The 42,370-nt window shown below is 60.3% G+C and carries 35 protein-coding genes; 20 read left to right on the top strand and 15 right to left on the bottom strand.

Annotated elements, in window-relative coordinates:
• From BW686_RS24700 to BW686_RS24655, 9 genes are all read right to left on the bottom strand, one after another.
• The coding region (locus tag BW686_RS24700; RefSeq protein WP_373271068.1) for a DUF6861 domain-containing protein at positions 1–424 on the bottom strand (424 nt) is incomplete at its 3' end.
• Positions 425–770: 346 nt separating this feature from the next.
• Entirely contained in the window at positions 771–2,294 is a 1,524-nt protein-coding gene (locus BW686_RS24690; protein ID WP_084920500.1) for an amidase, read from the bottom strand.
• 272 nt (positions 2,295–2,566) lie between these two features.
• The gene (locus BW686_RS24685; RefSeq protein ID WP_084920496.1) at positions 2,567–3,730 is read right to left on the bottom strand and encodes a M20 family metallopeptidase; all 1,164 of its coding nucleotides are present in this window, start codon (positions 3,728–3,730) and stop codon (positions 2,567–2,569) included.
• Positions 3,727–5,154, bottom strand: coding sequence for a M20 family metallopeptidase (locus BW686_RS24680; protein ID WP_084920493.1), 1,428 nt, complete (start codon positions 5,152–5,154; stop codon positions 3,727–3,729). Before BW686_RS24680 ends, BW686_RS24685 begins: the two co-directional genes overlap by 4 nt.
• On the bottom strand, positions 5,151–6,164 hold the full coding sequence (locus tag BW686_RS24675; protein ID WP_084920491.1) for an ABC transporter ATP-binding protein: 1,014 nt from the start codon (positions 6,162–6,164) through the stop codon (positions 5,151–5,153). Before BW686_RS24675 ends, BW686_RS24680 begins: the two co-directional genes overlap by 4 nt.
• Positions 6,161–7,162, bottom strand: coding sequence for an ABC transporter ATP-binding protein (locus BW686_RS24670; protein WP_084920488.1), 1,002 nt, complete (start codon positions 7,160–7,162; stop codon positions 6,161–6,163). The genes BW686_RS24675 and BW686_RS24670 overlap by 4 nt, the downstream gene beginning before the upstream one ends.
• Before the next feature lie 16 nt (positions 7,163–7,178).
• Positions 7,179–8,087, bottom strand: a complete 909-nt coding sequence (locus BW686_RS24665; protein ID WP_084920485.1) for an ABC transporter permease — start codon at positions 8,085–8,087, stop codon at positions 7,179–7,181.
• Positions 8,088–8,095: 8 nt separating this feature from the next.
• Positions 8,096–9,013 (bottom strand): ABC transporter permease, encoded by a 918-nt coding sequence (locus tag BW686_RS24660; protein ID WP_084920482.1) that lies wholly within the window; start codon positions 9,011–9,013, stop codon positions 8,096–8,098.
• A gap of 102 nt (positions 9,014–9,115) precedes the next feature.
• Positions 9,116–10,636: an ABC transporter substrate-binding protein gene (locus BW686_RS24655; RefSeq protein ID WP_084920479.1), complete on the bottom strand. Its 1,521-nt coding sequence runs from the start codon at positions 10,634–10,636 to the stop codon at positions 9,116–9,118.
• 230 nt (positions 10,637–10,866) lie between these two features.
• Here BW686_RS24655 and BW686_RS24650 point away from each other — a divergent pair, with 230 nt between their 5' ends.
• From BW686_RS24650 to BW686_RS24635, 4 genes are all read left to right on the top strand, one after another.
• Positions 10,867–11,775 (top strand): LysR substrate-binding domain-containing protein, encoded by a 909-nt coding sequence (locus tag BW686_RS24650; protein WP_084920476.1) that lies wholly within the window; start codon positions 10,867–10,869, stop codon positions 11,773–11,775.
• Between the two features lie 185 nt (positions 11,776–11,960).
• On the top strand, positions 11,961–12,866 hold the full coding sequence (folE2, locus tag BW686_RS24645; protein ID WP_084920474.1) for a GTP cyclohydrolase FolE2: 906 nt from the start codon (positions 11,961–11,963) through the stop codon (positions 12,864–12,866).
• A gap of 10 nt (positions 12,867–12,876) precedes the next feature.
• A complete protein-coding gene (locus BW686_RS24640; RefSeq protein ID WP_084920471.1) occupies positions 12,877–13,437 on the top strand; it encodes a gamma carbonic anhydrase family protein in 561 nt (186 codons plus the stop codon).
• 55 nt (positions 13,438–13,492) lie between these two features.
• Positions 13,493–14,659, top strand: coding sequence for a DUF1624 domain-containing protein (locus BW686_RS24635; RefSeq protein ID WP_084920468.1), 1,167 nt, complete (start codon positions 13,493–13,495; stop codon positions 14,657–14,659).
• Positions 14,660–14,707: 48 nt separating this feature from the next.
• Here the strand turns inward: BW686_RS24635 and BW686_RS24630 are convergent, their stop codons facing one another.
• Positions 14,708–15,313 carry a helix-turn-helix domain-containing protein gene (locus BW686_RS24630; protein WP_084920466.1) on the bottom strand — a complete coding sequence of 202 codons (606 nt, stop codon included), beginning with the start codon at positions 15,311–15,313 and terminating at the stop codon, positions 14,708–14,710.
• Positions 15,314–15,614: 301 nt separating this feature from the next.
• On the opposite strand from BW686_RS24630, the gene glnT reads away from it, so the two are divergent.
• From glnT to BW686_RS24610, 4 genes are all read left to right on the top strand, one after another.
• On the top strand, positions 15,615–16,949 hold the full coding sequence (gene glnT, locus BW686_RS24625) for a type III glutamate--ammonia ligase (RefSeq protein ID WP_084920464.1): 1,335 nt from the start codon (positions 15,615–15,617) through the stop codon (positions 16,947–16,949).
• Between the two features lie 105 nt (positions 16,950–17,054).
• Entirely contained in the window at positions 17,055–17,975 is a 921-nt protein-coding gene (locus BW686_RS24620) for a class II glutamine amidotransferase (protein WP_084920462.1), read from the top strand.
• Entirely contained in the window at positions 17,972–18,655 is a 684-nt protein-coding gene (locus BW686_RS24615) for a protein glxC (RefSeq protein WP_084920460.1), read from the top strand. The genes BW686_RS24620 and BW686_RS24615 overlap by 4 nt, the downstream gene beginning before the upstream one ends.
• Before the next feature lie 15 nt (positions 18,656–18,670).
• Complete coding sequence (locus BW686_RS24610; RefSeq protein WP_084920458.1) at positions 18,671–20,011, top strand: FMN-binding glutamate synthase family protein; 1,341 nt, start codon at positions 18,671–18,673, stop codon at positions 20,009–20,011.
• Positions 20,012–20,607: 596 nt separating this feature from the next.
• On the opposite strand, the gene BW686_RS24605 is transcribed toward BW686_RS24610, so the two are convergent.
• Both BW686_RS24605 and BW686_RS24600 read right to left on the bottom strand, forming a co-directional pair.
• Positions 20,608–21,645 carry an LLM class flavin-dependent oxidoreductase gene (locus BW686_RS24605; protein ID WP_084920454.1) on the bottom strand — a complete coding sequence of 346 codons (1,038 nt, stop codon included), beginning with the start codon at positions 21,643–21,645 and terminating at the stop codon, positions 20,608–20,610.
• A gap of 224 nt (positions 21,646–21,869) precedes the next feature.
• Entirely contained in the window at positions 21,870–22,205 is a 336-nt protein-coding gene (locus BW686_RS24600; protein WP_084920451.1) for a hypothetical protein, read from the bottom strand.
• Between the two features lie 324 nt (positions 22,206–22,529).
• On the opposite strand from BW686_RS24600, the gene sfnG reads away from it, so the two are divergent.
• Positions 22,530–23,630 carry a dimethylsulfone monooxygenase SfnG gene (gene sfnG, locus BW686_RS24595; protein ID WP_084920449.1) on the top strand — a complete coding sequence of 367 codons (1,101 nt, stop codon included), beginning with the start codon at positions 22,530–22,532 and terminating at the stop codon, positions 23,628–23,630.
• A gap of 312 nt (positions 23,631–23,942) precedes the next feature.
• Positions 23,943–25,514, top strand: a complete 1,572-nt coding sequence (locus BW686_RS24590; protein WP_084920447.1) for a sensor domain-containing diguanylate cyclase — start codon at positions 23,943–23,945, stop codon at positions 25,512–25,514.
• 48 nt (positions 25,515–25,562) lie between these two features.
• Here the strand turns inward: BW686_RS24590 and BW686_RS24585 are convergent, their stop codons facing one another.
• Both BW686_RS24585 and BW686_RS24580 read right to left on the bottom strand, forming a co-directional pair.
• Positions 25,563–28,697 (bottom strand): efflux RND transporter permease subunit, encoded by a 3,135-nt coding sequence (locus BW686_RS24585; RefSeq protein ID WP_084920444.1) that lies wholly within the window; start codon positions 28,695–28,697, stop codon positions 25,563–25,565.
• A gap of 32 nt (positions 28,698–28,729) precedes the next feature.
• Positions 28,730–29,890: an efflux RND transporter periplasmic adaptor subunit gene (locus BW686_RS24580; RefSeq protein WP_084920502.1), complete on the bottom strand. Its 1,161-nt coding sequence runs from the start codon at positions 29,888–29,890 to the stop codon at positions 28,730–28,732.
• Between the two features lie 179 nt (positions 29,891–30,069).
• On the opposite strand from BW686_RS24580, the gene BW686_RS24575 reads away from it, so the two are divergent.
• The 7 genes from BW686_RS24575 to BW686_RS24545 all read left to right on the top strand — a co-directional run bounded on the left by BW686_RS24575 (position 30,070) and on the right by BW686_RS24545 (position 36,938).
• The gene (locus tag BW686_RS24575; protein WP_084920442.1) at positions 30,070–30,624 is read left to right on the top strand and encodes a TetR/AcrR family transcriptional regulator; all 555 of its coding nucleotides are present in this window, start codon (positions 30,070–30,072) and stop codon (positions 30,622–30,624) included.
• A 192-nt stretch (positions 30,625–30,816) separates the two neighbouring features.
• Entirely contained in the window at positions 30,817–31,422 is a 606-nt protein-coding gene (locus tag BW686_RS24570; protein ID WP_084920439.1) for an SCO family protein, read from the top strand.
• A complete protein-coding gene (locus tag BW686_RS24565; RefSeq protein ID WP_179149377.1) occupies positions 31,416–31,910 on the top strand; it encodes a copper chaperone PCu(A)C in 495 nt (164 codons plus the stop codon). Before BW686_RS24570 ends, BW686_RS24565 begins: the two co-directional genes overlap by 7 nt.
• A gap of 245 nt (positions 31,911–32,155) precedes the next feature.
• Positions 32,156–32,986: an energy transducer TonB gene (locus BW686_RS24560; protein ID WP_084920435.1), complete on the top strand. Its 831-nt coding sequence runs from the start codon at positions 32,156–32,158 to the stop codon at positions 32,984–32,986.
• 135 nt (positions 32,987–33,121) lie between these two features.
• Positions 33,122–33,850 (top strand): MotA/TolQ/ExbB proton channel family protein, encoded by a 729-nt coding sequence (locus BW686_RS24555; RefSeq protein ID WP_084920433.1) that lies wholly within the window; start codon positions 33,122–33,124, stop codon positions 33,848–33,850.
• A 1-nt stretch (position 33,851) separates the two neighbouring features.
• Positions 33,852–34,253, top strand: coding sequence for an ExbD/TolR family protein (locus BW686_RS24550; protein WP_084920430.1), 402 nt, complete (start codon positions 33,852–33,854; stop codon positions 34,251–34,253).
• A gap of 282 nt (positions 34,254–34,535) precedes the next feature.
• Positions 34,536–36,938, top strand: coding sequence for a TonB-dependent receptor plug domain-containing protein (locus BW686_RS24545; protein WP_084920427.1), 2,403 nt, complete (start codon positions 34,536–34,538; stop codon positions 36,936–36,938).
• A 207-nt stretch (positions 36,939–37,145) separates the two neighbouring features.
• Here BW686_RS24545 and BW686_RS24540 read toward each other — a convergent pair whose 3' ends face one another.
• Positions 37,146–38,183 carry an ABC transporter substrate-binding protein gene (locus BW686_RS24540; RefSeq protein ID WP_084920425.1) on the bottom strand — a complete coding sequence of 346 codons (1,038 nt, stop codon included), beginning with the start codon at positions 38,181–38,183 and terminating at the stop codon, positions 37,146–37,148.
• Between the two features lie 232 nt (positions 38,184–38,415).
• On the opposite strand from BW686_RS24540, the gene BW686_RS24535 reads away from it, so the two are divergent.
• The 3 genes from BW686_RS24535 to BW686_RS24525 all read left to right on the top strand — a co-directional run bounded on the left by BW686_RS24535 (position 38,416) and on the right by BW686_RS24525 (position 41,352).
• The gene (locus BW686_RS24535) at positions 38,416–39,231 is read left to right on the top strand and encodes a class II aldolase/adducin family protein (protein WP_084920422.1); all 816 of its coding nucleotides are present in this window, start codon (positions 38,416–38,418) and stop codon (positions 39,229–39,231) included.
• Positions 39,232–39,298: 67 nt separating this feature from the next.
• The gene (gene glsB, locus BW686_RS24530) at positions 39,299–40,207 is read left to right on the top strand and encodes a glutaminase B (RefSeq protein ID WP_084920419.1); all 909 of its coding nucleotides are present in this window, start codon (positions 39,299–39,301) and stop codon (positions 40,205–40,207) included.
• A gap of 68 nt (positions 40,208–40,275) precedes the next feature.
• Complete coding sequence (locus tag BW686_RS24525) at positions 40,276–41,352, top strand: DUF1615 domain-containing protein (RefSeq protein WP_084920417.1); 1,077 nt, start codon at positions 40,276–40,278, stop codon at positions 41,350–41,352.
• The last annotated feature ends 1,018 nt before the right edge of the window (positions 41,353–42,370 follow it).

The following is a 42,370-nucleotide window of genomic DNA, read 5'->3' as shown; positions in this document are numbered from 1 at the left end:
CGCCTACGCCGCCACCGACCATGGCCCCTGGTAAAGCGCCTGCCCCGAATGCAAGAGATCCGACAGCGCCACCAACGAGAGTCCCGACGGCCACGCTGCCGCCCATGATCATGGCGACCTCTTTGACCAGTTGCAGCAAGACAGGAAGTATTTCCGCGATATCAATGGAAGCCCACTTGCGCATCAGGCTGAGCTGGATGATCGGGTAGGACTTGGCCATTGCCAGCTTGACCGATTCGATGCGGTTTCCGCCAATACTACCGAAGGCCAAGGTGGCCTCGTTGCTCACTCGTCGAGTGAAGCCGTTCCAACCATCGGAAGCGCTTTCCCAGCCTTCATCGAAAGACTGGTTCAGGTGGCTGAATTTGTCTTCAAGCGTGCGCTCGATGTCGTCCCACCTTGGGACGTCAGCTAAAATATCCATTTATTCATCTCTGTCCTTGAAGAGAAGTTATTCCCGTGTCTCTATCCTTGAACCGTGGGACTGCGGTACGCGCGGATGTCGGCCCAGCGGGTCAACACCAACGCATGCTTTGTTCGTTGCTGAAAGTGCCATATTTCTAGATGCAGATAGCTGTAGGCAATGATGTCAAATGGTTATCAAACGTCGCTTGCGAAATCTTCAAGGATCTAATGCTTTGAAATATATTACTTTTTTTATTTTTAGAACGTGCTGAAACCTCGTAAGTGATTGCTCAAAAATTGAAGTGCGACACGCTTTTCTGAGCGTACGATCTTCGTCACACACCATCTGCCATCTGTTCATGCCCTCACATTGCCCCCACCTCCGGCTTACCGCCCTCCGACCCACCATAAACCGGGGGATGGGTCACGATGTGCGTCAGGTCGACCGCTGACGTGAGCAGTTTCTGCAGGTCCGGGCGTGGCCGGGACAAATGCGGATCATTTGCCGTGGCGTGTTCAAGCGCCTCGGCGCAGGCCAGCAGTTTTGCGTCGCCCCGGAACCCGCCGATCACCTGTAGCCCGAAGGGCATGCCGTTATGGTCGGTGCCGCAAGGCAGGGACAGTGCGGGGTTGGTGGTCAGGGTAATGGTGTAGCACAGCGCCAGCCAGCGGTAGTAATTGTCCAGAGGTACGCCGTTGACTTCGCGCAGGTACAGCTCGCTCCACGGGAAGGGTGAGACTGGCGTGGTGGGCGCCAGGATCAGGTCGTAGTGGTCGAATTGCTTCTGGAAACCGCGAAAAATCCGGCTCTGCTCGCCGTGTGCCTTGACGCAGTCTTGCAACGACATTGCCGCGCCCATTTCGAAGTTGGCGCGGGTGTTGGGTCCCAGCGCGTCCGGGTCGCGGTCGTGAGCGTCCTGCAGACCGGCGACGAAGGCTTCGGCGCGCAGTACGTCGAAGGTGCGGTGGGCGCTGCCGAGGTTCAGGTTGATGGCTTCGCAGGACTTGAACAGCGGCTTCAGGGCGCTGATCTTTTCCCGGAAGACCGCGCGGAGTTGGGTGTCCACCGCGCACGTGCCGAAATCCTCGCTGTAGCCGACCCGCAATTGGCTGAGGTCGACCGGGCGCGGCGCAAACTCGTCATCGGCAATGGCATAGCTCAATGGATCAGACTGCCCTAATCCGGCGCTGGCGCGCAGTTGCAGCAGGGTGTCGGCGACGTTGCGGCCCATCGGGCCGACCACGGAAATCGGCGTCCAGCCCAGTTTCTTGCGTTCGCTCGGCACCAGACCCGGGGAAGGGCGCAGGCCGACGATGCCGCACAGCGCGGCGGGAATGCGCAGCGAGCCACCGGTGTCCGAACCGCTGCACAACGGCACCATGTCCACCGCCAGCGCGGCGGCCGAGCCACCTGAGGAACCGCCTGCATTCAGTGCGGGATTGAACGGGTTGCCGGTCGCGCCCCACACCACGTTGCGGGTGTTGGCACCCGCACCCAGTTCCGGAACATTGGTCTTGCCGACCATGATCGCCCCGGCCGCGCGCAGTCGCGCCACGAAGAGGTTGTCCTGGGCGGGTATGTTGTCGCGAAACAGTGGCGAGCCGTAGGTGGTCAGGACCCCGGCAGTCTCTTCGAGGTCCTTGATGCCGATGGGCAAGCCGTGCAGCAAACCCAGCGGTTTGCCTTGCAGGACCGCTTTTTCGGCGGCTACAGCCTCGTCTCGGGCGCGCTCGAAGCAGGTCGCGGCGAAGGCGTTGATTTTTGGATTCAGGCTTTCAATGCGCTCGATACAGGCGTCGAGCAATTCCACTGGCGAAAGCTGTTTGTTACCGATCAATGCCCGTAATTCAGTGGCGGATTTGCCGAGCAGTTCGGATGTATTTTGCATGGGGTGTTTCTCCGCGAAATGGACAAATCAGACTGGCTATCTTGCTGATGCTCGGCGTTGGCGTGCATCCAGTGAAGCTTGCGCTAAAGGGCAGACGCAGAGCGTCCAGAGCTGCATTCCCACGCTGGAGCGTGAGGAACGAGAGGTGTTCGGGCGTGCGCGCTGATTATCGTGCCGATGCTCCGCGTCGGCATGCCGTTCGTGACGCTCTGCGTGACACCTCTGCGGCGCGCCCTTTTCTCCGTGCCGAACGCATCAAGCGGGCAGTCTTTTCAAGAATCCCCCAACGCCAGTATCGTCGCCACCAGCGCCTGGCCTCTGGGTACCAGGGTGTCCAGCTCCAGATACTCTCGGTCGGTATGCACCTTGCCGCCCACCGGGCCGAGGCCGCACAGCGTCGGGATGCCAAGGCTGGCGGTGAAGCCCGAGTCGGCGCAGCCGCCGGTGAATTCGCCTTCCACGCTGAAGCCCAGTTCCTGCGCGAGGCCCTGATAGATCTTCAGCAGTTCGGTGCTGTGCCGGGCTTCCATCGGCAGGAAGGTCGTGGCTTCGAGCAGTCTGGCGGAGGTGCCGGGCAGCTCCTCTTCGGCGACGATGGCCTGGACGGCCGAGAGAATTTCATCCCACTGCCTGAGCTCGATAAAGCGTACATCGAGCTTTGCCGTGGCGCTGGGTGCAACCGTGTTGCTGGAGGTGCCGCCCGAGATCAGCCCGACGTTGGTGGTGATGCCCGCTGCATAATCCGTCAACGCATGCAGTTTGATCACCTTATGCGCCAAGGCCTGAATGGCACTGGCGCCATCGGCGTGATTCACCCCCGAATGCGCCGCACGGCCGCTGACTTCGATGATCAGCGTTGCACCGCCTTTGCGGGCGCTGACCACGTTGCCGCTGGCGCGCCCCGGTTCAGGGTTGAGCACCGCACGAGCCTGGCGGGCGTACTTTTCGATGTGAGCACGGGCACTGGCGGAACCGATTTCTTCGTCGCCGGTGTACAGAATCTGCACCGGAAACGGCAGCGGCCCCAGGCGTTTCAGCGCCTTGAGCGCGAAGCAGTTCAGCACCAGTCCGCCTTTCATGTCCGCCACGCCGGGGCCATAAGCCAGTGCGCTGTCTTTTATCTCGTCTTTTGAGTAGCCGCGCGTTGTCGTCGTGCCTTTCGGGAATACTGTGTCGCGATGACCGAGCAGCAATACCGGCTTGCCAGGGCCGCCGGGCACTTCAGCCAACAGCACATCGCCAAACCCCTCAACGGGAATACGTTCGATATTGATCCCGTCGGCCTCAAGTTGCGCGGCGAGCAGGTCGCCGACGGCATCGACGCCGGCCTTGTCGTAACTGTTGGAGTCGGTGTCGACCAGGCGCTGCAACAGCGCCTCCATCGCCTCGTACTGCCCGCTCAGCCAGTCGGTTGCCTGCCGTTGTGCGTCATTCATTCACTCAACTCCTGTGCCCGGTGCTCGCGGGTCAGCCGTGCGCCGTCAGTTCCAAGGTCCCAGAACAGCCCGGCCATGATTTGCAGGCTCTCTTTGACCACTGGCGCCAGCAAATGCTCGTCGGGTGCATGTTGCGAGCACGCCGGGTACGAGTGGGGCACCCAGACCGTCGGCAGGCCCAGTACTTCAGCGAATACATCGTTGGGCAGTGAGCCGCCCAGGTTCGGCAGCAGTGCCGGCTTCTTGCCGGTGGTCGCGGCCAGCGATGCCAGCGCCCAGCCGACCCACGGGCTGTCCGGGGACAGGCGCGTGGCGTGCATCACGTCCATGCGCGTCTGCCGGACCTCGACCTGAGTAAAACCGTGGGCATCCAAGTGCGCGCGTACCGCGGGAATAAAGGCGTTGTAATCGCTGTCCACCACGAAGCGGATGTGGCACAGCGCATGGGCCTTGCCGGGGATCGCATGCACGGGCGCGTCCGGATTGCCGGTCTTGAACGCGAGAATGTCGAGGGTGTTCCAGCCGAAGACTTTTTCGCTGAGCGACAGCGCCGGGTGTCCCCAATTCGGGTCAATGTCCGGGTCGCCGGGGCCGCCACCGACCTCGATGTCTGCCAGTGCTGCCTTGACTGCGTCAGGAATGGCAGAGGGCATGAGGCCCGCGACTTTTACCCGACCGTGCTCATCCACCAGGCTGGCGATGGCATTGGCCAGTATGATGCCGGGGTTGGCCAGCAGCCCGCCCCAGTTGCCAGAGTGGTGAGCGCCTTCACGCAGGTTTACCGTCAGTTCGAAATTGAACACTCCGCGCGAGCCAAGAAACAGGGTAGGGCGTGAGGCCGCCAGACGCGGGCCGTCGGAGGCGATGAAAATGTCTGCGGCCAGCTCTTGGGCATGCGCCTGACAAAATGCGCTGAGGCCGGGCGACCCGTCTTCTTCGCCCATTTCCAGCAGCAGTTTGACGTTGAAGCCCAACTGGCCGTCGCGCGCTTTCAGGGTCTGTTCGAGGGCGGTCAGGTTGATCAGGTGCTGGCCCTTGTTGTCCGCCGTGCCGCGGCCATACCAGCGATCACCGCGTTCTGTCACTTTCCACGGGGACAAACCTGACTGCCACTGTGCGTCGTAGCCGCGCACCACGTCGCCATGACCGTAGCTCAGCAGGGTCGGCAAGGCGGCGTCCTCAAGGCGTGTTGCGATCATCAAAGGCCCGCGCCCGGCGACCGGGTTGTCATACACCTTGACGCTGAAACCGAGCCGCTCGACGTGCGGCGTGATGAATTCGTTCAGATAACGATAAAGCTCCGGCAGGCTCGCGGCCTCCTGGCTTTGGGTCGGGTACGCAACGCTGCCGCCGAGCAAGGCGAAAAAGGTGCCGTTGTCGAACTGCTCGGTGGCGTTTTCGATGGCATGCGAACGGCTACTCATGAGGGCATCAGCTCCAGGGGTTTTGAGGTGTCGCGCAAGTGGCAACGGACAGTGCCGCCTTCCACGCGGCCAGTGGCCGGAGAGTGTTCCTTGCACACCGCCATGCAACCGGGGCAGCGTGGATGGAAAGCACAGCCGGACGGCGGTGACATGGGGTTGGGGAAGGTGCCATGCAGGCCCAGGTCGGGAATGCCCAGGTGCGGGTCAGGGGTCAGTACCGAGTCCAGCAGCGCCTGGGTGTAAGGGTGGCCCGGCCTGGCAAACAACGATTCGCGGCTGCGCTCTTCGACGATGCGGCCCAGGTACATCACCGCTACCCGGTCGGCCAGATGCTCGATGACCGCCAGGTTATGGCTGATCAGCAGGTAGGTCAGGCCGAACTCCTGTTTGAGGTCCTGTAACAGATTGAGAATCTGCGCCTGCACCGACACGTCCAGCGCCGAGGTCGGCTCGTCGCAGATCAACACGTCGGGGCGCATCACCAGCGCCCGGGCAATCGCCACGCGCTGACGCTGGCCACCGGAAAGCTGGCTGGGGTAACTGTCGATGACTCGCTTCGGCAGGCCGACCACGTCCATCATTGCTTCGACACGCTGGCGGCGCTCGGCGTTGGTGCCGATGCCATGCACGATCAGCGGCAGGGTGACGATTTCGCGCAGGGTCTTGCGCGGGTTCAGTGAGGAATAAGGGTCCTGAAAGATCGGCTGGATGCGCCGCGCCATTTCCTTGCGGTCAGTGCCGGCCAGGTGCTTGCCATTGACCAGCACATCGCCGCTGCTGGGCGCGAGCAGGCCGAGCAACATCTTGGCCAGGGTGCTTTTGCCGCAACCGGATTCGCCGACCAGCCCGAGGGTTTCGCCGCGCATCAGGCGCAGCGATACACCATCGACGGCTTTCAGGGTGGCATCGGGTTTGAAAAAGCCCCGGCTGATGTTGAATTCGCGGCGGATGTCGCACAGCTCGAGCGCAATGTCTTTTTTGCTGTTGGTGTTCAGGGCTTGATGGTTCATGACGTCATGCCCTCTCGGAGCAACACAGGTTCAGCACCCGCTGAGGCAAACAGGCAGCGGGTCATGTGGGTGTGGCTGTGAATCGGCGGGACATCCTCGGCGCAGGCCGCAATCGCCTGCGGGCAACGGTTGCGGAAGGCGCAGCCGTGTTGCTCGCCGACCAGGCTGGGCACCAGGCCTGGAATCGAGCCGAGCGGTTGGCCCGGCTGGGTGCGCCCGGGGATCGGAATGCTGGCCAGCAGCCCGCGTGTGTACGGGTGCTGCGGGTTTTCGAACAGCTCGACCGCCGGGGCGGTTTCGACGATCTGCCCGGCGTACATCACCGCCACCCGGTCAGCAATGCGCGCCACCAGGCCCAAGTCGTGGGTGATGAAAATCACCGCCAGGCCGAACTCTTTCTGGATGTCGCGGATCAGGCGCAGGATCTGCGCCTGAATGGTCACGTCCAGCGCGGTGGTCGGCTCGTCGGCGATGATCACGTCCGGCTCGCACATCAGTGCCATGGCGATGATTACCCGCTGACGCAGCCCGCCCGACAATTGATGCGGGTACTGGCGCAGGCGTTCGCTGGCGTTGCTGATACCGACTTTCTCCAGCATCTGCGCCGCACGCTGCAAGGCCTCCTTGCGCGACACCTTGCGGTGCCGGGTCAACACTTCACTGAGCTGATCGCCAATGCTGTAGGCCGGGTTCAGCGAGGTCATGGGTTCCTGAAAGATCATCGCCAGACGATTGCCCCGCAGGTCGCACATCTGCCGTTCGCTCTGGGTCAGCATGTCGATGCCGTCCAGGCTCAACGTTGTCGCCGTGCGTCGCGCCTTGCGCGGCAGCAGGTCCATGAGCGCCAGCGAGGTCAGGGATTTGCCGCAACCCGACTCCCCGACAATGCACAGCATTTCGCCGCGCTCGACCTGAAAGTCCAGGCCGCGCACTGCGTGGAGCGTGTGTTGTCCCAACGGGATCTCGACACGCAGGTTTTCAACATGCAACAACGCCATGTGCGGATCTCCTCTGTCAGTTGCGCCCTTCGGGCAGGATCAGGTCGCGCAGGCCATCGCCAACCAGATTGATGCCCAACACCAGCACCATCAGTGCGACACCGGGAATCGCAATGACCCACGGGGAAAAGAACATGTACGGTTTGCCTTCGGCGATCATCAGGCCCCAGGACGGAATGGGTGGCTGCACGCCGACCCCTAGGAACGACAGCGCTGATTCCAGAAGAATCGCGTGAGCCATCTCCAGCGTAGCGACGACGATCAGCGCGCCGACCAGATTGGGCAGGATTTCACTGGCCAGAATGCGCAGCGTCGAACAGCCCAGTGCCTGGGCCGAGGCGACGTATTCAGCGTCGCGAATCTGCTGCACAGCGGCCCGCACCACGACGGCAAACCGGTCCCAGAGCAGGCAGCCCAGCAGAATGATCACGACCTTCAGCGAACCACCGATCAACGACGCGGAAGCCAAGGCAATCATGACCACGGGCATCGCCAGGCGCGTGGTGATCAGGTAGCTGATCAGAGCGTCGGTCTTGCCGCCAAAATAACCTGCCAGCAGGCCCATGATGGTGCCGATGACGCCGGAGATCAGCGCCGCCGAAAAGCCGATGAACAATGAAATGCGCGCGCCGTACAGCAGGCGCGACAGGTAATCGCGGCCCAGCTTGTCAGTGCCCAGCATGTACTCCCATGTGCCATTGGCCATCCATACCGGGGGTTTCATGCGCAGCATCACGTCCTGGCTGTACGGGTCGTATGGTGCGAGCCAAGGGGCGAACAGTGCGCCGAACAGGATGATCAACAGCAGCACTGCGCCGATGGCAAAGCCGCGATGGGCAAAGCTGCTGCGCAGGGTGCGCCAGACGCTTGGTGCCGGAGGCTGGTAATCCTTGATCACCAGCGGCGATGAGGTGGTTGCGCTCATGAAGCCTCCTATTTCACGCGGATGCGCGGGTCGAGCAGTGCGTTGAGCACGTCGGCCAGCAGCGTGAGGACGATGTAGATCACCGCGATCAACAGCACGACCGCCTGCACCACCGGAAAGTCGTCACGGGCAATCGCATCCCAGGCCAGTTGACCGATGCCTTGCAGCGAGAAGACCGTTTCGATGACCACCGAGCCGCCAAGCATGAAACCGAATTCCACGGCGGCCAATGCCACCACAGGAATCAGCGCATTGCGCAGTGCGTGTTTGAACAGCACCGTGGCAGGGCGCAGGCCCTTGGCGCGTGCCGTGCGGATGTAATCGGAATTGAGCACGTCGAGCATGCCGGCGCGGGTCAGGCGCATGATTGCCGGTGTGGCGTAATAGCCCAGCGCAATGGCGGGCATGACGAAATGCGCCCAGGTCGAGTTGCCCGACACCGGCAGCCATTTCAAGGTGACCGAGAACACCACGATCAGCATCAGCGCGAACCAGAAACTCGGCATCGCCTGACCCAGCACCGCAATACTCAACGCCAGCCGATCCACCCAGGTATCGCGTTTCACCGCGGCCAGCACACCCAGCGGAATGGCGATCAGCAGGGCAATGCTCAGGGCCATTGCCCCCAGCCCGAGGGTGATCGACAGGCGCGAGGCGATCAGGTTGTAGACCGATTCCTGAAAGAAGAACGAATCGCCCAGATCAAGGCGCAGCACGTCGGCCAGCCATTCGAAATACTGCGTGACCAACGGCTTGTTGAGGCCGTACTGCACACGGATCTGTTCGATCTGTTCGCTGCTGGCTTCCGGCCCGCCAATGGCGGTGGCCAGGTCGCCGGAGAGGTGCAACAGGGAAAAGCTGATCACCGACACGGTAATCGCCACGCACAGGGCAATGCCGAGGCGGCGCAAGAGAAATCCGAACATGGCAAGTGACCTTGTGTCCGAGGGGGAACGGTGGGCTGACGACGCTGCGAGGCCTGTCATTGACCTCGCAGCCGGTCGGGCCGATTGACGTCGCGAACAGCCTTATTTCCAGCTCGACAACGCGAAACGTGGAAGCTCGTCCGGGTAGGGTTTGAAGTTCAGGTCCGAGACGTAGGCGTAGTTCATCGAGTAGTTGAACAACGGTGCCCAGTACGCCTGCTCGCTGATGCGCTGCAGGGCCTTGCGGTAGTTGTCCTTGCGCACCCGCGGGTCCAGCGCGTTGTCTGCGGTCTGCAGCCAGCCCTGGACTTGCGGGTCCTTGATGTTGTCGTCCGGGTTGCCCTTGAACCAGGTCCCGGCGGAGGCCGATGTGTCGAGGATCGAGAACGAGCCCCAGGCCTGGAAAGACATCGGCACCTTGCCGCCGCGTTGCTGGTCACGCAGGGCGGCGTACTTCAGGTAGCGCAGCTTGGCATTGATGCCGACGGCGCGCAGGTTGCCGATGATGGCTTCCACGTAATCGCGGTCCCGGTAGGCAAAGATTTCGGTTTCAAAACCATTCGGGTAACCGGCTTCGGCAAGCAGCGACTTGGCCTTGGCCGGGTCGTAGTTGTAAACCGTGGCCGCTGTGGTGTCACAGCCGAACTGGCCGGGGTAACAGGCCACTTGCAGGGGCTTGCTTTCGCCGCCGACCAATTGCGAGGCGAGGCCGTCGCGGTTGATCGCGTGGTTGATCGCCTGACGCACTTTGAGGTGTTTCATCGGCGAGTCGGCGCTGGAGGTGCCGCGTGCGTCGAGAATCAGAAAGCCGATACGCATGGTCGCGCCACTGGTCACCACCAGATTGGGCATGGCCTTGAGGTTTTCCGCCTGATCGGGGGCCACGCGCCAGGTCCAGTCGATGCCACCGGTCATCAGCTCGGCCAGGCGGGTTTCGGCGTCGGCGATCACCCGAAAGTTGATGTGGGCGATCTTCGGCTGGCCTTGCGGGCTGTCCTTGAAGTAATCCGGGTTCTTGTCCATTTTCACGCCTTCGCCGGTGGCGATGGCCGTGACCTTGTAAGGCCCGGTGCCGATCGGTTTGCGGCTGAACCCGGCCATTCCGACCTGTTCGAAATACTTTTTCGGAAACATCGGCACGGCGTTGGACAGGTATTCCAGCGCAGGCGGGAAGGGCTTTTTCAGGTGCAGGCGTACGCTGTAGTCACCGAGCTTTTCAGCGCTCTTGATCCAGTCGACGTTCTGTACCGTGACCACCTTGGACTCGGGCGACACCACATAATTGAGCGTGAACACCACGTCATCAGCGGTGAACGGGTCGCCGTTGTGAAACTTCACGCCTTCGCGCAGCTGGAAATCGATAGTGGTGTCGTCAACCTGTTTCCAGCGGGTGGCCAGCATGGGTTCGTACTGACCGCTGTCGGGGTTGCGATAGACCAGGTTGTCCCAGATCAGGCGACCGAGAATCACGCCTTCGCGCAAATCGTTGTGATAGGGGCTGATGTTTTCCGGTTCGCTGTCAGAGGCATAGACCAGCGTATCGTCGGCCTTGCCGGCCAGGGCGGAAAAACTGCTGAACAGGCTCAATAGCGCGATGCTGCGAGCGAAACCCTTGATTCCCATGCCGTCGTCTCCAAAAGGCAAAGTGGATGTATCAAAGGGCAGTGGGTCGCAAATGCGAGAAGAGGCGTTTCCTGTGAGGCCGTGGTTGTTCTTCTGATCGAATGTTCTTTTGGTCGAATTCTCTTCTGATCGATTAGCGGGCCTCGACACGACTCTAGGCAAAGCGTATCAATGCCACAAGCACAATATTTCGAATCTTTCATTGCCGAAAAGGCAACGCGGGAGTACTCATGCAACTCTATGGCGTGCAGTCCACCGCCTTGCGCTACTTCCTCGAAGTGGCGCGTTGCGGGTCGATCAGCGAGGCGTCAATCCGGCTCAACGTCGCATCGTCGGCGGTCAGCCGGCAGATCAGCAAGCTGGAGCGGGAGCTGGATGCGCTGCTGTTCGAGCGTCAGGCGCGAGGCATGATGCTTAGCGAAGCGGGTATCCGTCTGGCGGCCTATGCGCGCAAATCCCAGTTGGAGGCCGAGCAAGTGGTGCTGGAAATCACCGAGTTGCAAGGCTTGCAGCGCGGCCATGTGCGCATTGCCTGCTCGGAAGGTTTTGCGCTGGATTTTCTGCCGCAGTGCATCGCGCGTTTTCGGCGGCTCTATCAAGGCATTCATTTCTCGATGGAAGTCTGCGCCCCGGCCCAGGCCACCGAACGGGTGCGCTCGGGCGATGCCGACCTGTGCCTGACCTTCAGCCTGACGCCGCAAAATGAAATCAAGGTCGAACACATTCACAGCGGCGCCATCTGCGCGGTGGTCAGCCACAATCACCCGCTGGCATCACGCACGGAAGTCGCGCTTGCCGAACTGCAGCCGTACGCCATCGCCCTGACCAACACCGACACAACGCTGCGTCAGTTATTCGATATCTGCTGTGGCGTACAAGGCCTGATGTTCGACCCGGTGCTGACCAGCAATTACATCGGTGCGTTGCTGCGATTTGTGAGCGAAGAGGGTGGCATCAGCCTGTCCAGTGAAATGACCCTCGACAAGCGTGTGCATGAAAAACAACTCAAATCGCTGCCGATCAGTGATGAAGGCATGAAGGCTCGGCGTATCGAGCTGCAGAGCATGGCAGGGCGCACGCTGCCGGCAGCGGTCGCGGCATTTCGCGATTTTCTGATCGAAGAGCTGGCAAAGACCTGAACCGCTGGCGTCCGCCTGGCGATTACGCTGAATGCTGGGCACGTTGCAGCACACGCCGAGTTGATAGGTATCGTCGTTATGATGTTATAGTGTAACGAATAAGCGGTATGCGTTCTGCATTTTCCCGGCCGCCCACCTCATGCTTCGCCCCCTGCGGCGAAGTTCTCCAGCGAGACGACCGTAGAATGAACAGCCCCCTCCCAGATGTTGCCCTGACGGAAGTGTCCTCGGCCCTGATTGCACTCGACTGGGTCGGTATGCAAGGCGTCGAAGTGCCGCTGATGCTGGGTGAGCCGGGTGCTGCACACCCGGTTCATGCCTACGCGGACTTACAGGTCGATCTGACCGACCCCAGCGTCAAGGGCATCCACATGTCGCGGCTCTACCGGTTGCTCGACGGTTTTGCCGAGCATCAGGTACTGACGCCCGATACCTTGTCAGCGCTGCTGGAAGCAATGGTCGAGAGCCACCTCGATTGCCACTCCAGCGGCGCACGCATCACGCTCACCTTCAACCTGCTGTGCCGTCGCCCGGCGCTGGTTACCGAAGGGCTCAGCGGCTGGAAATCCTATCCGGTAAAGCTTGATGCCATCTGGCGAGCGGGGCGTTTGTGCCTCGACGTGTCAGCGGACATCACTTATTCGTCGACGTGCCCGTGCTCGGCTGCGCTGTCTCGACAACTGCTGGAGGAGGCGTTTACGGCGCGCTTCGGCAGGCAGTCGTTTGTCGATCCGATGCTGGTGGCCGCCTGGCTGCGAGAGCATGCGTCGTATGCCACGCCGCACAGTCAGCGCAGCGTGGCGACGGTCCAGGTGAGGGTGGCGGAGCACGCCACTGAATTGGGCCTGATGACGCTGATCGATGCTGTCGAGCAAGCGTTGGGCACACCGGTTCAGACGGCCGTCAAACGGGCTGACGAGCAGGCTTTCGCCCGGCTCAATGGCCAGAACCTGATGTATGTCGAGGACGCCGCGCGCAAGATTCAACAGGCGCTGGAGGGCCGCTATGCAGCCTCCAGCGTCAGCGTGCGCCACTTCGAAAGCCTGCATCCCCATGATGCAGCCGCGCAGACTTCCAACTACCTGTCCTGAGGCTTACACCGTGATCCGTAAAAATCCGTCCGGCCATCTGCCGGTTATCGCCGAGTCCGCCTACATCGATAAAACCGCGATCATCTGCGGCAAAGTGATCATCAAGGACAACGTCTTCGTTGGCCCTTATGCGGTCATCCGCGCCGACGAAGTCGATGCCAGCGGCGACATGGAACCGATCATCATCGGGGCCAACTCCAACATTCAGGATGGCGTGGTCATCCACTCGAAGTCCGGCGCTGCGGTGACCATCGGCGAGTTCACCTCGATTGCCCACCGGTCCATCGTGCATGGACCTTGCATGGTCGGTGATCGCGTGTTCATCGGCTTCAACAGCGTGGTGTTCAACTGCAAGGTCGGCAACGGCAGTGTGGTGCGCCACAACTCGGTGGTCGATGGCCGTGATTTGCCAGAGAACTTTTACGTGCCGTCCACCACCCGGATCGGGGCGAATACCGATCTCTCGCAATTTCCGCCGGTCAGCATTTCGGCTTCGGAATTTTCCGAAGACGTGGCGCACACCAACATTGATCTGGTGCGCGGCTACAAGGCCCTGCAGAACGAGTTCTGATGCGCCCGAGTAAAACGCAACACCTGGCAAACCCAACCACGGACCTGGATTTTTCATGACAACAGTTGTTCAACCCACACGGGCGCCGGCGTCCCGCTTGCGCTCGATCGATGCTCTGCGCGGGCTGATTATTCTTTTCATGTTGCTGGACCATGTACGGGAAACGTTCTTTCTGCACCGTCAGGTGCTGGACCCGATGGATGTCGCAACCACCGAGCCCGACTTGTTTTTCAGCCGCACCCTGGCGCATTTGTGTGCGCCGCTGTTCGTGTTGTTGACCGGGCTTTCGGCCTACCTGTACGGCGAAAAGTATCAAGGCAAACGTGACGTCTCGGCGTTTCTGCTCAAGCGCGGGCTGTTTCTGATTGCGCTGGAGTTCACTCTGGTGAGCTTCGCCTGGACCTTCGAGTTCCCGCCGACCGTCATCTACCTGCAAGTGATCTGGGCCATCGGCCTGAGCATGGTGGCCTTGTCGGCGATGGTGTTCCTGCCACGCTGGGCGCTGGTGGTCATCGGCGGGGTGATCATTGCCGGACACAACCTGCTGGACACGCTGCACTTCGGTGTCGAGTCGGCGATGCACGTTCCGTGGGCCATTCTGCATGATCGGGGCTGGCTTGAAGTGTCCGATAACCTGCGCTTGCGCACTTCCTATCCACTGTTGCCGTGGATCGGCATCATCGCGCTGGGCTACGCTGCCGGCCCCTGGTTTGTCGCGGGTTTTGACGCGGCAAAACGTCGGGCCAACCTGTGGGCCTGTGGGCTGGGCGCATTGTCGGGTTTCGTGGTACTGCGCATGATCAACGGCTACGGTGAAAAACCGTGGAGCGTCGGCGAAACCGGCGTGCAAACCGTCATGAGTTTTTTCAACATCACCAAGTACCCGCCCTCGCTGTTGTTCATCAGCCTGACGCTGGGGATTGGCATGCTGTTGCTGATCGGGTTCGAGCGCAGCCAGGAGAAAAGATGGTTGCGGCCGTTGGTGGTACTGGGTTCAGCGCCGATGTTTTTCTATCTGCTGCACCTGTATGCGCTAAAGGTTCTGTACCTGATTGCATTGGCAATCTGGGGCGCGAATCAGGGCAAATACTTCGGCTTTGACCACATGTGGGGCGTCTGGCTGGCCTCGGTCGTGCTGGCCGTCGTGCTGTTTCCGGCCGTGCGCTGGTTCTCTGCACTCAAGGCGCGTCGCCGCGACATCAGCTGGTTGAAATACCTGTAACGGTTGTACGGGCGGCACACCGACAGGTGTGCCGCCTCCCGCCTGATTTCAATCCCCCTGCGCACCGTAGTTCATGATCGACAGCAGCTTGATCGGCACCTGCACCAGTTGCTCTGGACCGTGTGGGATATCGCCATCAAAGGTCAGGCTGTCACCGGCCTGCATCGGGTACAACTGATTGCCGTGACGGTAGATCAGTTCGCCCTCCAGCAGGTGCAGAAACTCGGTGCCGGGATGCGAGAACGTCGGAAACTCCTCGCTGGCATCATCCATCGTCACCATGTACGCCTCGAAACTCTTCTTCGGCCCACGGGTGTGGTTGAGCAGGTGATAGGTATGACCTTTCTCCGTCCCGCGCCTGACCACCTCAAGCCCCTCGTCCGCCTTGACCAGCAGCGCGCTGCTGCCTTGCTGATCGTACTGACTGAACAGTTTTGACATCGGCATGCCCAGCACGTCGCACAGACGGCTGAGGTTATCGAGGCTGGTCGAGACCTGCGCGTTTTCGATCTTGCTCAACATGCCCTGACTGATACCGGCGATACGCGCGACATCGGCCAGTTTCAATTCCTGCGCCTGGCGCTGGCGTTTGATCTGAATGCCCAGGTATTGCTCGAGCTTCAATTTGGGATGGGGTTCGGTCGGCCTGTTCATCGGTTTTGCACGGTTTCCGTTCAATAATTTTTATTTCGCACTGGGAATGTGCGTTTCAATACTCTCACTCTAGCTGGCGTTCCGAATTTTTCCCTGAAAGAAACCAGCTTCCCACATAAACAGCCCTTGCAGACAGCCAGATTAACAGTTCCAGCGCGTCCACGATGTTTAGCCGGTCAGATTGGCAAGCGCTTTGCATTCCTAAAAGGAAAGTAAATTTCCTGTTCGGAATAAAAAGCGGCAGGCAGTGAAACAGTGGTCCCTCCCTGAAACGATGTGCTTATGCCAGGAGACACGTCCCATGTTGCCACCCGAAACACAGCGTCTGATTGAACAGCACGGCATCAAGTACGTGCTGGCTCAGTTCGTGGATATTCATGGTTCGTCCAAGACCAAGTCGGTTCCAGTCACTGGCCTGGAAATGGTCGCTGAAGACGGTGCGGGTTTCGCCGGCTTCGCCATCTGCGGCATGGGCATGGAACCCCACGGGCCGGACTTCATGGCCAAGGGCGATCTGTCTTCGTTGACGCCGGTGCCGTGGCAGCCGGGTTACGGGCGAGTGGTGTGCATCGGCCATGTGGAAGGCAAACCCTGGCCTTACGACAGCCGTTATGTGTTGCAAAAGCAGGTTGAACGCCTCAGTCAGCGTGGCTGGACCCTGAATACCGGGCTGGAGCCCGAGTTCAGCCTGTTCAAGCGCGACGCCGCAGGCAGTCTGCAAATGGTCGATGCCAGCGATAACCTCGACAAACCCTGCTACGACTACAAAGGGCTGTCGCGCTCGCGGGAGTTTCTCGAACGCCTGACCGAAGCCTTGCAGCCGGTGGGTTTCGACATTTATCAGATTGACCATGAAGACGCCAATGGCCAGTTCGAAATCAATTACACCTACAGTGAAGCGATGGAGTCGGCCGACCGCTTTACCTTCTTCCGCATGGCCGCCGGCGAGATCGCCAATGACATGGGCATGATCTGCTCGTTCATGCCCAAGCCCGATCCCAAGCGTGCAGGTAACGGTATGCACTTCCACTTGTCGATTGCCAGCGCGAGCAGCAAGAACCTGTTCCACGACGCCAGCGACCCGAGTGGCATGGGCCTGTCGAAAATGGCCTATCACTTCGCCGCAGGTTTGCTGGCTCACGGCCCCGCGTTGTGTGCCTTTGCAGCGCCCACTGTCAACTCCTACAAGCGGCTGGTGGTCGGCAATTCGCTGTCTGGTGCGACCTGGGCTCCGGCGTTCATCGCGTTCGGTGCCAATAACCGTTCAGCGATGGTGCGTGTGCCTTATGGCCGCCTGGAATTCCGCCTGCCCGATGCCGGTTGCAATCCGTATCTGGTCAGCGCCGCGATCATCGCCGCGGGGCTGGACGGTATCGACCGTCAACTGGAAATCGACCACGTCTGCAACGAGAACTTATACAAGTTGAGCCTGGAAGAGATCGCCGCTCGGGGCATCAAGACCCTGCCGCAGTCGCTCAAAGAGGCGTGCGATGCGCTGCAAGCCGACCCGCTGTTTGCCGAAGTACTGGGCGAGGAAATCGTGGGCGAATTCATCCGCCTCAAACGTATGGAATGGGTGGAATACAGCCGCCATGTGAGCGACTGGGAAGTGAAGCGGTATATCGAATTCTTTTAGAACAGCGGCAAGCAAGAGCAGGCATGCAGCGTATTTAATTTCTCTGTCCAGGCGACTGGCTTTTAGCGTGCTGCTAAAAACCTGTCGCTACCAAAGGGTGAGGCTATGTGCGGAATCGTTGGTTTGTACCTGAAAAACCCGGCGCTGGAATCGCAGCTCGGCAAGTTGTTCGAGCCGATGCTCGAAGCCATGACGGACCGTGGTCCGGACAGCGCCGGTTTTGCGATTTATGGCGATGAAGTCGCGGATGGCTGGGTCAAGCTGACCTTGCAGGCCACCACTGAACAATACGATTTCAACGCGCTGATCGTGGCGCTGAAAAGCAAAATGGATGCACCGCTGGACTGGTTTCAGAACGCCAGCGCCGTGGTGCTGAAGATTCAGGCGCAAGAGGCGTCAGTGCGTGCCGCGCTGGCCGAACTGGCCCCCGACGTGCGCATCATGAGCGCCGGGCAGAGCATCGAGATTCTCAAGGGCATGGGCCTGCCGAAGGAGATTTCCGCGCGCTTCGGTCTGGCGTCCATGAAGGGCAGCCACATTATTGGCCACACCCGCATGGCCACTGAAAGCGCTGTGACCCTGGAAGGCAGCCATCCGTTTTCCACCGGCTCTGACTTGTGCCTGGTCCATAACGGTTCGTTGTCCAATCACTTCCGTTTGCGCCAGAACCTGCGTCGTGAAGGCATTCAGTTCGAGACCGACAACGACACGGAAGTGGCGGCGGGTTACCTGGCCTGGCGTCTGCAACAGGGTGACACGCTCAAGCAGGCACTCGACAAATCGCTGGAAGACCTCGACGGCTTCTTCACCTTCGCCATCGGTACGCGCAACGGTTTTGCGGTGATTCGTGACCCGATTGCCTGCAAGCCGGCCATTCTCGCTGAAACCGATGATTACGTTGCGATGGCCTCGGAATATCAGGCGCTGTCCAGCCTGCCGGGCATTGAAAGCGCCAGGGTCTGGGAGCCGATCCCGGCCACCATGTACATCTGGGAACGCGAGCCAGCCGAGGGAACACGCCCATGAAAACTGTCGACCTTTCCAGCGCTACCGTGCGCGACCTCAACCAGGCCCTGCACGATCAGGTCAAGGACTTGCAGGAGCGCGAATGGCGAGTGACCCATCCCGACGGCGCGCATAACCTGGCGGTCGGCGTCAACGAAGCCATCTCCATCGATATTCAGGGCCACGCGGGTTATTACTGCGCCGGTATGAACCAGAAAGCCTCCATCACCGTGCATGGCAATGTCGGCGTCGGTTGCGCGGAAAACATGATGTCCGGTGCCGTGCGGGTCAAGGGCAGCGCTTCGCAGGCCGCAGGCGCTACGGCACACGGCGGCTTGCTGGTCATCGAGGGCGATGCCGGTGCCCGTTGCGGCATTTCCATGAAAGGCATCGACATTGTGGTGGGCGGCAGCATCGGCCACATGAGCTGCTTCATGGGCCAGGCCGGTCGGCTGGTGGTGTGTGGTGACGCCGGCGATGCGCTGGGCGACTCGCTTTACGAAACGCGGATCTACGTCAAAGGCAAAGTTGAATCGCTGGGTTCGGACTGCGTCGCCAAGGAGATGCGCGAGGAGCATCTGCACGAGTTGCAGGAGTTGCTCAGTCGCGCAGGCTTCAATGAGAACGCTGCAGATTTCAAGCGCTACGGCTCGGCCCGTCAGCTCTACAACTTCAAAGTCGACAACGCCTCCGCGTACTGATCCAGGAGCACTACCATGAGCGAACCCATCAGCCACAAACCAGCTCCAGTCCTGCGCGAGTCGGCCACCTTTGATCGCCTGACCATTCAGGAAATCCAGCGCGCGGCGGAAACCGGTATCTACGATATTCGCGGCGGCGGCACCAAACGCAAACTGCCGCATTTCGACGACCTGCTGCTGCTCGGTGCAAGCGTCTCGCGCTACCCGCTGGAAGGCTATCGCGAGAAGTGCGGGACTGACGTGGTGCTTGGCAACCGTTTTGCCAAGAAGCCGCTGTACCTGAAAATTCCGGTGACCATCGCCGGCATGAGTTTCGGCGCGTTGTCGGCCAACGCCAAAGAAGCGCTGGGCCGTGGTGCGACGATCGCAGGCACCAGCACCACCACCGGCGACGGCGGCATGACCCCTGAAGAGCGTGGTCAGTCGCAGCATCTGGTCTATCAGTACCTGCCATCACGTTATGGCATGAACCCCGACGACCTGCGCAAGGCGGATGCCATCGAAATCGTCCTGGGGCAGGGCGCCAAACCGGGCGGTGGCGGCATGTTACTGGGCATGAAAGTGACCGAGCGTGTGGCCGGCATGCGCACACTGCCGGTCGGCGTCGATCAAAGGTCGGCGTGCCGTCACCCGGACTGGACCGGCCCGGACGACCTGGCGATCAAGATTGCCGAAATTCGGGAAATCACCGATTGGGAAAAGCCGATCTACGTTAAGATCGGTGCCAGCCGTCCGTATTACGACGTCAAGCTGGCGGTGAAAGCCGGCGCAGACGTGATCGTGCTCGACGGCATGCAGGGCGGTACGGCGGCGACTCAGGAAGTGTTCATCGAACACGTCGGCATCCCGATTCTGCCCGCCATCCCGCAGGCGGTTCAGGCGCTGCAGGAAATGGGCATGCACCGCAAAGTGCAATTGATCGTCTCCGGAGGGATTCGCAACGGTGCCGACGTCGCCAAGGCGATGGCGCTGGGCGCGGATGCAGTGGCCATCGGTACCGCTGCGTTGATCGCGCTCGGCGACAACCACCCGCGTCTGGACGAAGAGCTGAAAAAGATCGGCTCGGCGGCCGGTTTCTACGACGACTGGCAGAACGGCCGTGACCCGGCGGGCATCACCACGCAAGACCCTGAACTGTCCAAGCGCCTCGACCCGGTCGAAGGCGGGCGGCGTCTGGCCAACTACCTGCGTGTGCTGGTCCTCGAAGCCCAGACCATGGCCCGCGCCTGCGGCAAATCACACCTGCACAACCTCGACCCGGAAGATCTGGTGGCGCTGACGGTAGAATCCGCCGCGATGGCGCGTGTGCCTCTGGCCGGGACGTCGTGGATACCGGGTTCGGGGTCGGGGTATTGATCGTAATGTTAATGGGCACGCATTTCATGAGGCTTCGCGTCAAAGATTTCCAATGCGCCACAACGTTGTGCCTTACCCGTGGTTGCAGCGACTGCCTACTTTGGTCCCTCAAAGCAGGGCGCGGTGAGGGCGCAAAGGTGACCTGGGTCTTATGTGAATCTATCTGACATCGCAGAACCCTTGTGTGACGCGGAGCGCCACACAGAGGGCGCAGAGCGTCCAGAACTGCATGCCCACGCGGAGCGTCGGCACGATAATCAGGGGCTGACCTTGGCTCAACTGAAACCGTAGAGCCGCCGTGTGACGCTCCGCGATAATGCTTTAGATGTGCTTTTCAACCGAAGGAACCCGACGAAGTCGGGCCGGAAACGGAGCTGGGACTTTGCCTGCTTTGGACCCTCAAAGCAGGGCGCCGTAAGGGCGCAAAGCTGACATGAGTCTTATGTAAATCTATCTGACATCGCAGAACCCTTGTGTGACGCGGAGCGCCACACAGAGGACGCAGAGTGTCCAGAACTGCATGCCCACGCGGAGCGTCGGCACGATAGTCAGGGGCTGTGCAGCCCTTTTCAGAGCTCCTCAGACACCCCGTACACTCAACGAAACGCCGGCACCACATGCTTGATAAACAACTCAAGCGACTTCTTTTTCTCGGCGTGCGGCAGGCTGTTGTCGCACCAGAAGCTGAACTCGTCGACACCCAGTTCCTGGTAATAACGAATGCGCGGGATGATCTCTTCCGGGGTGCCGATCATGGTGTTCTTGCGAATGTTGTCCAGCTCGAACTCCGGGCGATCCTTGAACTTTTCTTCAGGGCTGGGCGCGAGAAAACCGTTCACGGGCGTCTGTTTATTGCCAAACCACGCGTCAAAGGTGCGGTAGAACTTCGCGATGGCGGTGGCCCCCGTTTTCCAGCCTTCAGGGTTGTCCGCAGCATGCACGTGAGTGTGGCGCAGAACCATCAACTGCGGGCGCGGCACGTCGGGGTTGTTGGCCAGTGCTGCTTCGAACTTGTTCTTCAGGTCGACCACTTCCTCGTCGCCTTTCATCAGCGGCGTGACCATCACGTTGCAACCATTCTGCACCGCGAAATTGTGCGAGTCCGGATCACGGGCCGCGATCCACATCGGTGGCGTGTTGATCGGTTTGGGCACGCAGGTCGAGGTGGGGAATTTCCAGATATCGCCGTCGTGAGCGTAATCGCCTTGCCAGAGGGCACGAACCACCGGGACCATCTCGCGCAGCGCCTTGCCGCCTTCCGAGGCCGGCATGCCGCCCGCCATCCGGTCGAATTCCACTTGATAGGCGCCCCGAGCCAGGCCGACTTCCATCCGTCCGTTGCTGATCACATCCAGCAAGGCGCATTCACCGGCTACCCGCAAGGGATGCCAGAAGGGCGCAATGATAGTGCCTGCGCCCAGATGAATACGCGTGGTCTTGGCAGCCAGATAGGCCAGCAGCGGCATCGGACTTGGCGAGATGGTGTATTCCATCGCGTGGTGTTCGCCGATCCATACCGTACTGAAGCCACCTGCTTCGGCCATCAGCGTCAGTTCGGTCAGGTCCTCGAAAAGCTGGCGATGACTGACACTTTCATCCCAGCGCTCCATGTGCGCGAACAACGAAAACTTCATGACACTTACCTCGCTTAAATCGTGGCGCCTGCTTGATCGACCGGCGTAGAGAATGATTTCCTGTCTGATGGTATACCGTAATACTCTTGGCGCAAGTCTTTTTTGCAGGCGGCAAAGCAGGCGCAATTCCCATCACGCAACAACGAAAAAAGCGCCTCATACAGGGCGCTTTCAAGAAAATGATCAAGTGGGTGTAGCGAGTAGCGAGAGGGTTACCGCTTCGGTCAGCTGCAGGCCTCGGAGCCGATGTAGTCGTCCGTGGAGTCTCGGATGATTGGCCCCATGCCGCTGACCGCATGAGCCTGCTCCATGATCTCCAGTGTCGAGCCGGTGCCGACCAGATTCACCAGGTGTTTTTCACAATTGTAGAGGCGCTTGGAGTAGATCACGCCGAGCAGGCCTTCTCGGCGAGTGACCACCACGCGCAGGTCCGCACTTCCGCTTTTTTCCACCAGTGCGTGCTGGCCGGCAACATCCAGGGGAACGTGAATCGCTTTTCCCTCGGCATGGGCAGCCAGGGGAGGGATCAAAAAGGCCAGGAACCAGGCATTGAACTTCATCGGTGCTCCTGCGGATGAATGAGACTTCATTGGATCCGAAATCTACTCCTGCGATGAGGTTCTGAATAGCCACTACGGGCGGCCTTTCGTCGGGTCGTCCGGCGGGTCAGCGCGACGGATCGACAGTGCTCGCCGTCACGCACTGTTGCTGTGCCAACAGCCGTCCGACAGCTTGCCGGTAGACGGACAGTTGACGCGCGGCGGCAAGCGTTTCAACTCATTGATCTACCGTGAGTTATTCCTCTGGCACGGTTGCTGCTCTTGAAAATGGCAAGCCCGATCGATTACCCCGCTCGGGAAACCTGCCGTCAGAGGAGTGCCGATATGAGCCAATCAGCGATCAAATTTGCGTACTGGGTGCCGAACGTCAGCGGTGGGCTGGTCGTCAGCAAGATCGAGCAACGCACCAGTTGGACCATTGATTACAACCGCACGCTGGCACAGATTGCCGAGCGCTCCGGGTTTGAATACGCCCTGACGCAGATCCGTTTCACGGCCGGTTATGGCGCCGAGTTTCAGCATGAGTCGGTCGCGTTCAGCCACGCACTGCTTGCCGCCACCGAAAAACTCAAGGTCATTGCCGCTATTTTGCCGGGGCCGTGGACACCGTCGGTCGCGGCCAAGCAACTGGCGACCATTGATCAGCTGACTGCCGGGCGTGTGGCGGTCAACATCGTCAGTGGCTGGTTCAAAGGCGAGTTCCAGGCCATCGGCGAGCCGTGGCTGGAGCACGACGAACGTTATCGCCGCTCTGAAGAATTTATCCGTGCCCTCAAGGGTATCTGGACCACCGATAATTTCACGTTCAAGGGTGACTTCTACCGGTTCCACGACTACACCCTCAAGCCCAAGCCGATTCAGCGCCCCCACCCGGAAATCTTTCAGGGTGGCAGCTCGCGGGCTGCGCGTGACATGGCAGCACGCGTGTCTGACTGGTATTTCACCAATGGCAATTCTCTTGAAGGCATAAAAGCTCAGGTCGATGACATTCGGGCCAAAGCTGCTGTAAACGGCCATTCGGTGAAAATCGGCGTGAATGCCTTCATCATCGCCCGCGACACCGAAGAAGAGGCCCGTGCCGTACTGGCGGAAATCATCGACAAGGCTGATCCCGAAGCGGTCAATGCCTTTGGAGATGCCGCGAAACAGGCGGGCAAGGCCAGCCCGGAAGGCGAGGGCAATTGGGCCAAATCGACCTTCCAGGACCTGGTGCAATACAACGATGGTTTCAAGACCAACCTGATCGGCACGCCGCGTCAGATTGCCGAGCGCATTGTCGCGCTCAAGTCTGTCGGCGTGGACCTGGTGCTGTCCGCGTTCCTGCATTTTCAGGAAGAAGTGGCTTATTTTGGTGAACATGTGCTGCCACTGGTGCGTGAACTGGAGGCCGCCACACAACGCAAGCCTGTCGCCGCCATCGCCTGATGCACTGACCCTCCCGCCTTGATGCCGTGAGCGGGTTTCGCTCACGGCCCCTCCAGAAAATCTGGCACCGCTGTGATCCAGTGTGTGACTGACTGCGTAAGTTGAACCCCAAACAACCCACAGGTATCGGTACGTGGCATTATGATGCCACTGCCCGGCATGCTTTTGTCTGGCGCCAGGCGTTCAGGCAGGGCAAAGCGCCTGCCGACAACGGCAGTTGATAGCAAAAGGGTTGTCGAAGGTCCCTGAGCGATCAGGTCCGGTTTCCAGAAAACCAGATGCACTGGTTCTCACCTGTTGTGGAGGCAAGTTTTGAAACGCGACCTTCGGCTTGCGTCGTGGCTGATCCTCGTGGTGTGTGTCTGCGTGGTGATGTTGATGGCTTGGCAGGCATGGACCGCGCGCCGCAACACGCTGGATAACATCCAGACCAGCACGGTGAATCTGGCTGGGGCGCTGAGCACTTACACAGACGGTATTTTCAAGCAAAGCGAGCTGATGTTGATCGGCCTGACGGAGCGTGTCGAAAAGGACGGTTTCGGACCTGATCAGGTCGAACGCCTGAGGTCGGTCATCGCGCGTGAAATGGGCGCGCTGCCGCAGGTCGATACCGTCTCGCTGTACGATGCCAACGGTGTCTGCATTTTTTCAAGCAACCCCAAGGCGGTAGGCATCAACAGCGCACAGCGCGAGTTTTTTCAGCGTCACCTTCATACGCCCGGCAAGGCACCCTACATCGGGCCGACCATACGCAGTCGCGCTTCGGGAGAGTGGGTGATATCGGTCAGTCGGCGCATCGAACACCCCGATTCGAGTTTTGCCGGGCTGATGGTCGTGACGATCGGCGTCGAGCATCTGCTGAAATTCTACTCAGGCATTCAGATCGGAAAAACCGGCGTCATCAGCCTGACCTCGACCTCCGGGCAACTGCGCGTGCGGTATCCGCATCTGGACGAAGAAATCGGCCGCGACCTCTCGTCGACGCCTATTTTTACCTCCGAACTCGACTCGCCTTCCGGCACCACCCGTTTTGTCTCCAGAATTGATGGCGTATCGCGGTTTTATGCCTTCAAACGCAGTGATGTGTACCCGATTGTGACCGTGGTTGCACTGGGGCAGAAGGAGGCCATGCTTGACTGGATGGGGCAGACCAAACAATCCATTCTGGTGATGCTGGTGTTGCTCGGGCTGGTGGTCGCGCTGGGTCTGCGCCTGCTGGGCCATATTCACAGCCGTATACGCGCAGAAGATCAGTTGCTGGGTTCCCAGGCTGCCCTTATCCAGTTGAATCAGCACCTTGAATTGATTGCGTCCGAAGACAAACTCACGGGGCTGGCCAATCGCAGGCGTTTCGATCAGTTTCTGGACGCTGAATTCAAGCGCGCCCGGCGTGAGCGCAACACGCTGTCATTGATTCTGATCGATGCCGATCATTTCAAACGTTACAACGATCATTACGGCCATCTGGCCGGTGACGAGTGTCTGGTCATGCTTGCCCGGCTGGTCGAACAGTGTATCCGTCGACCTGCGGATGTCGCCGCCCGTTACGGTGGGGAAGAGATTGCGGTGGTGTTGCCCGGCACCGATGAAGCCAGCGCCCGTCTGGTTGCGGAAAATATTCTGCACGCCATCCGCGACAGGCAGATCGAGCACCCCGACAGCCCGTTCGGGATTGTCACGGTCAGTCTGGGGGTGGCCACGTTTATGGGCAATGATCGGCAACTCGACCAGCGAGGCCTGATCGAACTCGCCGACCGGGCGCTTTACGCCGCCAAGTCGCAGGGTCGCAATCGCGTCAACGCCGCCTCGGAGATTGCCGTCAGCACGGTGCCGGCCTGGAGCCGCGTCAAGGTGCTGCGCAATCAGCAGTCCGGGCCGGAGTAGAAGGGGCCGACGGGGTTGAGCCCCGCCGGATTGTCGGCTGAACCGGGTCTATTGCTTGTCGGCGTCAGCAGTCTGTTGCGCTGTATGAGGCTTGCGGCGCAGCACCGTCAGCACCCATACGAAGAAGATCGGCACCAGAACCACCCCCAGCAACGTGGCGCTGAGCATGCCACCAATCACGCCGGTGCCGATGGCGCGCTGGCTTGCAGCACCTGCGCCGGTGGCCAGGGTCAGCGGAACGACGCCGAGGATGAAGGCCAGTGACGTCATGACGATCGGCCGAAAGCGCAGCCGCGCAGCCTGAAGTGCGGCATCACGCAGCGAGTGGCCCTGATCCCACAGCTCCTTGGCGAACTCCACGATGAGAATCGCGTTTTTCGCCGCCAGCCCGATGATGGTGATCAGCCCGACCTTGAAATAGACATCATTCGGCATGCCCACCGCCGTCACGGCGAGGACCGAGCCCAGCGCGCCAACCGGTACGATGAGCATCACCACCAGCGGAATCGCCCAGCTCTCGTAGAGCGCGACCAACAGCAGAAACACCACCACCAACGCGAGCGCGAACAGCCCGGTTGCCTGACCGCTGGCGACTTTTTCCTGATACGACAGGCCGGTCCATTCGTAGCCAATGCCCGCAGGCAGAGCGGAGACGATACGTTCGATCTCTGCCATCGCCTCGCCGGTGCTGACACCGGGCGGCGCATCACCTGCGATCCGGAACGCCGGGTAGCCGTTGTAGCGGGCGATCTGCACCGGGCCTTCTTCCCAGTGCGTCGAGACAAAAGCGCTCAGCGGCACCAGCGTGCCACTGCTGTTGGGCACGTACAGCTTGAGCACGCTTTCCGGCGTCATTCGCGAACTCTGCTCGGCCTGCACCACGACCCGCTGCTGACGCCCGGCGTTGGCGAAATCGCTGATGACCGAGGAGCCGAACGCAGTGGCAAGGGCGTTGCTGATTGATTCGAAGCTGACCCCCAGGGCGCGGGCTTTCTCGCGGTCGATGTTCAGGCGCAACTGCGGCGCTTCGGCCAGACCTTCCATCATGGCGTAGAGAATCTTCGGGTTGCCGTTTGCCTTGGCCAGCAGCTCGTCGCGCGCGGCAAGCAGGGCTTCGCGGCCCAGGCCGGCGCGGTCCTGCAAGCGCAACGCAAAACCGCCGGAGGTGCCCAGACCCTCGATGGGCGGTGGTGTAACGGCCATTACCGTACCGTCGCTGAGGCCGGCAAAATGCTGATTGAACGCGGCCGCTTCTTCGGCGGCTGATTGACCGTCGCCTCGTTCCGACCAGTCTTTGAGGGTCGGAAACGCGAGGCCGGCGTTTTCGCCCATGCCTGAGAAGCTGAACCCCAGCAGCATGGTCACCGCGCTCGTGGCCTCACGGGACAACATGTAGTTTTCCAGCAACTGCGCCGTGACGTCGGTACGCGCTCGGGTCGCGCCGGGGGGCAGTTGCACGTCGATGATCAGATAACCCTGGTCTTCCACCGGCACGAAGGATTCCGGCAACCGCAGATAGAAAAAGCCCAGCAAACCGACAATGCCCACGTACAGCAACATGTAGCGACCGGCGCGCTTGATCATGCTGGAACTGACGCGCTCGTAGCGGTCTGTGAATGTGCCGAACAGACGATTGAAGCCGCCAAAGAAACCGCGCTTCTCATGGTGCCCGGCGGGGATCGGCTTGAGCAACGTAGCGCACAGGGCCGGGGTAAAGGTCAGGGCCAGGAAACCCGAGAACAGAATCGACACGGCCAGCGAAAGCGAAAACTGCTGGTAGATCACCCCGACCGAACCGCCCATGAACGCCAACGGCAGAAAAACCGCAGCCAGCACCAGGGTAATGCCGAAAATCGCACCGGACACCTGCTGCATCGCCTTGACGGTCGCCGCAGCGGGAGACAGCCCTTCTTCGGCCATGATCCGCTCGACGTTCTCGACCACCACAATGGCATCGTCCACCAGAATGCCGATGGCCAGCACCATGCCGAACATGGTCATCATGTTCACCGAGAAGCCCATCAGGTACATGATTGCCAGCGTACCGGCCAGGCAGACCGGCACCACAATGGTCGGGATCAGTGTGTAGCGGATGTTCTGCAGGAACAGGTACATGACCAGAAACACCAGCACCATCGCTTCGATCAGGGTGTAAATCACCTTGTCGATGGCCACATCGACGAAACGCGAGGTGTCATAAGGGATCGAAAATTCGACCCCCTCCGGAAAGTTGACGGACAGCTCGGTCAGGCGCTGCTTGACCGCCCTGGCGGTCTCGATGGCGTTGGCGCCCGGCGACAGCTGGACGGCACCGGCCACGGCACGTTCGCCGTTCAGGCGCGATTCGAAACTGTAATCCTGACTGCCGATCGCAACCCGTGCGACGTCCGAAAGATACACCGCAGAGCCGTCTTCGTTGGCCCGCAGGACAATTCGCCCGAACTCCTCGGGGTTGTCCAGTGTGCCCTTGACCGCCAGGGTGGCGGTCAATTCCTGCAACGACGTGCCAGGGCTGCTGCCGAAACTGCCGGCGGGCACCTGAACGTTCTGCGCGCGAATCGCGGTGTTCACGTCATCGATGGACAGCCCGAAACCTACTAGCTTCTGCGGGTCGATCCAGACCCGCATGGCGGCTTCGGCGGCGAAGAACTGCAGCCTGCCGACACCGTTTACCCGACTGATCTCGTTATTGACGTTACGTGCCGCGTAGTCCGCCAGCGCGACCGTGTCCTTGTTGGCCGAATCGCCCGTGTAGTTCAGGGTGAAGATCAACAGGAAACCGGAGCTCGCCTGTTCGACCTGCAAACCCTGGCTGAGCACGGTCTGCGGCAGGCGCGCTTCGGCTTTCTTGATACGGTTCTGGACTTCGACCTGCGCCATGTCCGGGTTGGTGCCGGGCACGAACGTGACATTGATTTCGGCGCTGCCGGTCGAGTTGCTGGTCGACTCGTAATACAGCATGCCCTTGGCACCGTTGAGCTCGTCCTCGATGACACTGGTCACCGAATCGACCAGTACTTTGGCGGAGGCGCCGGGGTAGGTGGCCGTGATGGTCATCTGTGGCGGCGCCACGTCAGGGTATTGCGCCACGGGCAAGGCGGGCAGGGCCATCAGGCCTGCCAGCAGAATGAACAACGCCAGCACCCAGGCAAAATTGGGCCGCTTGATAAAGAACAGAGACATGAACAGTGATCCTCGATCGCACTGAAGCGGCGTTATTGGGCGCTGGTCTGCGGCTGGGCGGACGGCGATTTGGCAACGACCTTGTCACCCGGATTCAGCCCGCTGCTGTTGCCGACAATGACCTGCTCGCCTGCCTTGAGGCCTTCGGTGATCTGCCAGCGCGAGTCCTGCATGGTGCCTGTCTTGACGGGTCTGGCCTGGACCGCGCCATCCTGTCCGATCACCAGCACGTGCGCTGCACCGTCGCTGGCGCGCCGAATGGCACGCTGAGGAATCAACATGGCGTTGGCATCGACCCGCTGAGGCGTGCGCACGCGCACATACATGCCCGGCAACAAAACGCCTTTCGGGTTAGCGAAGCGTGCGCGCAACGAAACCTGGCCGGTGGTCCGGTCTACTGCAACGTCGGTAAACAGCAGGGTCCCGGTGCTTTGGTAGTCGGTGCCGTCGACGCTTAGCGACAACGCACCTTCGCCGCCCTTGGGCAAACGGCCTTCCTGAATGGCCGCGCGCATCTGCAGCGCTTCAGCCACGGGCTGAGTGAAGTCGGCATAGACCGGGTCCAACTGCTGAATCGTCGCCAGCAGTGTCGTCTCGCCCTGACCGACCAGCGCGCCTTCGGTGACCATCGCGCGACCGATACGACCCGAAATCGGTGCTTTGACCGTGGCGTAGCCCAGGTTCAGCCTGGCCGTCTCCACGTCAGCCTGAGCCGATTTTTTAGCGGCGACGGCGTTCTGCAGTGCGGAGCGGGCGGTGTCGAAGGTCTGGCGGCTGACCGCTTCGATTTCCACCAGCGACTCGTAACGCTTGACGGTGGCCTGAGTCTCGAAGAGCGTCGCTTCGGTCCGGGCAAGATCACCCTGAGCCTTGGACAGCGCCGCTTTGAACGGCGCCGGATCGATCTGAAACAGCACTGCACCCGCTTTCACATCAGCGCCTTCTTCGAAGTTGCGGGTCAGCACGATACCGGCCACCCGGGCACGTACCTGGGCCACACGCACCGGTTCGATACGGCCGGGCAATTCGTCGACCACGGTGAACGATTCGGTCTTCACCGTGAACGTTTCCACTTCTTTGGGGGCCGCAGCGGCGGCATGATCCTGAGGCGGTTTCTGCTCGCAACCGACAAGGCCGAAGGCGGCCAGCATGGCTATTGCAGGCAGGACACGCCAATCGCTGAAATTACTCATCATTCACCCGGCCGCAGCCCGTTAGACGCTAAAGCCGCGCATGATCCACTGTTGTCAGGTGGTGAGTCAATATTGACTCATATGAGACTTTAGTGACTAATTGTGTATGGGCTTTGAGAACGCGGCTATTTTCTGCACAATGCGCCGCCTGCCACTTATACGAGTTGAAAACGCACCCAATGGAATTAACCGCCGCTGACGACAAACTTCTGAAGGCCCTGGCCGTTGCGCTGGTTGACCATTCCAACGGTACGCTCAAGGATATCGCTCAGGCTGCCGGCGTCAGCAAGGCAACCCTCAACCGGTTCTGCGGTACCCGTGCCAACCTTGTGGAAATGCTGCTCAATCATGCCTCGGACCTGATGAATCAGATGGTTGCCGACGCGGACCTGAAGCACGCTCCGCCGCTCGAAGCGTTTCAGCGGCTGGTGGACAACCACCTCATGCACCGCGAAATGCTGGTCTTTCTGGTGTTCCAGTGGCGCCCGGATTCGCTCGACGAAAACGCCGGCGGTCGCCGCTGGTTGCCTTACTCGGATGCGCTCGATGCGTTTTTTCTACGGGGGCAGCGCGAAGGCCTGTTCCGGATCGACATCGGCGCCACCGTCCTTACAGAGACCTTCGCGTCGCTGCTTTCCGGGCTGGTCGACGCTGAACGCCGCGGTCGTGTGGCGCGCGCCGGGATGGGGGCACTGTTGATCGAATTTTTCCTGCAGGGCGCTGCGGCCCGGTGACCGCGTGAAGATTGTTCAACCGCCTGCGCTGTTTTGTCGCACACCCCATCGCGGCCCATGAGCACAACGTTTGCGCGTCTGCTCATGGTTTGATACAGGATTGTCGGTATTCCCGACGGCCCTTGAGTGGTAAATTCGCCGCCTTTGAATTTGTCCGAACCCACGCGCCTTACCCTCCAGGGGACGTACGACATGACGCAACATCTGACCCGCCGCGAGGTGGTCACAGGCCTCTCGTTGCTGAGCCTCGGCCTGCTGGCTGGCTGTGGCAACGCCAACGCACTGCCGTTCAAGCACGGCAAGGACATGAGCAACGAGATCCTCGGGCGAAATTTCCGTCTCAAGGATCCGCAAGGCAACGTCAAGACGCTGTCGAGCTTCCGCGGCCTGATGCCGATGATCTTTTTCGGCTTCACCCAATGCCCGGCCATCTGCCCCACGACACTGGCGCGTGCCGCGCAAATCAGAAAACTCATGGGCGAGGAGGGCAAGACCCTTCAGGTGGTGTTCATCACTCTGGACCCGGAGCGTGACACGCCCGAAGTCGTAAACGCCTACGTGAAGGCGTTCGATCCGACCTTCATCGCCCTGTCCGGAACCCTTGAAGAAACAGCCGCGACGGCAAAAGAGTTCGGCGTGTTCTTTGAAAAGGTCCCGCTGGGTGATACGTACACCATCTCCCACACGTCCACCAGTTATGTCTATGACACCCGCGGCGTGTTGCGTCTGGGCCTGGCGCACCGGCTGTCCGCTCAACAATGCACTGAAGATCTGCTCACTTTGATGGAAGTATGCTGATGACCGTTCTGATCCGTAACGCCGTAAAGCCGCTATTGCTGACCCTTTCGCTGTTGGGCCTGAGCGCTCAGGTGCTGGCCGACACCATCGTTGACGATGCCTGGGTGCGTGCCACTGTGCCGGGCCAATCTGCCACAGGCGCGTTCATGAAGATCACGTCCAGCACCGACAGCACACTGGTGGACGTCGCTTCGCCCGTTGCCAAAATCGTGCAGATCCACCAGATGAGCATGAAAGACGATGTGATGAGCATGCAACGCGTTACCTCGGTCGAACTGCCGGCGGGCAAGCCGGTGGTGTTCGATGCCAACGGCTACCACGTCATGTTCATGGACCTGGCGGCGCAGGTCAAAGAGGGCGACAAGGTGCCGCTGACCCTGACCGTGGAGGACGCCAAGGGCGTGAAGGAATCCATTGAGGTCACCGCAGTTGCCAGATCGCTGACCAGCGACGCGCATAGCGGACATGGGGACCACAGCGGTCATTGATGTGTTGGCTGGTACGCGCCGCGCTCAAGTCGAGTGCCGAGCGTCGGCACGATAGCGTTCTCCCGGACCGCGCTCGTCCTCACCAGCCAAGTCCTTATATTCACTATTGATCTAACCGGCTAACCAAATATTCTTTTCAGGAACAAGCCTCTTTCAGCCATGATCGCCTTGCCACATCAACTTTGGAAAGGTGACTGATACCAACAGAACCTGGATTTTTATCATGAAAATGCAGGAGTGTATCAATGGGCAATGTCCAGGCCGCCGCCAGTGCGCATGATGTGCGCTGGTGCCAGACGCCGAGCAGCGATCTGGTCGATCTGGGGCGTCCTTTTCGTGGACCTCTGGCGTTATCGCGGTTGCACAGCACCCCTAAACCCATCCTCGGGCTGCGTGAAGCCATTCTGCTTGGCGCGTTGGCGCTGGTGTTCCACGGCGCGGTTATTTACTGGCTGAGTCAGAACCCGACACCCGTATTGCCGGTCGTGCCGCCGGAAATTCCGCCGATGACCATTGAATTTTCCCAGCCTTCGCCACCCGTGGTGGAAACGCCGCCGCCACCGCCCGAGCCGGTTGTGCAGCCGGTGGTCGAGCCGCCGCCTCCGGTCGAGGACGAACTGGCCGTCAAGCCGCCACCGCCCAAGCCGGTTCCCAAACCCAGGCCTCAGCCGCCCAAACCGGTGCTCAAACCCGTCGTGAAGCCTGTGGCCAAACCGGTCGAGCCGCCGCCGACACCTGCAGTGCCCGCACCTGTCGCTGCACCCGCGCCAGCGGCACCGCCTGCGCCCAAACCGGTCACCCCGGCGTCGGCCAGCGCGGGCTACCTGCACAATCCGGCACCGGAATACCCGTCGCTGGCCATGCGGCGTGGCTGGGAGGGCACGGTGCTGTTGCGCGTTCATGTATTGGCCAGCGGCAAGCCCGGCGAGATTCAGATACAGAAAAGCAGCGGCCGCGATCAGCTGGATGACGCAGCGCTGGCTGCGGTAAAACGCTGGAGCTTCGTGCCCGCCAAACAGGGCGATGTTGCTCAGGATGGCTGGGTCAGCGTGCCCATTGATTTCAAGATCAAGTAAGCATTCAAGATCAAATAAGCGTTCAAGATCCAATAACCACGACATTCGATTGACCCGGCGAGCTACCTGAACCAAAGGCGCATCGCGACACACCCAACGCCTTGTTCAGACTTCGTTCATAAAGAGAGCTGCGCCATGAACCTACTTGCTTCGCCTTTTGAATCCATCGAACACGCGGTCATCTGGCTGCTGGTGATCTTCTCCGTTGCCACCTGGGCGCTTGCGTTGCTGAAGGGCGTGCAGTTCTCACGCCTCAAAGCGCAGGATCGCGCGTTTCACAAGCAGTTCTGGGCGGCATCGAGCCTGGATTCCGCCGCGCAACTGGCTCACGAACAACCGGGCGCTGCTGCCCGTGTCGCGCTGGCCGGCTACGCCGCCATTCAGGTGCCGGACGGCGCGCAGGCCAACGACCTCAGCCAGTCGATCAACCATCAGGACCGTCTTGAGCGTGCCTTGCGCCAACAGATCGTCCGTGAGCGCCGTTCGCTGGAAACCGGTCTGGCGATTCTTGCGAGCATCGGCAGCACTTCGCCCTTCATCGGCCTGTTCGGTACGGTCTGGGGCATCATGTCGGCCCTCAAGGGGATCAGCGCCGCTGGCTCTGCAAGTCTGGAAACAGTCGCCGGTCCGATTGGTGCGGCGCTGGTGGCAACCGGTGTCGGTATCGCCGTCGCGGTGCCTGCTGTGCTGGTTTATAACTACTTTTTGCGTCGCCTGAAACTGACGGCTGCCGATCTGGATGACTTCGCTCATGACTTCTACAGCCTGGCGCAGAAGAGCGCGTTCCGCGTCCTGCTTCATCCTGTCTTGAAGTCCGGCGCTGCAAACGGCCAGACAGGTCAGAAAGTGAAGGAGGCGTCCTGAGATGGCTTTTTCCACACAAGACACGGACGAAGTGCTGAGCGAGATCAACGTCACGCCGTTGGTGGACGTGATGCTGGTGCTGCTGGTGGTGTTTATCGTCACCGCGCCGCTGCTGACCAACTCGATCCCGATCAACCTGCCCAAGACTGAGTCGGTCGCACCGGTCGAGCAGAAAGACCCGCTGGTGGTCAGTATCGACGGGCAGGGCAAGCTGTTCATCAACAAGGATGAAACCTGGCCCGACCTGCTGGAGACCCACCTCAAGGCCGCCAGGGAGAAAGCCCCGGATGTGCGCGTGCAACTGCAGGCCGACAACGGTGTGAACTACGGCGAAGTGGCGCGGGCGATGGCTTCCATCGAGCGTGCCGGGATCACCAAATTGTCGGTGATCACCGCTAAATAACCGGTTTTTGATTCCATCAGCCTTAACCGTTTCGGGCCGCATCCTCAGGCAGGTGCGGCCTTTTTTTATTTGGTTTTCATGGATGTTTCCGGCGTGACACAAATGCAGATGCTTATGCTTTATCAGTATTTAAATCTTTTAATCAATGTTATTAAGCTATAAAGCATCGGACTACCGGACCATTAATCAAACACTGTAATGATCGCCACCGTCCGCCGCACGGATCGCTCGTTGTCACCAGAACAGACGCTTCTGGCTCAGGGATTTTCAAGGGGTAGCGGTATGGGGAATTTCAAACAGAACGTGCTGGCCACGGCGATGTGCTCAGCCAATTTGCTGAGCGTCGCGGGTATCAGCGCGAGTGCTTACGCTGCAGATACAGCCGATGATCGCAACAACCCGGGCGCGTCTACTCTGGGCACGGTAATCGTGACCGGCACCCGCGCGCAGGAGCGCACAGCCAGTGCGTCGTTGTCGCCCATCGATGTGATTTCCGGTGACAGCCTGCGCAGTTCAGGCTCCAGCGAACTGGGCACCGTGCTCGCGCGCCTGATCCCGTCGATCAACTTTCCACGGCCCAGCCTGGTCGACGGTGCAGAGCTGACCCGCCCGGCACAATTGCGGGGCCTGTCGCCGGATCAGGTGCTGGTGCTGGTCAACGGTAAGCGCCGCCACACCTCAGCCTTCGTCAACCTGGGCGGAGCCGTCGGGCGCGGCTCGGCTCCGGCTGACCTGAACGCTATTCCACTGTCGGCTATCGACCACATCGAAGTGCTGCGTGACGGTGCTTCGGCGCGTTACGGGTCCGATGCGATTGCCGGGGTGATCAATATCATCCTCAAGAGTGCGGATCACGGTGGGTCGATTTCCAGCAAGTACGGCCAGTACAAGAAGGGCGACGGGATTCAGCGGCAGGTGTCCGGCAATACCGGCTTCGCGTTGGGTGACAACGGCACGCTGAACCTTTCGGGCGAGGGCGCCAACAACGACTACACCAACCGGGCCGGTGATGATTTTCGTGCTTCCAGCATAGGTTCCACGACTTACGGCCAGCAGGTGTTTCGCCAGGGAGAGCCGCAAACCCATGAAGGCAAACTGCAATACAACGCCGAATACAGCTTCAACGAGGCGGCGGAGTTCTACAGCTTCGGGGGTTACAGCAAGCGCCGTGGTGAAACGGCCGCGTTTTATCGACCGAGCAATGCGTCGAACAACATCGCGGCGATTTACCCGAACGGTTATTTACCGCTGATCAACGGCACGCTTGAAGACACTTCGCTGGTCGTCGGACTGCGCGGTGAACTGCTGGATGACTGGCATTACGACCTGTCCGCCAACTATGGAAAAAACACGTATGCGCTGCGCACCAAAACCATCAACACGTCACTGGGCCTGAACACACCGCGCTCGTTCGATAACGGCACGCTGACCAACGACCAGAAACAGCTGAGCCTGGACCTGTCGCGGGAGTTCAACGCCACGTGGCTGCCTTATCCGGTGTCGGTCGCCTTTGGTGCGGAATACCTGCGTCAGGGTTATCAGATCGAGGCGGGGCAGGCGGAGTCGTATTTTCAGACTGGCAGTTCCGGGCTGGGTGGCTTTCGCGCTGCCGATGCAGGCAGTTACTCGCGACACAACTTCGCCCAGTATCTGGACGTCGAGACCAACCTGACCGAAAAACTGGGTGTGTCGGCGGCTGTCCGCCATGAGGACTACAGCGATTTCGGCTCCAACGTCAGCGGCTCGCTCTCGGCGCGATATGACTTCACCCCGCAGGTGGCCTTGCGAGGCAGTGTGTCGACCGGCTTCCGCGCGCCGTCGCTGGCGCAGCAGAATTTCACGTTCACCTCGTCACAACTGATTGGCAACACGGTCCAGGAAGCGGGCACATTTCCGGCCGGCAGTCATGTCGCGCAGCTGTTGGGGGCCGAAGACCTCAAGCCCGAGAAGTCGCGCAACTACAGCCTGGGTCTGGTGCTCCAGCCGCTGGACAGCCTGACCGTGACCGCTGATGTTTATCGCATCGACATTCAGGACCGTGTCTCGCTGTCCTCCAACCTGGTCCTCAACAACACCGCCATCAACTACCTGCGCAGCAATGGCGTGGGCGATATCAACTACACCAGCGCGCGTTACTTCACCAACGCGACGGACACCAGCACCGACGGCGTCGATCTGGTTGCCAGCTATCGCTATCAGTTCGACAACGGCGTGCGCTGGAACAGCACGGTGGGCTACAACTACAATCACACCAAGGTCACCGACGTGAAAGCCAACCCGGCGATTCTCGATCAGTTGGGGGTAAACCTGGTCCGTGTTGACCGCAGGGAACGCATCGGCCTGCTGGGCGACACCACGCCGCAGCACAAGCTGACGCTGGGTAACGACCTCACCTTCGGTCACTGGGCCCTGCATTCCAATCTGGTTCGCTATGGCGAGTTCACCAGCTACCAGGCCGACAAGGTCAACGACCAGACCTTCAGCGCTGCCTGGTTGCTGGACCTTGCGGCGGACTACACGCTCAAGAACTGGGTCTTCACCCTCGGTGGCGACAACGTCACCGACAAATACCCCGAGAAGCTCAACGAATTCTCGTCCAGCGGCGGCAACCTGGCGTACAGCACCTTCTCGCCTTACGGGTATAGCGGCGCGTTTTACTACGGGAAGGTGACGTATAACTGGTAATTTGATTTGCCGCTGACGCTCGTGCCGCTACTTTGCGTTCTACACACGTCCGCTCTTGATGCTGGCCGAAGGCCGTGGGAGCGACCGGGGCGGCGATCCGCCTGGTTCGCTCCCACGCCCTGCAGGCGGCCCGTCATCCAGGCTTGTCTATAACGCCGAGCGCAGCGCGTGTGAACGGCCGTTGTGTATGAGGGTAATTGTGAGCGCTCAACTGCCCTGCAACGGGGTGGCATCCTGAAAGAAGTAATCCTTCCACGACGCCGGTTTGTTCTTGATCGCGCCGACGCGGTACAGGAACTCGGCCAGCGGGTAGGTGTTCTTCGGCGTGATAGTGAACTGGAACGCTGGCTGGTCAATGATCTTCAGCAGCTCGGCGCGGTCAATCTTCGCCTGAGTGACGCGCAGGTAGGTGTCGGCTGCGGCACCAATGTCCTTGCTGACGAAGGCTTCAGCCTCGCTCAGCGCTTCAATGAACGCCTTGTAGGTCTTCGGGTTCTCGTCACGAAATTTCTCGGTGGCGAACAGCACGGTGGGTGAGTTAGGGCCGAGCAGGTCGTAGGTATTGAGCACGACATGCACGTCGGGATTTTTCAGTTCCTGGTCCTGATACGGCGGGTTGGAAAAATGCCCGGTCAATTCGGTCCCGCCGGCAATCAGGCTGGCGGCGGCGTCCGGGTGCGGCAGGCTCAGGGTGTACTTGTCCAGCCGTGCGTATTCCTTGTCGCCCCAAAGCCTGGCGGCGGCGAACTGCAGGTAGCGCGATTGCACTGAAACACTGACCGCCGGCACGGCAATGCGGTCCTTTTCGGTAAAGTCGGCAATGGTTTTGACAGTGGGGTTGTTGCTCACCAGGTAATACGGGAAGTTACCCAGTGATGCGACCGCTTTGACGTTCTGCTTGCCGTGAGTACGGTCCCAGATGGTCAGCAACGGGCCAACCCCGGCACCGGCAATGTCGATGGAGCCTGACAGCAGCGCATCATTGACCGCCGAGCCGCCGGACAACTGAGTCCAGTCCACCTTGATCTCCAGCCCCTCTTCCTTGCCATGTTTCTCGATCAGTCGTTGATCGCGCACCACGTTGAGCAGCAGATAGACGATGCCGAACTGTTCAGCAATGCGAATTTCGCCTTCAGCCTGTGCGGCAGCGGGCGCGATCAGCGTGCCGGTCAACAACGCGGCCCCCAGACCGATGGCTGCTGCCAGGCGGCTCGAACGGGGAAGAAACAGGAAGGGTTTTGACATGCGCAGCTCCAGTAAGAACACGGGGTTTTCTGGAGCATATCGCTCTATAAAATATTTTTTAAATAACGTTAAAGCATAAACATAGCGCGCTTGGTCAGTGCGCCAAACCAGCGAAAACCGGCTGTCTAATATTCTTTATTTTTATAATTAGCTTAGAAGTAAATGTGATTTTTAATTGATGCCTGATGCGCCTAGTCTTGCTGATCGTTTGCAGTCTTTCAGGAGCAGCACCATGAGCAACGTCAGCGCTTTGCCGATCCAGCCAGATGCCACATCGTCAGTGGGTGGCAATGTACGCGACCGGGTTTCGCCACAGGAATGGGAGGTCCGGGTCAAGCTGGCAGCGGCGTATCGTCTGGCGGCGCTCAAGCGCTGGACTGACCACATCTACACGCATTTCTCGGCACGGGTGCCAGGGCCGGACGAGCATTTTCTGATCAATGCCTTTGGCCTGCTGTTTGATGAAATCACGGCGTCCAATCTGGTGAAAGTCGATATCGACGGCACGATTGTGGATGACCCGACCGGCCTGGGCATCAACTATGCCGGTTACGTGATTCACAGCGCGATTCATGCGGCGCGTCATGACCTCCAGGCGGTGTTGCACACCCACACCCGTGACGGTATTGCGGTGTCGGCACAGAGGGACGGACTGCTGCCGATTTCCCAACACGCCATCGCCTTCTCCGGGCGCGTGGCTTATCACGGCTATGAAGGCATCGCGCTGGACTTGAGCGAGCGCGAACGGCTGGTGGCCGACCTGGGTGACAAGAGCGTGATGATCCTGCGCAACCACGGGTTGCTGACCGGCGGCGTCAGTGTCGAACATGCCTTTCAGCAGCTTCATTCCCTGGAATACGCCTGCAACATTCAGATAGCCGCTCAGTCGGCGGGCAATGCCGAGCTGGTGTTTCCGCCCCGTGAAGTCATCGCCAGGGTCGAAGAACAGGCCAAAGTCATCAAGGACGGGCATGGCCCGGGCGTTGCGCGGCACTGGAACGCGCTGATTCGCGAGCTGGAGCGCAACGGCACCGATTACCGGGACTGAGTCACTGCAGTGATGCGAGGCGCCGAGGGTTGGTGTAGTGTGCGCACCCAAAACAAGGGGCGCCTACATGCAAGACCTGCTGAACGAAATCCTCGATGAAGTAAGACCTTTGCTCGGTCAGGGCAAGGTCGCCGACTATATTCCTGCACTGGGCGGGGTCCGGCCTGATCAGTTGGGCATCGCGGTGTATGGCAACGACGGTCAGGTGTTCAGCGCCGGTGACGCCGAGACGCAATTTTCGATTCAGAGCATTTCCAAGGTGTTCAGCCTGGTTCAGGCCATCGGCCATTCCGGCGAAGACATCTGGCAACGTCTTGGCCATGAACCTTCCGGTCAGCCGTTCAACTCGCTGGTGCAGCTGGAGTTCGAGCGGGGCAGGCCGCGCAACCCGTTCATCAATGCCGGTGCGCTGGTGATCTGCGACATCAATCAGGCGCGTTTTGCCGCGCCATCGCTGTCAATGCGCGATTTTGTGCGCCGTCTGTGCGGCAACCGGTCGATCACCTCCGACTCCAGGGTGGCCGAGTCCGAATACCAACACCGTTCGCGCAACGCGGCGGCTGCTTATCTGATGAAGTCCTTCGACAATTTCCATGGCGATGTGGAAGACGTGCTGCGCAGCTATTTTCACCATTGCGCGCTGAGCATGAACTGCATCGATCTGGCGCGAGCGTTCGGGTTTCTGGCCAATCAAGGTTTTTGCGCCCACAGTGGCGAGCAGATCCTCAGCGCCCGCCAGGCCACTCAGGTCAATTCGATCATGGCCACCAGCGGCCTCTACGACGAAGCGGGCAATTTTGCCTATCGCGTCGGCCTGCCGGGCAAGAGCGGGGTAGGCGGCGGGATCGTGGCGATCGTGCCGGAGCGTTTTTCGGTTTGTGTGTGGTCTCCGGAGTTGAACGCGGCTGGCAACTCCCTTGTCGGTATGGCAGCACTGGAAAAGCTCAGTGCGAGGATTGACTGGTCAGTCTTTTGAAGTAAATGTGCTCTGAAGCGCAAATGGTCGGGAGTCATGGAGTGAATCGAAGCGTGTATAAATGGCTCATGATGAGCGCTGGCCTGTTGGTACTGGCGGGTTGCGGTACCTCGCGCGTTCAGGAACCCGAACTGAGCCCCCAGCAGGCGCGTGCGCAGATCGTGCGGCTGATGCCGGCCACTGTCAGTGACCGGCAAGCATGGGCGACGGATATTCATGCCGCGTTCGCCGCACAGAAAATCCCGATGACCACCGAAAACCTGTGTGCCGTGCTGGCGGTGACCGAGCAGGAGTCCACCTTTCAGGTCGATCCGGCGGTGCCAAACATGGGCCGTATCGCTCGCGCCGAAATCGACCGGCGCGCTGCGCGGCTGCATATTCCCAATGCCCTGATCGCCACAGCGCTGCGGGTGCGTTCGCCGGATGGCAAGACCTACGGCAAGCGGCTCGATTCAGCCCGTACCGAGAAAGACCTGAGCGCCATTTTTGATGACTTCATCGGCATGGTGCCGTTGGGGCAGGTTCTGTTCGGCAACTTCAACCCGGTCAAGACCGGTGGGCCGATGCAGGTCAGCATCGCGTTCGCCGAAAAACATGCCGAGGATTACCCCTACACGGTCGACGGTTCGATCCGGCGAGAAGTGTTTACCCGCCGTGGCGGCATGTATTTCGGTATCGCTCATTTGCTGGGCTACCCGGTGAACTACACCCAGACGCTGTATCGTTTCGCCGACTTCAACGCCGGTTGGTACGCCAGCCGTAACGCTGCGTTTCAGAATGCAGTGAGCCGGGCGACCGGCATCGAACTGGCGCTTGATGGCGACCTGATCCGCTTCGACTCCACGTCACCCGGCTCCACCGAACTGGCAGTGCGCACCTTGGCGGACCGGTTGGGCATGAACAAGTCGCAGATATGGAATCAGCTCAAGCAAGGCGACACGCTCGAATTCGAGGAGACTGATCTGTACCGCAAAGTGTTCGCCCTGGCCGATACGTCGGCAGGCAAGCCTTTGCCAAGGGCCATCCTGCCCGGTATCACCCTGAAAAGCCCGAAAATCACCCGCAACCTCACCACCGCCTGGTTCGCCGAACGCGTGGACGACCGCCGCGAACGCTGTGTTCAACGCGCGCCGAAGGGCGTTTGAGTCAGACGCAAATACCACTGACATCGCAGAGTCGCTGTGTGACGCAGAGCGTCACGAACTGCATGCCCACGCGGAGCGTCGGCACGATAGTCAGGGGCTGACCTTGCTTCAACTGATATCGCACAACCTCCGCGTGACGCCTCGCGACAATGCTTTAGATGTGCTTTTCAACCACGATGGCCGTGACGACGCAGAGTGCGACGTAAGTGACGGCTGAGCGCTGACGCTGATCCGGGGGATGCTCGGCAGGACGCCGAGCAAGCCGCACCGGGCCATGGATGGCCCGTTGCGGCGACCGCCGGATCAGTGGCAGGGCGAAGGAACCCGACGAAGTCGGGCCGGAAACGGAGCCAGGATTTTGCTTGCTTTGATCCCTCAAAGTAAGGCGCCGTAAGGGCGCAAACGTGACCTGAGTCAGACGCAAATACCACTGACGCCGCAGAATCGCCGTGTGACGCAGAGCGTCACGAACTGCATACCGACGCGGAGCGTCGGCACGATAATCAGGTGCTGACCTTGCTTTAACTGACACCGCACAACCTCCGCGTGACGCCTCGCGAAAATGCTTTAGATGTGCTTTTCAACCACGATGGCACTGGCGACGCAAAGTGCGACGTAAGTGACGGCTGAGCGCTGACGCTGATCCGGGGGATGCTCGGCAGGACGCCGAGCAAGCCGCACCGGGCCATGGATGGCCCGTTGCGGCGACCGCCGGATCAGTGTCAGGGCGAAGGAACCCGACGAAGTCGGGCCGGAAACGGAGCTGAGACTTTGCCTACTTTGGTCTTTCAAAGTAGGGCGCCGTAAGGGCGCAAAGGAGACCTGGGTCAGACGCAAATACCACTGACACCGCAAAACCGCTGTGTGACGCAGAGCGTCACGAACTGCATACCGACGCGGAGCGCCGGCACGATAGTCAAGGGCTGACCTTGGTTTAACTGACACTGCACAACCCTCGTGTGGTGCTTTAGATGTGCTTTTCAACCACGATGGCACTGGCGACGCAAAGTGCGACGTA

The organism is Pseudomonas syringae, assembly GCF_002157375.1.
GTDB lineage: Bacteria > Pseudomonadota > Gammaproteobacteria > Pseudomonadales > Pseudomonadaceae > Aquipseudomonas > Aquipseudomonas syringae_T.
Note: the sequence above shows the minus strand (reverse complement) of the source record. Positions and strands in the feature narration are given on the sequence as shown.

Bases quoted from the DNA above. Each gene is read 5' to 3' on its own strand.
- BW686_RS24690 (WP_084920500.1), bottom strand. From the start codon at position 2,294: ATGCAAAATACATCCGAACTGCTCGGCAAATCCGCCACTGAATTACGG.
- BW686_RS24685 (WP_084920496.1), bottom strand. From the start codon at position 3,730: ATGAATGACGCACAACGGCAGGCAACCGACTGGCTGAGCGGGCAGTAC.
- BW686_RS24680 (WP_084920493.1), bottom strand. From the start codon at position 5,154: ATGAGTAGCCGTTCGCATGCCATCGAAAACGCCACCGAGCAGTTCGAC.
- BW686_RS24675 (WP_084920491.1), bottom strand. From the start codon at position 6,164: ATGAACCATCAAGCCCTGAACACCAACAGCAAAAAAGACATTGCGCTC.
- BW686_RS24670 (WP_084920488.1), bottom strand. From the start codon at position 7,162: ATGGCGTTGTTGCATGTTGAAAACCTGCGTGTCGAGATCCCGTTGGGA.
- BW686_RS24665 (WP_084920485.1), bottom strand. From the start codon at position 8,087: ATGAGCGCAACCACCTCATCGCCGCTGGTGATCAAGGATTACCAGCCT.
- BW686_RS24660 (WP_084920482.1), bottom strand. From the start codon at position 9,013: ATGTTCGGATTTCTCTTGCGCCGCCTCGGCATTGCCCTGTGCGTGGCG.
- BW686_RS24655 (WP_084920479.1), bottom strand. From the start codon at position 10,636: ATGGGAATCAAGGGTTTCGCTCGCAGCATCGCGCTATTGAGCCTGTTC.
- BW686_RS24650 (WP_084920476.1), top strand. From the start codon at position 10,867: ATGCAACTCTATGGCGTGCAGTCCACCGCCTTGCGCTACTTCCTCGAA.
- folE2 (WP_084920474.1), top strand. From the start codon at position 11,961: ATGAACAGCCCCCTCCCAGATGTTGCCCTGACGGAAGTGTCCTCGGCC.
- BW686_RS24635 (WP_084920468.1), top strand. From the start codon at position 13,493: ATGACAACAGTTGTTCAACCCACACGGGCGCCGGCGTCCCGCTTGCGC.
- BW686_RS24630 (WP_084920466.1), bottom strand. From the start codon at position 15,313: ATGAACAGGCCGACCGAACCCCATCCCAAATTGAAGCTCGAGCAATAC.
- glnT (WP_084920464.1), top strand. From the start codon at position 15,615: ATGTTGCCACCCGAAACACAGCGTCTGATTGAACAGCACGGCATCAAG.
- BW686_RS24620 (WP_084920462.1), top strand. From the start codon at position 17,055: ATGTGCGGAATCGTTGGTTTGTACCTGAAAAACCCGGCGCTGGAATCG.
- BW686_RS24615 (WP_084920460.1), top strand. From the start codon at position 17,972: ATGAAAACTGTCGACCTTTCCAGCGCTACCGTGCGCGACCTCAACCAG.
- BW686_RS24610 (WP_084920458.1), top strand. From the start codon at position 18,671: ATGAGCGAACCCATCAGCCACAAACCAGCTCCAGTCCTGCGCGAGTCG.
- BW686_RS24605 (WP_084920454.1), bottom strand. From the start codon at position 21,645: ATGAAGTTTTCGTTGTTCGCGCACATGGAGCGCTGGGATGAAAGTGTC.
- BW686_RS24600 (WP_084920451.1), bottom strand. From the start codon at position 22,205: ATGAAGTTCAATGCCTGGTTCCTGGCCTTTTTGATCCCTCCCCTGGCT.
- sfnG (WP_084920449.1), top strand. From the start codon at position 22,530: ATGAGCCAATCAGCGATCAAATTTGCGTACTGGGTGCCGAACGTCAGC.
- BW686_RS24585 (WP_084920444.1), bottom strand. From the start codon at position 28,697: ATGTCTCTGTTCTTTATCAAGCGGCCCAATTTTGCCTGGGTGCTGGCG.
- BW686_RS24580 (WP_084920502.1), bottom strand. From the start codon at position 29,890: ATGAGTAATTTCAGCGATTGGCGTGTCCTGCCTGCAATAGCCATGCTG.
- BW686_RS24575 (WP_084920442.1), top strand. From the start codon at position 30,070: ATGGAATTAACCGCCGCTGACGACAAACTTCTGAAGGCCCTGGCCGTT.
- BW686_RS24570 (WP_084920439.1), top strand. From the start codon at position 30,817: ATGACGCAACATCTGACCCGCCGCGAGGTGGTCACAGGCCTCTCGTTG.
- BW686_RS24565 (WP_179149377.1), top strand. From the start codon at position 31,416: ATGCTGATGACCGTTCTGATCCGTAACGCCGTAAAGCCGCTATTGCTG.
- BW686_RS24560 (WP_084920435.1), top strand. From the start codon at position 32,156: ATGGGCAATGTCCAGGCCGCCGCCAGTGCGCATGATGTGCGCTGGTGC.
- BW686_RS24555 (WP_084920433.1), top strand. From the start codon at position 33,122: ATGAACCTACTTGCTTCGCCTTTTGAATCCATCGAACACGCGGTCATC.
- BW686_RS24550 (WP_084920430.1), top strand. From the start codon at position 33,852: ATGGCTTTTTCCACACAAGACACGGACGAAGTGCTGAGCGAGATCAAC.
- BW686_RS24545 (WP_084920427.1), top strand. From the start codon at position 34,536: ATGGGGAATTTCAAACAGAACGTGCTGGCCACGGCGATGTGCTCAGCC.
- BW686_RS24540 (WP_084920425.1), bottom strand. From the start codon at position 38,183: ATGTCAAAACCCTTCCTGTTTCTTCCCCGTTCGAGCCGCCTGGCAGCA.
- BW686_RS24535 (WP_084920422.1), top strand. From the start codon at position 38,416: ATGAGCAACGTCAGCGCTTTGCCGATCCAGCCAGATGCCACATCGTCA.
- glsB (WP_084920419.1), top strand. From the start codon at position 39,299: ATGCAAGACCTGCTGAACGAAATCCTCGATGAAGTAAGACCTTTGCTC.
- BW686_RS24525 (WP_084920417.1), top strand. From the start codon at position 40,276: ATGATGAGCGCTGGCCTGTTGGTACTGGCGGGTTGCGGTACCTCGCGC.